At 62.7% G+C, this 55,822-nt stretch carries 56 protein-coding genes (2 of these 56 cut by a window edge); 24 read left to right on the top strand and 32 right to left on the bottom strand.

All coding sequences use genetic code 11. The features are described from left to right. Together WYH_RS06170 and WYH_RS06165 are read left to right on the top strand one after the other, a co-directional pair. On the top strand, positions 1–32 hold the 3' portion of the coding sequence (locus tag WYH_RS06170; RefSeq protein ID WP_046903144.1) for an outer membrane protein assembly factor BamB family protein. It extends 1,318 nt beyond the left edge of the window; only the last 32 of its 1,350 coding nucleotides appear in the window; the start codon falls outside the window, past its left edge; its stop codon occupies positions 30–32. 61 nt (positions 33–93) lie between these two features. Then, complete coding sequence (locus WYH_RS06165; protein WP_046904872.1) at positions 94–1,452, top strand: methyltransferase family protein; 1,359 nt, start codon at positions 94–96, stop codon at positions 1,450–1,452. A 3-nt stretch (positions 1,453–1,455) separates the two neighbouring features. On the opposite strand, the gene ubiA is transcribed toward WYH_RS06165, so the two are convergent. Then, positions 1,456–2,358: a 4-hydroxybenzoate octaprenyltransferase gene (gene ubiA, locus WYH_RS06160; protein ID WP_046903143.1), complete on the bottom strand. Its 903-nt coding sequence runs from the start codon at positions 2,356–2,358 to the stop codon at positions 1,456–1,458. 64 nt (positions 2,359–2,422) lie between these two features. Between ubiA and WYH_RS06155 the strand changes: the two genes are divergently transcribed. The 3 genes from WYH_RS06155 to WYH_RS06145 all read left to right on the top strand — a co-directional run bounded on the left by WYH_RS06155 (position 2,423) and on the right by WYH_RS06145 (position 4,909). Next, positions 2,423–3,178: a 16S rRNA (uracil(1498)-N(3))-methyltransferase gene (locus WYH_RS06155; protein ID WP_046903142.1), complete on the top strand. Its 756-nt coding sequence runs from the start codon at positions 2,423–2,425 to the stop codon at positions 3,176–3,178. A gap of 59 nt (positions 3,179–3,237) precedes the next feature. After that, positions 3,238–4,608, top strand: a complete 1,371-nt coding sequence (locus WYH_RS06150) for a glutamate--cysteine ligase (RefSeq protein WP_046903141.1) — start codon at positions 3,238–3,240, stop codon at positions 4,606–4,608. 61 nt (positions 4,609–4,669) lie between these two features. Then, positions 4,670–4,909 (top strand): putative quinol monooxygenase, encoded by a 240-nt coding sequence (locus tag WYH_RS06145; protein ID WP_244877973.1) that lies wholly within the window; start codon positions 4,670–4,672, stop codon positions 4,907–4,909. Positions 4,910–4,913: 4 nt separating this feature from the next. On the opposite strand, the gene WYH_RS06140 is transcribed toward WYH_RS06145, so the two are convergent. After that, positions 4,914–5,285 (bottom strand): VOC family protein, encoded by a 372-nt coding sequence (locus WYH_RS06140; RefSeq protein ID WP_046904871.1) that lies wholly within the window; start codon positions 5,283–5,285, stop codon positions 4,914–4,916. Between the two features lie 164 nt (positions 5,286–5,449). On the opposite strand from WYH_RS06140, the gene soxR reads away from it, so the two are divergent. Beyond that, positions 5,450–5,890 (top strand): redox-sensitive transcriptional activator SoxR, encoded by a 441-nt coding sequence (soxR, locus tag WYH_RS06135; RefSeq protein WP_046903139.1) that lies wholly within the window; start codon positions 5,450–5,452, stop codon positions 5,888–5,890. 63 nt (positions 5,891–5,953) lie between these two features. On the opposite strand, the gene smc is transcribed toward soxR, so the two are convergent. The 4 genes from smc to WYH_RS06115 all read right to left on the bottom strand — a co-directional run bounded on the left by smc (position 5,954) and on the right by WYH_RS06115 (position 11,495). Next, positions 5,954–9,379 carry a chromosome segregation protein SMC gene (gene smc, locus WYH_RS06130; RefSeq protein ID WP_046903138.1) on the bottom strand — a complete coding sequence of 1,142 codons (3,426 nt, stop codon included), beginning with the start codon at positions 9,377–9,379 and terminating at the stop codon, positions 5,954–5,956. Positions 9,380–9,403: 24 nt separating this feature from the next. Next, entirely contained in the window at positions 9,404–10,159 is a 756-nt protein-coding gene (locus WYH_RS06125; RefSeq protein ID WP_046903137.1) for a DsbA family protein, read from the bottom strand. A gap of 98 nt (positions 10,160–10,257) precedes the next feature. After that, a complete protein-coding gene (locus WYH_RS06120; RefSeq protein ID WP_053833430.1) occupies positions 10,258–10,938 on the bottom strand; it encodes a thioredoxin domain-containing protein in 681 nt (226 codons plus the stop codon). Then, entirely contained in the window at positions 10,935–11,495 is a 561-nt protein-coding gene (locus WYH_RS06115; RefSeq protein ID WP_046903136.1) for a DUF721 domain-containing protein, read from the bottom strand. Before WYH_RS06115 ends, WYH_RS06120 begins: the two co-directional genes overlap by 4 nt. Positions 11,496–11,524: 29 nt before the next feature. On the opposite strand from WYH_RS06115, the gene WYH_RS06110 reads away from it, so the two are divergent. After that, a complete protein-coding gene (locus WYH_RS06110) occupies positions 11,525–12,553 on the top strand; it encodes an A/G-specific adenine glycosylase (RefSeq protein ID WP_046903135.1) in 1,029 nt (342 codons plus the stop codon). Between the two features lie 29 nt (positions 12,554–12,582). On the opposite strand, the gene WYH_RS06105 is transcribed toward WYH_RS06110, so the two are convergent. Continuing rightward, positions 12,583–12,804, bottom strand: coding sequence for a hypothetical protein (locus WYH_RS06105; protein ID WP_046903134.1), 222 nt, complete (start codon positions 12,802–12,804; stop codon positions 12,583–12,585). 96 nt (positions 12,805–12,900) lie between these two features. Here WYH_RS06105 and WYH_RS06100 point away from each other — a divergent pair, with 96 nt between their 5' ends. From WYH_RS06100 to WYH_RS06090, 3 genes are read left to right on the top strand one after another with little or no spacing between them, the layout of a single operon-like run. Further along, positions 12,901–14,214, top strand: a complete 1,314-nt coding sequence (locus WYH_RS06100; protein ID WP_235979018.1) for a serine hydrolase domain-containing protein — start codon at positions 12,901–12,903, stop codon at positions 14,212–14,214. Beyond that, a complete protein-coding gene (gene nudC / locus WYH_RS06095) occupies positions 14,214–15,092 on the top strand; it encodes an NAD(+) diphosphatase (RefSeq protein WP_046904869.1) in 879 nt (292 codons plus the stop codon). Before WYH_RS06100 ends, nudC begins: the two co-directional genes overlap by 1 nt. Further along, positions 15,089–15,787: a DsbA family oxidoreductase gene (locus WYH_RS06090; RefSeq protein ID WP_046903132.1), complete on the top strand. Its 699-nt coding sequence runs from the start codon at positions 15,089–15,091 to the stop codon at positions 15,785–15,787. Before nudC ends, WYH_RS06090 begins: the two co-directional genes overlap by 4 nt. On the opposite strand, the gene WYH_RS06085 is transcribed toward WYH_RS06090, so the two are convergent. Further along, positions 15,784–16,032 carry a hypothetical protein gene (locus tag WYH_RS06085; RefSeq protein WP_046903131.1) on the bottom strand — a complete coding sequence of 83 codons (249 nt, stop codon included), beginning with the start codon at positions 16,030–16,032 and terminating at the stop codon, positions 15,784–15,786. The genes WYH_RS06090 and WYH_RS06085 overlap by 4 nt on opposite strands. A gap of 186 nt (positions 16,033–16,218) precedes the next feature. On the opposite strand from WYH_RS06085, the gene WYH_RS06080 reads away from it, so the two are divergent. Next, complete coding sequence (locus WYH_RS06080; RefSeq protein ID WP_053833429.1) at positions 16,219–17,040, top strand: arylamine N-acetyltransferase family protein; 822 nt, start codon at positions 16,219–16,221, stop codon at positions 17,038–17,040. Here WYH_RS06080 and WYH_RS06075 read toward each other — a convergent pair. Beyond that, positions 17,009–17,401, bottom strand: coding sequence for a DUF1489 family protein (locus WYH_RS06075; protein WP_046904867.1), 393 nt, complete (start codon positions 17,399–17,401; stop codon positions 17,009–17,011). The genes WYH_RS06080 and WYH_RS06075 overlap by 32 nt on opposite strands. 99 nt (positions 17,402–17,500) lie before the next feature. After that, on the bottom strand, positions 17,501–18,913 hold the full coding sequence (gene mgtE, locus WYH_RS06070) for a magnesium transporter (protein WP_046903130.1): 1,413 nt from the start codon (positions 18,911–18,913) through the stop codon (positions 17,501–17,503). Between the two features lie 98 nt (positions 18,914–19,011). Here mgtE and WYH_RS06065 point away from each other — a divergent pair, with 98 nt between their 5' ends. Beyond that, positions 19,012–19,476, top strand: coding sequence for a peptidylprolyl isomerase (locus WYH_RS06065; protein WP_046903129.1), 465 nt, complete (start codon positions 19,012–19,014; stop codon positions 19,474–19,476). 72 nt (positions 19,477–19,548) lie between these two features. Here the strand turns inward: WYH_RS06065 and WYH_RS16485 are convergent, their stop codons facing one another. The 5 genes from WYH_RS16485 to WYH_RS06040 all read right to left on the bottom strand — a co-directional run bounded on the left by WYH_RS16485 (position 19,549) and on the right by WYH_RS06040 (position 24,460). After that, positions 19,549–20,526 (bottom strand): nuclear transport factor 2 family protein, encoded by a 978-nt coding sequence (locus WYH_RS16485; RefSeq protein WP_156320081.1) that lies wholly within the window; start codon positions 20,524–20,526, stop codon positions 19,549–19,551. A 69-nt stretch (positions 20,527–20,595) separates the two neighbouring features. Further along, positions 20,596–21,477 (bottom strand): LysR family transcriptional regulator, encoded by an 882-nt coding sequence (locus WYH_RS06055; RefSeq protein WP_082347873.1) that lies wholly within the window; start codon positions 21,475–21,477, stop codon positions 20,596–20,598. A gap of 192 nt (positions 21,478–21,669) precedes the next feature. Next, the gene (locus WYH_RS06050) at positions 21,670–22,602 is read right to left on the bottom strand and encodes a hemolysin family protein (protein ID WP_046903128.1); all 933 of its coding nucleotides are present in this window, start codon (positions 22,600–22,602) and stop codon (positions 21,670–21,672) included. Positions 22,603–22,619: 17 nt separating this feature from the next. Continuing rightward, on the bottom strand, positions 22,620–23,114 hold the full coding sequence (ybeY, locus tag WYH_RS06045; protein ID WP_046903127.1) for an rRNA maturation RNase YbeY: 495 nt from the start codon (positions 23,112–23,114) through the stop codon (positions 22,620–22,622). A gap of 311 nt (positions 23,115–23,425) precedes the next feature. Next, positions 23,426–24,460, bottom strand: coding sequence for a PhoH family protein (locus WYH_RS06040; protein ID WP_046903126.1), 1,035 nt, complete (start codon positions 24,458–24,460; stop codon positions 23,426–23,428). A 297-nt stretch (positions 24,461–24,757) separates the two neighbouring features. On the opposite strand from WYH_RS06040, the gene WYH_RS06035 reads away from it, so the two are divergent. Continuing rightward, the gene (locus WYH_RS06035; protein ID WP_156320080.1) at positions 24,758–27,070 is read left to right on the top strand and encodes a plasma-membrane proton-efflux P-type ATPase; all 2,313 of its coding nucleotides are present in this window, start codon (positions 24,758–24,760) and stop codon (positions 27,068–27,070) included. Between the two features lie 40 nt (positions 27,071–27,110). After that, the gene (locus WYH_RS06030; protein WP_046903125.1) at positions 27,111–27,857 is read left to right on the top strand and encodes an SDR family NAD(P)-dependent oxidoreductase; all 747 of its coding nucleotides are present in this window, start codon (positions 27,111–27,113) and stop codon (positions 27,855–27,857) included. Between the two features lie 7 nt (positions 27,858–27,864). On the opposite strand, the gene miaB is transcribed toward WYH_RS06030, so the two are convergent. The 8 genes from miaB to WYH_RS05990 form a co-directional block, all read right to left on the bottom strand. After that, entirely contained in the window at positions 27,865–29,208 is a 1,344-nt protein-coding gene (gene miaB, locus WYH_RS06025) for a tRNA (N6-isopentenyl adenosine(37)-C2)-methylthiotransferase MiaB (protein ID WP_046903124.1), read from the bottom strand. A gap of 33 nt (positions 29,209–29,241) precedes the next feature. Beyond that, a complete protein-coding gene (locus tag WYH_RS06020) occupies positions 29,242–29,883 on the bottom strand; it encodes a lysophospholipid acyltransferase family protein (protein WP_053833428.1) in 642 nt (213 codons plus the stop codon). An 88-nt stretch (positions 29,884–29,971) separates the two neighbouring features. Beyond that, complete coding sequence (locus WYH_RS06015) at positions 29,972–30,394, bottom strand: Fur family transcriptional regulator (protein ID WP_046903122.1); 423 nt, start codon at positions 30,392–30,394, stop codon at positions 29,972–29,974. Between the two features lie 83 nt (positions 30,395–30,477). Beyond that, complete coding sequence (locus WYH_RS06010) at positions 30,478–30,924, bottom strand: Ros/MucR family transcriptional regulator (RefSeq protein WP_046903121.1); 447 nt, start codon at positions 30,922–30,924, stop codon at positions 30,478–30,480. Between the two features lie 134 nt (positions 30,925–31,058). Next, positions 31,059–31,550 (bottom strand): ribosomal protein S18-alanine N-acetyltransferase, encoded by a 492-nt coding sequence (gene rimI, locus WYH_RS06005; protein WP_235979017.1) that lies wholly within the window; start codon positions 31,548–31,550, stop codon positions 31,059–31,061. Next, positions 31,547–32,164, bottom strand: coding sequence for a tRNA (adenosine(37)-N6)-threonylcarbamoyltransferase complex dimerization subunit type 1 TsaB (gene tsaB, locus WYH_RS06000; RefSeq protein WP_046903120.1), 618 nt, complete (start codon positions 32,162–32,164; stop codon positions 31,547–31,549). The genes rimI and tsaB overlap by 4 nt, the downstream gene beginning before the upstream one ends. Positions 32,165–32,176: 12 nt before the next feature. After that, positions 32,177–32,770, bottom strand: a complete 594-nt coding sequence (locus WYH_RS05995) for a malonic semialdehyde reductase (RefSeq protein ID WP_046903119.1) — start codon at positions 32,768–32,770, stop codon at positions 32,177–32,179. A gap of 29 nt (positions 32,771–32,799) precedes the next feature. Beyond that, on the bottom strand, positions 32,800–33,375 hold the full coding sequence (locus WYH_RS05990; RefSeq protein ID WP_046903118.1) for a NifU family protein: 576 nt from the start codon (positions 33,373–33,375) through the stop codon (positions 32,800–32,802). A gap of 109 nt (positions 33,376–33,484) precedes the next feature. Between WYH_RS05990 and WYH_RS05985 the strand changes: the two genes are divergently transcribed. The 6 genes from WYH_RS05985 (at position 33,485) to WYH_RS05960 (ending at position 43,614) form a co-directional block, all read left to right on the top strand. Beyond that, complete coding sequence (locus tag WYH_RS05985) at positions 33,485–36,445, top strand: M16 family metallopeptidase (protein ID WP_046903117.1); 2,961 nt, start codon at positions 33,485–33,487, stop codon at positions 36,443–36,445. A 127-nt stretch (positions 36,446–36,572) separates the two neighbouring features. Then, positions 36,573–37,946 (top strand): class II 3-deoxy-7-phosphoheptulonate synthase, encoded by a 1,374-nt coding sequence (locus WYH_RS05980; RefSeq protein ID WP_046903116.1) that lies wholly within the window; start codon positions 36,573–36,575, stop codon positions 37,944–37,946. A gap of 162 nt (positions 37,947–38,108) precedes the next feature. Then, positions 38,109–39,341, top strand: coding sequence for an ergothioneine biosynthesis protein EgtB (gene egtB, locus WYH_RS05975; RefSeq protein WP_046903115.1), 1,233 nt, complete (start codon positions 38,109–38,111; stop codon positions 39,339–39,341). Next, positions 39,341–40,324 carry an L-histidine N(alpha)-methyltransferase gene (gene egtD / locus WYH_RS05970; RefSeq protein ID WP_046903114.1) on the top strand — a complete coding sequence of 328 codons (984 nt, stop codon included), beginning with the start codon at positions 39,341–39,343 and terminating at the stop codon, positions 40,322–40,324. The genes egtB and egtD overlap by 1 nt, the downstream gene beginning before the upstream one ends. Before the next feature lie 63 nt (positions 40,325–40,387). Continuing rightward, positions 40,388–41,059: a retropepsin-like aspartic protease family protein gene (locus WYH_RS05965; protein WP_046903113.1), complete on the top strand. Its 672-nt coding sequence runs from the start codon at positions 40,388–40,390 to the stop codon at positions 41,057–41,059. Between the two features lie 149 nt (positions 41,060–41,208). Further along, entirely contained in the window at positions 41,209–43,614 is a 2,406-nt protein-coding gene (locus WYH_RS05960; RefSeq protein ID WP_046903112.1) for a TonB-dependent receptor, read from the top strand. An 82-nt stretch (positions 43,615–43,696) separates the two neighbouring features. On the opposite strand, the gene WYH_RS05955 is transcribed toward WYH_RS05960, so the two are convergent. Then, positions 43,697–45,121 carry a sulfatase-like hydrolase/transferase gene (locus tag WYH_RS05955; protein ID WP_046903111.1) on the bottom strand — a complete coding sequence of 475 codons (1,425 nt, stop codon included), beginning with the start codon at positions 45,119–45,121 and terminating at the stop codon, positions 43,697–43,699. 23 nt (positions 45,122–45,144) lie between these two features. On the opposite strand from WYH_RS05955, the gene WYH_RS05950 reads away from it, so the two are divergent. Beyond that, positions 45,145–45,807 carry a TetR/AcrR family transcriptional regulator gene (locus WYH_RS05950; protein WP_046903110.1) on the top strand — a complete coding sequence of 221 codons (663 nt, stop codon included), beginning with the start codon at positions 45,145–45,147 and terminating at the stop codon, positions 45,805–45,807. Here WYH_RS05950 and WYH_RS05945 read toward each other — a convergent pair. Beyond that, entirely contained in the window at positions 45,798–46,190 is a 393-nt protein-coding gene (locus tag WYH_RS05945; RefSeq protein ID WP_156320077.1) for a VOC family protein, read from the bottom strand. The genes WYH_RS05950 and WYH_RS05945 overlap by 10 nt on opposite strands. A gap of 80 nt (positions 46,191–46,270) precedes the next feature. Here WYH_RS05945 and WYH_RS05940 point away from each other — a divergent pair, with 80 nt between their 5' ends. Then, positions 46,271–47,512 (top strand): lipopolysaccharide biosynthesis protein, encoded by a 1,242-nt coding sequence (locus tag WYH_RS05940; protein ID WP_156320076.1) that lies wholly within the window; start codon positions 46,271–46,273, stop codon positions 47,510–47,512. On the opposite strand, the gene WYH_RS05935 is transcribed toward WYH_RS05940, so the two are convergent. The 7 genes from WYH_RS05935 to WYH_RS05905 form a co-directional block, all read right to left on the bottom strand. Next, a complete protein-coding gene (locus WYH_RS05935; RefSeq protein WP_244877972.1) occupies positions 47,505–48,293 on the bottom strand; it encodes an energy transducer TonB in 789 nt (262 codons plus the stop codon). The genes WYH_RS05940 and WYH_RS05935 overlap by 8 nt on opposite strands. Positions 48,294–48,366: 73 nt before the next feature. Then, complete coding sequence (locus WYH_RS05930; protein ID WP_046903108.1) at positions 48,367–50,574, bottom strand: TonB-dependent receptor; 2,208 nt, start codon at positions 50,572–50,574, stop codon at positions 48,367–48,369. Between the two features lie 152 nt (positions 50,575–50,726). Further along, a complete protein-coding gene (locus WYH_RS05925) occupies positions 50,727–51,410 on the bottom strand; it encodes a Fe2+-dependent dioxygenase (protein ID WP_046903107.1) in 684 nt (227 codons plus the stop codon). Positions 51,411–51,417: 7 nt separating this feature from the next. After that, positions 51,418–52,428, bottom strand: coding sequence for an FAD:protein FMN transferase (locus WYH_RS05920; protein ID WP_053833425.1), 1,011 nt, complete (start codon positions 52,426–52,428; stop codon positions 51,418–51,420). Next, positions 52,425–53,228, bottom strand: coding sequence for a DUF4198 domain-containing protein (locus WYH_RS05915; protein ID WP_046903106.1), 804 nt, complete (start codon positions 53,226–53,228; stop codon positions 52,425–52,427). Before WYH_RS05915 ends, WYH_RS05920 begins: the two co-directional genes overlap by 4 nt. A gap of 22 nt (positions 53,229–53,250) precedes the next feature. Further along, entirely contained in the window at positions 53,251–53,784 is a 534-nt protein-coding gene (locus WYH_RS05910) for a DUF2271 domain-containing protein (protein ID WP_046903105.1), read from the bottom strand. Positions 53,785–53,801: 17 nt separating this feature from the next. Next, positions 53,802–54,494: a PepSY-associated TM helix domain-containing protein gene (locus WYH_RS05905; protein ID WP_046903104.1), complete on the bottom strand. Its 693-nt coding sequence runs from the start codon at positions 54,492–54,494 to the stop codon at positions 53,802–53,804. Between the two features lie 475 nt (positions 54,495–54,969). On the opposite strand from WYH_RS05905, the gene WYH_RS17260 reads away from it, so the two are divergent. Next, positions 54,970–55,740 (top strand): MFS transporter, encoded by a 771-nt coding sequence (locus WYH_RS17260; protein WP_046903103.1) that lies wholly within the window; start codon positions 54,970–54,972, stop codon positions 55,738–55,740. Further along, positions 55,737–55,822: the 5' end (the start) of an MFS transporter gene (locus tag WYH_RS17255; RefSeq protein ID WP_046903102.1), read on the top strand. 502 nt of this gene lie beyond the right edge of the window; the window shows 86 of its 588 coding nt (coding positions 1–86); it begins with the start codon at positions 55,737–55,739; the stop codon falls past the right edge of the window. The genes WYH_RS17260 and WYH_RS17255 overlap by 4 nt, the downstream gene beginning before the upstream one ends.

Below are 55,822 nucleotides of genomic sequence, written 5' to 3'. Positions count from 1 at the left end.
ACGATGGCGGGAAGATAACCGCCTGGCGCTGAGGCTGGAACGGGGGCGGGGCCATTACCGGCCCCTTAACCCTTAGGACGTAAGCCGCGCGTGATGAACGCGCATTCTAGAACCATGCCCCTGCGCCGGCCGGAGAGCGATGTCTCCTGGCATGTCGGATTTGTCGGGCTGCTGGTGCTGCTGGCCTGGATTGCCTTCTGCCGGTTCTGGCCGGGAATCGTCGATCTGTTCGGCCTGAACGCGCCGCGTGAAGTCATGTCCGGCCCCCATGCGGCGTTGCTGTCCATGGTTCTGGTGGGCATCGCCATGGCGGCCTGGTCCGTATTGGTTGAAAAGGTCCATCGCCGCCCCTCCACGGGTATCGATTGGGACAATGTGCGTCCCCTTTCTCAGATCCGGCGGATTTCCCTGACGAAGCTGGCCGGCCTGTGGGCCACATGGCTGCTGATCGGGGCGTTCTATTGCCTGGGCCGCTGGTATTGGGACGGGCAGTATCTCTTCGCCATGCGCATAATCGGCTGGGCGGCGATACCGATCTTCCTGCTCTCCATTCCCTATATATTCTGGCTGGACCGGCGGATGGTCGATCCGCGCGATCATAGCTGGCATTTCGGGGCCCTGTTGCTGGGCCGGGAAGCCTGGGATCCGGAACAGGTGAAGAAGCACTGGCGGGCCTGGATCATCAAGGGCTTCTTCGGCGCCTTCATGATCTCCATCCTTCCGCCGGGTTTTGCCCATGTGGTCGAAGCCGATTACGGCGCGATCCTGTCCAACCCGGTGGCGCTGGGCACCCATTTGTTCGAACTGCTTTTCGTGGTGGACGTGCAGATCGGGACGGTCGGCTATCTGCTGACCCTGCGCCCGCTGGATGCTCATATACGCAGCGGCAATCCCTTTATCGCCGGCTGGCTGGCGGCGCTGATCTGTTACCCGCCCTTTGTCTATGCCTTCATGGGTAATGGCGGGATGATCCAGTACGAATATAATACGGCGGGCTGGGGATACTGGTTTGCCGGGCAGCCAATCCTGCTGTGGGGATGGGCCGCGATGCTGGTATTCCTGACCGCGATCTACGCCTGGGCGACAGTGGCTTTCGGCATCCGCTTTTCCAATCTTACCTATCGCGGCATCATCACCAACGGGCCCTATCGCTTCACGCGGCACCCGGCCTATCTGTCCAAGAACCTGTTCTGGTGGCTGTCGGTTCTGCCATTCCTCGTCACCAGCGCCTCTGCCGTGGATGCGATTCGCAACACGGTGTTTCTCGGCTGTGTCAGCGCGGTCTATTTCTGGCGTGCCAGGACGGAAGAAGCGCATCTTCTGGCAGAGGATGCGCGCTATGGGCAATATCATGCATGGATGCAGGCGCACGGGCTCATCACCGCGCCGCTGGCACGCCTGCTGGCGGCCGTGCGGCCGGGCCAGCCAGGACGTGCGCAGCCGGCCGAATAATCGTCAGGCGTTGCCGACCACCAGGCAGGCCAGCGCCACCAGCAAACCGGCAAAACGGTTGGAACGGAAACGCGCCAGCGGGTTGTCCGCATCCTCGCCATTCACCGTAAAGGCCTGCCACATCAGGTGGGCCGCCGCGGGGAGCAATGCCAGAAGGGCGATCCAGTCCTGCCGGAACAGCCACAGGGCAAGGCCCCAGAAAGTCAGGGCGAGGCAATAAAAGGCGATGACGCCTTCCTGCACCCGGTTGCCCAGTGTCAGCGCGCTGGATCCGATGCCGACCAGCGCATCATCTTCCCGGTCCTGCAGGGCATAGATCGTATCATATCCGATGCACCAGAAGATCGAACCGGCATAGAGCGCGGCCAGCACGTCCAGCCTGTCCGACCGGAGGGCGACCCAGCCCACCGGCGCGCCCCAGGTGAATACCAGCCCCAGCCATGCCTGCGGAAAGCCGGTGATGCGTTTCATGAAAGGATAAGCGGCGACGAGCAGCAGGCTGCCCAGCGCCACAAGCTGCGCCTCCCACCGTAATTGCAGCAGCACGATCAGACCGATGGCGCATAGCACGAGCAGCCAGACCCAGGCCGCCTTGCGGGAAACCCGGCCACTGGCGACAGGGCGGCTGGCCGTGCGGGCAACCTGCCGGTCCAGATCGGCATCGACAATATCGTTATAGACACAGCCCGCGCCGCGCATGGCGATGCTGCCCAGAAGCAGCCAGGCCAGCAATTGCAATTGCAATCCGGCGCCGGTCAGCCAAACGCCCCATGCGCAAGGCCAGAACAGCAGCCACCAGCCGATCGGGCGATCGAAACGGGCCAGCATGGCATAATCCCGCATCTTCTGCGGCAGCCGCGCCACAAGGCCGCGATGTTCGCTGTCGGGGGTGATCGTATCCGCCATCTCTGGCTCCTGGGCCTGACTCCTGGGCTTGCCTCCTAGCCTCCCGGAAGGATAGTGGCCAGCCATGCCTGCCGCCCCCGCCTGGCCGCCGCGAAGCGCACCGCGCCTGTTCGTCACTGGCCCGCTTGCCGCTGATATGCCCGTCCATGTGGCGGGCAACCAGGCGCATTACCTGACCAAGGTGATGCGCGTGGGGGAAGGCGATGCCGTGATTCTCTGCGATGACGACACAGGCGAATGGGCGGCGAAAGTTCTCTCCTCCAGCAAGCGAAGCGTCGAATTGCAGGCGGTGGAGCGCCTGCGCCCGCGCGAACAAGTGCCCGATTTCTGGCTGTGCCCGGCACTGCTGAAGAAGGACCGCTTCGATCTGGTGCTGGAAAAGGCAACCGAACTGGGCGTGCGGCGCATCGTTCCCGTGCTGACCAGGCGCTGCGTCGCGGACAAGCTCAACCCGGACCGGGCTGGCATGATCGTGACCGAAGCCGCCGAACAATGCGCGCGCACTGCCTTGCCCGAACTGGCGGGGGTGACAAAGCTGGAGGCTCTCCTGCGCGACTGGCCGGAAGACCGGGCGCTGTTCTTTGCTGACGAACTGGGGGGAGAGCCTGCGGCCGAGGCATTTGCCGCGCATTCCGGCCCTGCCGCGCTGCTGATCGGCCCGGAAGGCGGTTTCGACGATGCCGAACGCGAAGCCGTGCGGGCGCTGGGCCAGGCGCGGCCGATCTCGCTCGGTCCGCGAATTCTGCGCGGCGAAACGGCCGCAATTGCCGCCGGTGCAATTTGGATGGCAGTGGCCGGAGACTGGCACAAGCGCGCATAGAAGCGGATAAATGCAAATTGCTCTGGCGCAGCGGCGCGGACTTCCCTAACGGGCTGCGCATGAGCACGCGCAATGCGTCAGCGGGAGAGGAACCGCCTATCGAGCGGTTCGAGCAGCTCGTCGCGCCGATGCAGGCGGGCGAGAAGCCACGCAGTGCGTGGCGCATCGGCACCGAACATGAAAAGCTGGTTTATAAGCGGGATGACAAGCGCGCCCCGTCTTATGACGAAGCCGGAGGTATCCGCGATATCCTGCTGCAATTGCAGGAATTCGGTTGGAAACCGATAGAGGAAAACGGCAAGGTCATCGCCATGAGCGGGGATGACGGCACCGTCAGCCTCGAACCGGCAGGCCAGTTGGAACTGTCCGGCGCGCCGCTGCAAAATCTCCACCAGACCTGCAACGAAACCGGGCGCCACCTGCAACAGGTGAAGGCGATTGGCGAAAAATGCGGCGTCGGTTTCCTCGGTCTGGGCATGTGGCCGGACAAGACGCGCGAAGAACTGCCGGTCATGCCCAAGGGCCGGTACGAGATCATGATGCGGCACATGCCGCGTGTTGGCACGCTCGGCCTCGACATGATGCTGCGCACCTGCACGATCCAGGTGAATCTCGATTATTCATCCGAAGCGGACATGGCGAAGAAGTTCCGCACCGGCCTGGCATTACAGCCGCTGGCCACCGCCCTGTTCGCCAATTCGCCTTTCACGGAGGGCAAGCCCAACGGCTTCCTTTCCTATCGCAGCCATATCTGGTCGGACACCGATCCGCATCGCACCGGCATGTTGCCCTTCGTCTTCGATGAAGGCTTCGGCTATGAACGCTATGTCGAATATATGCTTGATGTGCCGATGTATTTTGTGGTGCGGGAAGGCAAATATATCGATGCTGCGGGCCAGAGCTTCCGCGATTTCCTGGAAGGAAAACTGCCGGCGCTTCCGGGTGAACTGCCCACCGCCAGCGACTGGTGGGATCATCTGTCCACCGCCTTCCCCGAAGTGCGGCTGAAGAGCTTCCTCGAAATGCGCGGCGCCGATGGCGGGCCCTGGGGCCGCATCTGCGCGCTGCCGGCTTTGTGGGTCGGCTTGCTGTATGACGATGCTGCGCTGGATGCGGCGTGGAACCTCGTGAAGAACTGGACGATGGAAGAGCGGGAGGCACTGCGCAATGCGGTGCCCAAGGAAGCGCTCGACGCCTCCGTACCCGGTGGCGGGACTTTGCGCGATCTGGCGCGTGACGTGCTGGAAATAGCCCGCGGCGGCCTGAATGCCCGCGCCGAATATGACGGCAGCGGCGCGAGCGAGGCAGGCTTCATCGCCCCGCTGCAGGAAATCGTCGAGAGCGGAAAAGTGCCCGCACAGCGTCTGCTGGACAAATATCACGGCGAATGGGGCGGGGACATCTCGCGGGTTTACGAAGAGAGCTTCTGATGATCGCGGTCATCGGCCATTTCCGTTTCCGGTGGATATGGTCGAGGCGGCGAGGGAGCCGATGCGGCGGGTGATCGAGGCATCACGGGCCGAACCGGGCTGCCACGCCTACTCCTATGCAGAGGACGTGGCAGAACCGGGTCTGTTTCGGGTCATGGAAATGTGGGATGACCGGGAAGCTTTGGCGGCCCATTTCCAGACCGGCCATATGCGCGAATGGCAGACAAGGCGCACGGAACTGGGCTTCTACGACCGCGATCTGACGCTTTGCGATCTCACGGCGCGCGCTGACCAGATCTAGCGGCTCAGCCGTAATTGACGATCTCGAACTCGATCCCATCCCAGTCCAAGAAATAGAACCGGCGGCCTGGATCGTAATCGTCATGCCCGAACGGTTCCAGCCCATGGGCAATCACGATGCGTTCCGCCTCTTCCAGATCGTCCACCAGCAGGCCGACATGGTTGAGCGGGCGGCCTTTCTCTTGCCCGGCATGGTTGCCCCGGTCCGTGTAGAGCGCGAGATAGGAATATTCCTCGCCCATATGGATCGTTTCGCCGCCATTCATGGCCTCGCCGCGCCAGCGCTCGTGCCAGCCAAACAGGGCTGAGAAAAAGGCGGCCGACCGATCCGGATCGGTAACGGTGAGGTTTACATGTTCGATTCGTCCATGGTGCATATTCATTCTCCTGCAATCCTGTCTCTTTGGCGCGCTCATTGGCCGGATGGCCTTGTGCCGGGCTGACACGTTTCCGAATCGCGCTGTTGCCCCTTCTGCGACCTCAAGCTAAGTTGAGGTCAAGCCTTTGGGGGCAAGTCTGGGGAAAAAGGGGCTGGGACCAGATGACCGAACACCGCTTCATCACGATTGGGCAATTGGCGGAGCGCACGGGCGTCGCCGTCTCAGCGATCCGGTTCTACGAGGAGAAGGGCTTGCTGACCGCGCTGCGAACCAGCGGCAATCAGCGCCGTTTCATGCGATCGGATATTCGCCGCGTCAGCTTCATCCTGATTGCCCAGAAGCTCGGCCTTGCGCTTTCAGAGATCGAGGAACAACTCGCCACATTGCCGCAGGGCCGGGCGCCGACGCTGACTGACTGGCAGGTGATCAGCCGCGGCATGCGCAGCGCGATTGACGAACGTATCAATCTGCTCACCCGGACCCGCAACCAGTTGGACCAGTGCATTGGCTGCGGTTGCCTGAGCCTGCAGAAATGCCAGCTTTACAATAAGGATGACCGCCTGGGCGCCAAGGGGCCGGGGCCGCGTGCCGTGCTGGATTGAACCGGCCGCCGATCATGCATTTCCGGCGTTGATTGCGGCACATGCCGCGATCCGCCTGTGCAATTATTCTGCGGCCAGCAATTCTTCCGCACCGCCCAGATCGACGCTGACCAGGCGGGAGACGCCCCTTTCAACCATGGTCACGCCGAACAGGCGATGCATCCGGCTCATCGTCACGGCATTATGGGTGACGATCAGGTAACGGGTCTGCGTTTCATTCACCATCTGGTCCAGCAGGTCGCAGAACCGATCGATATTGGCATCGTCCAGCGGCGCATCCACTTCGTCCAGCACGCAGATCGGTGCCGGATTGGTCAGGAACAGGGCGAAGATCAGCGCAACTGCCGTCAATGCCTGTTCGCCGCCCGACAGCAACGTCAGCGATTGCAGCTTCTTTCCCGGAGGCTGGGCGAAGATTTCCAGCCCGGCTTCCAGCGGATCGTCGGAATCGATCAGCGCCAGATGCGCCTGTCCGCCTTCGAACAGGCGGGTGAACAGCCGCTGGAAATGTTCGTTCACTTCATTGAACGCGGCGCGCAGCCTTTCACGCCCCTCGCGATTGAGGCTGCCGATCGAACCGCGCAGGCGGTTGACGGCTTCGGCCAGTTCCGCCTGTTCAGCGGCGCTGCTGCCATGCTCTTCCTCGATCTTCGCCAGTTCCTCGGCCGCGACGAGATTGACCGGGCCGATCCGTTCCCGGTCGCTGGAAAGCTTGTCCAGAATCGCGGATTCTTCGGCATGGGCGGCGATGTCCTGCGGTTCGAAATCGAACCGGCTGGCCAGGATGGGCGGCGGGCACTGGAAACGCTCGCCTGAAATACGCGCCATTTCCTCGCGCCGCGATTCCTCGTTCTCGGCCCGTGCTGCTGCGCCGGCCCGTTCTTCGCGAGCCGTGGCCAGTTTCTCGTTCGCCTGGGCAAGCGCGGCATCGGCCTGGCGCGCTTCCTCCGCGATCCGGGCAACATCTGCTTCCGCCTTGGCGAGTTCTGCGGCAAGCCTTTCGCGCACGGCTTCGCCGCCTTCGATCTCGCGCATCAACCCTTCGGGCTTGGCCGCGATGACCACGCGTTCCTCGGCGATTTCCTCGAAACGCTGCTCCATTCCGGATAACCGCCTTGCAGCGTCGCCCGCACGGGCTTGCCAGCCCTTGATATCGGCCTGCTGGGTTCCGACCCGTTCCCGCGCGACGGCGAGCGCCTGATCGTGCGAAGCGAGGGCGGCGGCCGCGGCCTGCATGGCGGTGCGGGCTGCTTCGTTCCTCGCCTGCGCGGCGGCAAGGGTGGCCCGGCCGGTTTCCGGGTCGGGCAGCACGGCTCGCCTTGCTTCGGCGGCTTCCAGATCCTTTTGCGCGGCGGCGCGCTGTTCGGCCAGATCGGCGGCGGATTCATCCAGTTCCGCCAGCCTCGCGGCCAGTCGTTCACGCGCGGCCTCCGCCTGGTCCAGCGCGCGCAGGGCGCCGCGTTCCGCATCGGAAGCCTGCGCAATCTCGCGGTCCCCGGAAATGAGATCCCGCTGCAAGGCCGCGAGCATTTCCTGCAATTCCTGCTGGCGTTTTTCGGCCCGTTCCGCCGCTTCGCGCAAGGGCGGGAGCTGCTTCTCCAATTCTTTGAAGCGGTTTTCCGCCTCCAGCCTTGCCGCTTCGGCTGCGCCTTCGCCGCGGGCGATGAAACCGTCCCAGCGGCGCAAATGGCCGCCGGTCGTGACCAGCCATTCGCCCGGTTTCAGTTCACGCCCGTCATCTGCTGGCACCACATGGACCAGCGCGAGACGCGCGGCGAGCTGGGGAGGGCAGGCGGTGACATGGTCGGCCAGGCTGTCTGCAACCCTGGCCGGCACAGCGGAGCCGGTCCAGAATCGCCCCTCGGCCTCGGCATCGGGCAGGCCCAGAGGTGCCTTGGCATCTCGGCCGAGAACCGCCGCCAGGGCACGTTCATAGCCGGGCGCGGCAGAAAGCCTGTCGATTGCCGGGGGCAGGCCGTGCTTGCCCGAAGCCTGCCTGGCGCGCGCTTCGCGGTCGCGCTTCAGCGCCTGCCATTCACGTTCGATGCCCGCCAGTTCCGCCTTTGCGGAAGAAAGAGCGCTTGATGCTTCGTCGCGCTCTGCGCCGAGTTCGTCCTTGCGGGCGCGCTTTGCCTCGATCGCTTCGCGCAATTCGGCAAGCTTCCTCGATGCCTCCTCCACCGCTGACTGGGCCTCGGCCACCGCCTCATCGGGATCGCCTTGTTCGCCGAGAGAGCGGCGCAGATCGTCCTGGCGCCGGGCTTCCTGGTCCAGCCTTTCGATCCGGCTACGGGCCTGGGCCACTTCGGCTTCGGCTACGCGCCATTCCGCTTCCACTCCGGCGTGATCGGCGGTGGCCCTGGCCAGGGCGAGTTCGGCTGTTCGTGCCGCCCTTTCGGCATCTTCTGTCCGGGCGGCGATTTCCGGTCGGCGCGCTTCATCCGTTTCCAGCGCCTTGCGGCCGGCATTGAGTTCCTGCTCCAGCCGCGAAAGTGCCTCCGCCGCGTCGCGGGTCATCCGGTCCGCTTCGCCGCGATCTTCCTCCAGCCGGGCTTTCTGCCGGTCGAGATCGGCCAGGCGCTGTTCCGCCGCCTCCAACTGGCTGGACAATGCGGCCATGCGGTGCCCATGGGCGCTGCTATCGTCCCGTCGGTCGGCCAGTTCATCCCGCGCCCGGGCCAGATTCTGCGCCAGTTCCGCCTGCGTTTTCTGCGCCTGCGTGGTCGCCGCCTGCATCGCGGCGACATGTGCTTCGGCCTGTTTTGCCTGGGCCCGCGCGGCCTCCGCCGCTGCTGCGGCATCGCGCCAGCGGGCATAGAGCAGGCGCGCTTCCGCCAGAAGTATCTTCTCGCTCAACGCCTTGTAGCGTTCGGCCTGCCGCGCCTGCCGCCGCAGCGAATTCATCTGGCTGTCCAGCCCGGCCATCAGATCTTCCAGCCGCGCCAGATTGGCTTCGGTCTGGCGCAATTTGTTTTCGGCATCGCGGCGGCGTACATGCAGGCCAGCAATGCCTGCCGCTTCTTCCAGCATCATCCGCCGTTCGGCAGGCTTGGCCGCGATGACCTGTGCGATCTTGCCCTGGCTGACCAGTGCCGGGCTGTGCGCGCCCGTGGCGGCATCGGCAAAGACCAGTGTCACGTCCTTGGCCCGGACATCCCGCCCGTTCACACGATAGGCGCTGCCGGCCCCGCGTTCGATCCGGCGGGTGACTTCCAGTTCTTCCCCTTCGCCATCGGTGGCGTGGAGCACAACTTCGGCGAAATCGCGTTGCGGGCGCCGGGCGGTGCCGGCGAAGATCACGTCTTCCATCCCGCCGGAGCGCAGGGATTTGGGCGAATTTTCGCCCATCACCCAGCGGATTGCCTCCAGCAGGTTGGACTTGCCGCAGCCATTCGGCCCGACGACCCCGGTCAGGCCGGGGTCGATGCGCAGTTCGGCCGGTTCGACGAAGCTCTTGAAGCCCGAGAGTTTGAGCTTCCTTATCAGCATCGCGGCCGCTGCTTCATATGCGGATTACCTGGCGCCGGCCTGCTGCAAGGCGGCTTCGACCACTTCCCACGAAGTGCCTTCGATCCGGCTGCCATTGATGAAGAAGGTGGGCGTGCCCGTCACGTCCAGTTCTTCCGACTGTTCTTCCGAACGGGTGAGGATTTCGCGCGCTTCGTCAGGCTGGTTCAGGCACTGGCGCGCCTGATCGCGGCTGACACCGCGGGCGGCAAAGAAATCGAGCATCCCGGTTGCCGCGGCGATGTTCACGAAGCGATCATCGCCCTGGGATTGCATGGCCGCCTGCAATTGCGCCTGGTTTTGCTGCGCCGCATTGGCGAAATCACCCAGGGCGGCCCAGGCCTGGCTGGCCAGCGGATGGAAGGCATCCGGCCCGCTGCAGCGGACCAGCTGGGCAATCGTCAGGTCCAGCGCATCATGGATCTGGTTGCGGATCTCGTAACTGACCACGCCCGTGCTGATCAGTTCTTCCATGGCTGCTGCACTGTCGGCCGAAAAATCGGCGCAGTGGCTGCAAGTGTGGCTGGCATATTCCACCAGCTTGATCGGCGCGTCGGGATTACCCTGACGGAAGCCGCCTTCCGGCGTTTCCGCATTCATTTCGATCCAGCTCTGCCCCTCCGGCGCTTCGATCGCCGCGATCGGTTCACCCGTGGGCGATGCGGCGGTTTCTTCCGCGGTATCGCCGCAGGCGGCAAGCGCCAATGACAGCGGCAGGGCAAGCGAGGCGATCAGCAGGCGGCGGGATGTCGATTGGGTCATGTCTATCCGTGGCATAAGAAGGGGAAGGCTATACGATGGGTGTTTGCAGTTGAAGCGTGGGGATCCTGTTTCCACAGCTTCACCCACAGCGCAAATGCTCAGAAACGGGCCGCGATCTGCGGGGCAAGCATACGCCAGCTATGCGTGCCGGCAAGGATATTGCCGTCAATGGCGAAGGCCGGGGTTCCCTGGATACCGGGCAGCTTCCAGTCACGCGCGGCAATGTCGGCCATTTTCTTCGCCTTTGCTTCATCATTCAGGCAGCGATCCGCTTCCGACCGGGAATAGCCGCGCCGTTCCATGATTTCATAAAAGCCAAGATCGCTGGCAATTGCCCGGCGTGCGGCCGGACGGTCCGTATTGCGCCAGCGCGCCATTTGCGCATCATTCGCCTCCTGGGCCACGGCCATGAATTCGGGCTGGGCGCGCATGAAGGCGGAATGGTTGAGCGGGAATTTGCCCGGCGCGCCGCAATTGGCCAGCATGGCCGCCGTCAGGTCCACCGGATCGCGGATCAGATGGCGGATTTCCAGGCTGGCCTTGCCCGGTTCGACATAAGCGAGCTTCAGCGGATCTTCCCCTTCGCGGGCGAAATCGGCGCATACATGGCAGGTATAGCTGATATATTCGGTCAGCTTCACCTTCGCATCGGGATTGCCGATCAGATGGCCGCCATCCGTAACGGTGACGGTGTTCACCCAGTTGGAACCCGTCGCGCCGCCGGCGAACAATGCACCGGCAACAAGCATGGCCGCCATGGCCATCCGCCTGAAGATCATTCCTGCCCCTCTTCCTTCGCGCCGATGCTTCGAGCCAACGATTCGAGCACGGTCCGTAATTCCGGATCGCCGATATCGCGCAAACTGTCGCCCAGTTCCATGGGTATCGGCTTGAGCGAAGGGGGCGCCTTCGGCTTTGTTTCTGCACGGCCCGGCTGAACCGGACCTTGACGCATCTTCACCCGCGCCACGGCCTTGTAGCCGAAGAAGCGGTTCACGCGTTCGATGATTTCCGGGATCACATGCTGGATCAGCGGCGCATGGGCGGGAAGCACGACAAGCTGCAAAATGCCTTCGCTCTTTTCGCCGGGCGGAAAGCGGATCGATTCCGGTGAACAGACCCTGGCATGTCTTTCGCCCACGATTTCGGGCCAGCGGGTGACGACGCTGGACTGGACGAAACCGAAGCGGCGGAATGCGGCGCGGCCGATCTGCGGAACCAGCTCTGCCACAGGCTTTGCCGGGCCGCCGCGCGGGCGTTCATATGCCTTTGGCTGCCGCCCCTTCCGGGCCCCGGCGCCTTTTGTCCGCCCGCTTTTTGGCTCGTTGCGTTCCATACTGGGCATCCCCATGCCATAGCGGCCGAATGCAGGATAGGGTCTCGCCGCTTTTGCTCGCCTGGTATGATAGCCATGCGCGGGATCTGCCCTGGCGCGTGCCGCCCGGTGGGGGCAGTGCCGATCCGTATCGCGTTTGGCTGTCCGAAGTGATGCTGCAACAGACCACGACTGCCGCCGTTGCACCCTATTTCCGCAAATTCATCGACAAATGGCCTGATGTGGAAGCGCTCGCCGCTGCGCCGGAAGAAGAGATCATGGGCGAATGGGCGGGGCTGGGATATTATTCCCGCGCCCGCAATCTGGTGGCCTGCGCGCGGGCAGTGGCCGAACGCGGCGGCTTCCCCCGAAGCGAACGGGAACTGCGCGAATTGCCGGGGCTGGGCGCCTATACCGCCGCCGCAGTGGCGGCCATCGCCTTTGGCCAGCGCGCAGTAGTGGTGGATGCGAATGTGGAACGGGTGGTGGCTCGCCTGTTCGCGATCGACGATCCTTTGCCCGCTGCCCGCAAGGCGATCCGCGCCGCTGCTGAAACGATCACGCCGGAACGGCGCGCCGGGGATTTCGCGCAGGCAATGATGGATCTGGGCGCGACGATCTGCACGGCGCGCGATCCCAAATGCCTGCTCTGCCCACTGGCGGATCTCTGCCGGGCACGGGAAACGGGGCGCCAGGCGGAACTGCCCGTCAAACCGCCCAGGAAGCCCAAGCCGCATCGGCGCGGCGCCGCCTGGTGGATCGAGCGTGATGGCAAGGTCTTGCTGGTCACACGGCCGGGCAAGGGGATGCTGGGCGGAATGCGGGCCCTGCCCGATGATGGCTGGAGCGCGCGGCGCGATGGATCAGGCGATCCGCCGATGCCGGGGGAATGGAAGAATCTCGGCAGCGTGCAGCATGGCTTTACCCATTTCACGCTGGAACTTTCAGTTATGGCGCTTGCCGGGCAGGCCAGTGGGCCTCTGCCGGAAGGTATCTGGCACGAAATCGGGAAGCTGGAGGATGCAGGCCTGCCGACCCTGTTCGCGAAAGCGGCGTCTCGCGCGCGGGAACGGGGCTGAGGCGGCAATGAAGCCGCCCCGGATGGCGGTCAGATAATCCCGCCACCCAGCATCAGCCGCACCACGGCGATCGCGAACACGATCAGGCAGAAATTGCGCCCGCCATTGCTGCTGGACAGGGCGCCAATGCCGATACCGATCACCGCGATGGGCAGGACAAACCAGTTGCCCCAGCCGAGCAGGGGAATGGTGGAAGGGATCGCCAGCAGCAGGGCGACGATACCGACTAGGATGGAAACGAGATTGAGCATGTGTCTTATATTAATAAGACACCGGGTCATTGCAAGTTTTCTTGGCGGTTTACGCTTGCTACGTTCCGCCGCGAAATAATCCTGGGAGCGGTCGCCTTGTCTCTGTCATCCATTTCCGCGGAATTTTCCCGCCGGTCCTTCATGCGCGGGGCAGGCGCTGTGGGCACCGGCGCGGCCATGCTGAACATTCCCTTCGCCGGACGGGCGCTGGCCGCGTCTCCGGCGGATAGCTGGCCGGGCGTGGAGGCGCTGGTTTCCGATTATGTGCGCCAGCGCAAGGTCGCGAACATGGTCTGTGCGCTGGGCTGGGGGCAGCGGGAAGCCGATTTCATCGCGAAGGGGCGCGACAGTTTTCTGGCAGAGCGGATGGCCGATCCGGATTCGCTTTATCGCATCTATTCCATGACCAAGCCGATCACCGGCATGGCGGCGATGATCCTGGTGGATGAAGGCCGCCTTTCGCTGGATCAGCCGCTGGCGGATCTGCTGCCGAAATTCGCCGATATGCAGGTGCAGAAGATTTATGACGGGGCGATCACGCCGGATAATCTGGAACGGGCGGTTCGGCCGATCACGATCCGCCATCTGCTGACCCATACGGCGGGCCTGGGCTATGGTTCGATGGTGCAGCAGGGGCCGATCGGCGCCGCCTATGCGGAAAAGGGGCTGGTTCCCGGCGCAATATCCCGGATCGAAATTCCGGGCCTGCTGCGCGGTGCCCCGGCGGGAAGCCTGGCCGCTTTCGCTGACCGGCTCGCCGAAATGCCGCTGGTCTATCAGCCGGGCACGCGGTGGAGCTATTCGGTCGGGCTGGATTTGATGGGGCGGGTGATAGAGATCGCGTCCGGCCAGCCATTCGACGCCTTCCTGCAGGAACGGATCTTCGGGCCATGCGGCATGGCCAGCACCTGGTTCCGCGTGCCTGCGGAAGAGAAGTTCCGGCTTACCGCCAATTACTTCCTGCTGGGCGATAATCTTCTGCCGATCGACCAGCCGGGCACATCCATCTATCTCGACCAGCCGGCCTTTCCCTTTGGCGGGGCGGGTCTCGTCTCCTCCCCGCGCGATTATGACCGTTTCCTGATGATGCTGGCCGGTTACGGGGCGATTGATGGCGTCCGGGTGATGAGCGAGAGGGCGGTTCGCATCGGCACTTCGGACCTGTTGCCGGACACGATGCTGCCGGGGGATATCTACCCGGCAACATACGGCTTCGGCGCGGGCGGGCGCGTGGTGCGCACCGCGAATGGGCCGAATTTCGGCTGGTTCGGCGCGGCGGGGACGACTGGCTTCGTGAATATGGGCAGCGGTCTGCGGCAGGGGCAATATTCGCAATATATGCCCGCGCAATTCTATTCGCTTCAGGAAGATTTCCTTGCCGCGGCCGCGCGGGATGCGGGCCGCAGGTGATGGAGATCGCATTCGGCAATCAGCCTCTCGACCGGGCGGACCATCTGCGCACGGATCCGGACAGGCTGGCGCAATTGCGGTCCGGCACCGATGCCCTGTTGCTGAGGCTGGACGGGCTGGCGCCGGAAATTGATGCGGAGGGCGTGCTGCAATGGGCGCCCATTGCCGAAGCGCCGGCCGATGCGGAGCTGGTCTTTCTCGGCCTCAGCAATGGCCGCGCCGCTTTTGCCGCAGTGCCTCCGGCGGGTGATGCCGGCCCGGCCTATGCCCATCGCAAGAGCTGGGACGCCATTGCCCTGATGAGCGCGGGAGATCTGGCCATATATGGCGGCGCGCGCAGCCTGCTGGATTGGCACGCAAGGCACCGTTTCTGCGCCAATTGCGGAGAACGGACCCATCCGGCCAAGGGCGGGTGGCAACGCAATTGCGGCAATTGTTCGGCGCAGCATTTCCCGCGTGTTGATCCCGTGGCGATCATGCTGGTGCAGCATGAGGGGCGTTTGCTGCTGGGCCGCCAGTCGCGCTTTCCCCCGCGCAGCTATTCCGCGCTGGCGGGTTTCGTGGAACCCGGCGAAACGATCGAGGAAGCCGTCGCGCGGGAAACCTTCGAGGAAGCGGGCGTGCGCCTGCGCGATATACGCTACATCGCCAGCCAGCCCTGGCCGTTTCCTTCGCAGCTGATGATCGGCTGTATCGGGCATACGGACGATCCGACCCTTGCCATCGACAAGACGGAAATAGAGGATGCGCGCTGGTTCACGCGCGATGCCGTTGCCGAAGCGATCGCAAGGGGCAAGGAAAGCGCCAGCTTCCTCCCTCCGCCCCGGCAGGCGATCGCGCATTACATGCTGCGCTGGTGGCTGGAGCAATCGATATGACCGGAAAGCCAAGGATCTCCGTCGATATCTGGTCGGACATCATGTGCCCGTGGTGCGCCATCGGCTACACCCAGTTCGCCAGGGCGATCGACCTGCTGGATGGCGAGATGGAGGTGGAAACGCGCTGGATGCCGTTTGAACTCGCCCCTGACATGCCGCAGGAGGGGAAGAGCCAGGCACAGCATCTGGCCGATGTCTATAAACGCACGCCGGATGAAGTGGCGCGGATGCGCGGCCAGATCGAACAAGTGGCTGAACGTGTCGGTTTCCCCATGGTCTTCGATGGGCCGGAAGGCGAACCGGGCATGACCTGGAATACGTTTGAAGCGCACAAGCTGCTGCGCTGGGCACTGGCGGAACAGGGCCCGGCAGCACAAACCCGGCTGAAGCTGGCCCTGTTGCGGGCCCATTTCCAGCAGCGGCGCCCGGTCGGGCAACGCGAAACCCTCCTCGCCATTGCGGGTGAAGAGGGTTTCGATACGGCCGGCGCGGCGCAGGCTCTTGACGATGAAGCGCTGGCCATCGCTGTCAGGCTGGAAGAAAAGCGCGGGCTGGAAGCGGGCATAAATTCCGTGCCCAGCTTTGTCATCAATGGCCGCTATCTGGTGCAGGGAGCGCGCGAGCCGGAAGAATATGCCAATATGCTGCGCAAGGCGGCAGTGATGGCGGCCGGTGGGGAAGTGCGCAACGCCTAGGCGTTATTGCGCTCATCCTGTATTTCCGCACGGGTCTTGGGGCCCTTTTGCGCATCCTCAGCAGGATTGTCCTGTCCCGTGGGGCGTTCGGTGTCTTCCGGATCGGTCGCGCGGTTCAGTTCTGCCCTGGTGCCGACGCGGCGATTCACTTCCCCGCCGGATCGGCTTTGCTGACCTGGCCGGGCCTCCTGCTGCATACGGTCGATCAGATCGTTATCGGGATGGCGGGACTGGCGTTCGGGCATGGTATGTCTCCTCTCTCTCACTCATTCTCTTTCCCATGCAACGGAGCGGGGCAGGCAGATGTTCCAGTGCAGATAGCGTCCTGCGCAGGGAGCGGTGGAGCAATTGCTGACCGAAAGTTGATCGCCGTCGATCCGGCCATCCTCTGCTATAGGCATGGGGCAATATGGCAGGGAAAGAGGTGCGGGATGGAATTGGGCGATTATCTGGCGCGGATCGGGCTGGACCATACAATTCGCCCCGACCTGCCAAGCTTGCAGGCAATGGTCGGCGCGCAGATCGCGGCAGTCCCGTTTGAAAATCTCGACGTGCAGCGCAGCCTCCCGCTCGGCACTTCGCCCGATGCGGCTTGGGCCAAGATCGTCGGGCAGGGCAGGGGCGGCTGGTGTTACGAACAGAATGCCGTGCTTGGCTCCGCCCTGTCGCTGGCGGGCTTTGCCGTGCGGCGGATCGCCTGCGGTGTATTGCGCGAAGAAGGGACGAGCGCGGCAATGGGTGGCCATCTGGCGCTGATCGTCCAATGCGAAGGGCGGGACTGGCTTGTCGATGCCGGTTTCGGATCAAAGCTGGCCGGGCCACTGCCGCTGGAAGAAGGCGCACGGGAAGACAGCCCCTTTCGCGTGTCCCTTGGCAAGACGGCGGATGGAATGTGGCGTTTTACCGAGGAGGGGTGCGGCGCGGCCCCTTTCTGGTTCGATTTCACGGCAGAGGAGGCGGATGAAGAATTGCTTTCCGCCAAATGCGAATGGCAGCGCAGCAATCCCGCATCCAATTTCGTGGGGCGGATGACCATGCAGATCCGCGACGGGGACCGGCACTGGGCGATGCGTGACCGGATCCTGACCATTTCCGCGCCGGAAGGGCAGGAAATAAGGGAGATCCAGCATTTCGAGGAATGGGCCGATCTTGCCCGCAACAGGTTCCGCGTGCCGCTGGACCCGCAGCCGCTCTGGCGCATCGTGATGGAGCGCGAGGCCGCTATACCAGCCCCAGCTTCCCCAGTTCCCTGACCAGCTTGCCCGGCAGCACGTCGCCGCTCATTTCCCCGTCAGCCAGATCGGGGGGCGCATCCTTTTCTTCAAGATAGCGCCAGCCCTGGTGGGCGCGCTTGGCCTTGGGCCGGACGAGGACGAGCTTGGGCGCCAGGCGGATGGTCCAGCGGCCATCGTCGCGTTGCTGGAAACCCAATATCTCGCTGCGCGCGACCAGCGCATGTTCGATGATCCAGTAAAGTGAACCGCCAATCATCTCTTCATGGCGTTTGGGCAGATAGCGCGTGGTCATATGCGCCTCGTCCCCGGATTCGACCCATTTGCGCAGATTTTCGACACTGCCCGAACGATAGGCGATCTTGGTCATGCTGAGCGGCATGATGCCGAGATAGGGATGCCGCAGCGCATTTGCGAGATGCGAGTGGAGGGACAATTGCTTGTGGCTGGAACAGCGTTCCAACTGTTCCAGCGCGCGGGGTCAGGCGACCATGCCGCTCGCCACGGCGAGGCCGAGAAAGGCGAAAAAGCCCATGGAATCGGTGATCATCGTCACGAAGACGCTGCTTGCCACCGCGGGATCCTGCCCCACCCGGTCGAACAGAACGGGCACCGCCACCCCGGCCAGCCCGGCGGTGAGAATATTGATGATCATGGCTGCGGCGATCACGAGGCCCAGCATCGGCGTGAACACGGCCGCCACGCCGATACCGATCACCACGGCCACTGTTGCGCCATTCAGCAGGGCGACGCGGAATTCTCGGCCCAGCATGCGCCGCGTATTGGACCGGGTCAGCTGGTTGGTGGCAATGGCGCGGACAGTCACCGCCATTGTCTGCGTGCCCGCATTGCCGCCGAGAGAAGGCACGATCGGCATCAGAATGGCCAGCGCGGTCAATTGCGCGATGGCCGAATCGAATGTGGCGATGATCACGCTGGCGATCAGGGCGGTGCCCAGATTGGCGACCAGCCAGCGCACGCGCGCCCAATAGGCATCGCGGATCGGTTCGTTGATGTCGCCTTCGCCCGCGCCGCTCATCAGCAGGGCGTCCTCGCCGGCTTCTTCCTGGATGATATGTACGATATCGTCGACGGTCAGCTGGCCGACCAGGCGTCCGCCTTCATCCACCACGGCGGCGGAAATCAGCGCATATTTCTGGAACCGAAGGGCGACTTCTTCCTGGTCCATATCGACCGGGATCAGCGTCTGGTCGCGCAGCATCACGTCGCTCAGCGCGATATGGCGCGGGCAGCGCAGGATCCAGGACAGCTGGCAACTGCCCACCGGGCGGTGGCGATGATCGACGATGAAGACTTCAAAGAATTCCGTCGGCAGATCGTCATTGTCGCGCAGATAATCGATCAGGTCGCCGACGGTCAGGTGTTCCGGCACGGCCACCAGCTCGCGCTGCATCAGGCGGCCAGCGGTTTCTTCCGGATAGGACAGCGCGTTTTCGATGGCCGCGCGGTCTTCCGGTTCCATCTCCGCCAGGATGGCGCGCTGTTCGGCCGGGTCGAGATCCTCGATCAGCTGGACGGCATCGTCCGTATCCAGCTGTTCGGCGATTTCCGCCACCGCTTCGGGTGGCAGCGCCTCGATCATGTCGTCGCGGACATAATCATTCAGCTCGGAGACGACTTCGGCCGTCATCAGATCGGTGATCGCAGCCGCCAGCATGTGGCGCCGTTCCGGCTGCAACAATTCCAGAAGATCGGCGATGTCGGCCGGGTGGAGCGGTTCGACCAGCTCGTAAGCGCGGGATTCGTCGCCTTCGTCGACGGCTTCGATTACCGAATCGACGAATTCCGGTTTCAGCCGGTTTTCCTCGTCGAGCTGTTCGTCTTCCTCGCGGGGAAGCTCCTCTTCCAGCTCTCTGATGTCGTGTTCGGCCATGCCCCCGGTCCTATTCTTGTGCGCCGCAAAAGCAAGCGACGGGTGACAATGCCGCACACTTCCCTATATCGCCCGCGAAACCCGAGAGGAGATCTTAGATGGCCGACGAAAAGCTGACACTGACGCTGGATACCGGAAACGGAAAGGGCGGCGATGTCGTGATCAAGCTGCGTCCCGATCTGGCGCCCGGACATGTCGAACGTATTACCGAACTTGCCAAGGATGGTTTCTATGACGGTGTCGTCTTCCACCGTGTGATCCCCGGCTTCATGGCGCAGGGCGGCGATCCGACCGGCACCGGCATGGGCGGCAGCGACAAGCCCGACCTGAAGGCGGAATTCAACGCCGAACCGCATATGCGCGGCACTTGCTCCATGGCGCGCACCCAGGTTCCCGACAGTGCGAACAGCCAGTTCTTCATCTGCTTCGACGATGCGCATTTCCTGGATGGGCAGTACACCGTCTGGGGCCAGGTCGAGAGCGGGATGGAACATGTCGACGCGCTGCCCAAGGGCGAACCGCCGCAGGAACCGGGCAAGATCGTGAAAGCCACGGTTTCCTGAAACCGGCAGGCAATCGATATGAAAAGGGGCGCCGCGGGGCGCCCCTTTTTATTTGGTCATGCAGATCGACGCCTATTCCTGCTCCGCACTCGGCGCGACATTGCGGCTCATGATCAGCCACTTGCCGTCCTTCTTCACCACATCGTCCACGCCATTGCCTACTGCGGCGACCCTGGGCGGGGTTTCGCTGCCGGCCGGTCCGCCGAACACGGTCTGCCAGTAATAGTGAACCCGGGCCCGGGTGGGGGAAAGGAATTCGATATGCTGGTTGGACATCACATGATGCATCGCGCCGGATAGCTGGCCATCGGCGCGGCGCTTGTCCATGCTGACCTTCATGTCGGAAATCATCTTGTGCAGCGCGTCGCGGCCCTTCGTCGCCTGGAAGGAACCGTCTTCGGTGAACACGGTCACATATTCATCGGCATTCAGCGTATCGGCCGCGCGGACATAGTCCCACATCAGTTTCTCGATCGCGGCGCTTTCCTTCGCTTCCAGCAGCACCGCGTCCACATCCATTGCCTGGGGCGGGGTGCCGGTGGGAAGCGTGGCCGGATCCCAATGTTCGTCCGCCTTGCCGTCAACGAAGCGCCAGGTATCGAACCAGGTCGTGGTGTAGCTCTTCGTCGGATCGTCGGCATAGGGGACTTCGCGCTTGGTCAGCACGGTGACGAAATCATCCTCCGCCTGAACGGCGACGATCGGATTGGTCAGCTTTTCGCAATTTTCCTTCGGCTTGCGCCCCGCAATCTCGATGAAATAACGTTGCACGCCTTCCAGCCCCGAAGCGGCGAGCGGGTTGTGCTGGATATAACGATCCGTCAGCCATTCGCCGGCGCGGCCCCACTGGTCGCATTGCAGCAATTCGCGCATGATGTGCAGCGTTGCCTGCTTGTTGCGGTGAAGTTCGGGATCGCTGCTGGTGAACAGCGATTCCGGATCGGGATGCGCCTCCACCGGATCGCTCAACGCCCGCATCTGGGCGGCGGCTGGTGTGGAAAGGGTGGCCAGCACACTCGCTGCCGCCAGAAGTTTCAGGCTCAGTCTCATCGAATTCTCCCCATTTTGTCCAATTTCCGGGCCGGTCTTTACCATTTGCCCGATTTCGTCTTGTGCCTTCTACAGACCTGCCTTGACCAGCCAGTCGTGGAATATCCGCACCGGGCGGGTTTCCAGATCGACCGGGCGGCAGACAAACCAATAGCTGTATGGGCTTTCGACCTGTAGCCCGTCGAACAGTTTGGCCAGCCGCGGATCGTTGTTCCGGCGCATGTGGTCGTCATGCATCATGGCCACGCCCAGGCCCTGTGCGGCCGCTTCCAGAATCAGCTGGCCGGAATCGTAATGGTCTATCGCGCTTGGTTGCAGCGCTTCGTAACCAAGCGCCTTCTTCCAGGCGTCGAAGCTCAGCGGCATGTCCGTGTGGAGCAGGAAGGTCTGCTTCTCCAGTTCGGGAATGCCGGGGCTGGGGCCGAGTTCTTCTGCCAATGTCTTGTTGCAGATCGCGTGGACGGTGTTCTGGTCCAGCTGGACGCCGTGATAATTGGCGTTCGGTTCCGTCATCAGGATGATCGCCGCATCCAGCGTATCGCCCACCCGGTCGATCAGATGCGGGCCGGTGTCGATGTCGATATGCAGCCGCGGATGCAACTGGCGCAGTTCCGGCAGACGGGGGAACAGGCGCTGCGTTCCGAACAGGGGCAGGACGCCCAGCCGCAGGCGCAGCAATTGCAGATTTTCCGACTGCGCTTCCACCGCCACGGCCAGCGCTTCCAGATGCGGGGCGACTGAATCGTAGAATGCGCGCCCTTCATCGGTCAGCTTCATTGCCTGGCCGGTGCGGGAAAACATCTTCTTGCCGGTGAAATCTTCAAGATTGGCAATCCGGCGGGAAAGGGCGGACGGGCTGAGCCCGAGTTCGTCCGAGGCCGCGCGGGCAGAGCCCAGGCGAACCACACGCACGAAAGCTTCGAGCGCCCTTAAGGGGGGGAGGCGGCGCATCGGATCTAATGTTCAGAAAAATGCAACTGTGTCGAGCTGCTTGTGATGCGCTGCGGGGGAAAATTGGACAGCAAATTCCTCAAATCATTGATATGACGAAATCATATTTTTTGTTGCGCTGCACCAATATTTCCTCCCTTGTGCGTTTTTTGCAACAAACTTCGCTTGCTACCTTTCGCACGTCATACAGCGTCATTCCGTTTCCGGTTCGCTTTCCGCTTCTGGGCGATGGAGCCGCAGCCGGGTGACATGGGTTTCATCCCCGGCAGTGACTTCGATCCGCCAGCCGCTGGGGTGGGTCAGAACCGTGCCGGGTGGCGGCACCTGTTCGGCCAGCACGAAAGCCAGCCCCCCCAGCGTGTCGACCGCTTCCTCGACCTCGGCAATGCGCGGATCGTCGACGATCTTGGCCACGTCGTCCAGTTCCGCCCTGGCATCCGCATCCCACATGCCTTCGCCAATGGCGACCACCAGGTCGATCGGCGCATCGTCATGCTCGTCCTCGATCTCGCCGACGATTTCCTCGACCAGATCCTCGATCGTGATGATCCCGTCCGTGCCGGAAAATTCATCCACCACGATGGCAAGATGAATGCGGCGGGCGCGCATATCGGCCAGCACGTCCAGCGCCCCGCGTGCCTGCGGCACATAAAGCGGTTGGCGCATCAGCACCGTCCAGTCGGAAGGCGGTGCCTTGCCGTGGGCCAGATAGGGAAACACGTCCTTGATGTGGATCATGCCGATTACCTGATCCAGCATGTCGCGATAGACCGGCAGGCGCGAATGGCCGTGTTCGGAAAAGATCCCGATCAGATCGTCCCAGCTGGCATCGGCCGACACGGCGATGATTTCCCCACGGGGAATCGCCACGTCATCGGCATCATGCTCGCTGAAATGCAGCAGATTGCGCAGCATGGTGAGTTCCACCGCCGAAAGATCCCCCTTGCCGGGTATCTGTTCGCCTGAGGCGTGCTCCCCCTCATGCTCGTCAATCGCTTCTTCCAATTGTGCGCGGAGCGAGGTTTCGCCCGCTTCGTCGAAGAATCGTCGGATTGCGTTCCACAATCCGCCCCTACTGTCCGCGTCTCCATTGCTGGAATCGCCCTGTTTCGTAACGTCGGGCATCGCCCTGTCGCTTTTCCCTATTCTGTTTGCGGCTCTTCATATGGGTTGCCGATTCCCATTTGCGCAAGCGCCTTTGTTTCCATTGCCTCCATCGCATCGGCATCCGCGGCGGAAATTTCGTGATCATACCCTGCCAGATGGAGCAATCCGTGAAGCACAAGATGCGCGGCATGGTCTTGCAGGGAAACGCCTTTTTCGGCGGCTTCGCGCGCACAGGTCTGGCAGGCAAGGGCGATATCGCCCAGCAGTTCGGGCGGTCCGTCGGCCTGCAATTCCAGCAAGTCCTCCCGCTCCAGCATGGGGAAGGAGAGGACATTGGTGGGTTTGTCCCGCTGGCGCCATTCGCGGTTGAGTTCATGCACCTGCGAATCCGAGGTGAACAGCAGGCTGGCCGCCAGCCGTTCATTCCCAAGCTCCGGCGCGACCGAAATCGCGCATTGCGCCACACGTTCGGCCAGAGCTTCCCAGTCGCCCGCCGGCCACGGATCCTCAATATCGATATCGAGCTGCATCAGACGGCTCCACTCGTCGCGCATGGTGCACGGCTGGAACGCCTGGAACACTGTCCTGTGCGCGAAAAATGCGCTGCCTTCGATCCCGCGATGGGCGGGGAAAGACGGGACGGGGCGGAAGGATGACACATTCCGCCCGCATAGCGCGAGCTGTGGCCAGTAGGGAAGCCTCGACCTTGCGCCATGCCCTGCTCTCATCCCGGACCTGATCCGGGATCGCGCCATTTCTCAACTCGGCGGAAGCAAGCTGGACCCCGGATCAAGCCCGGGGTGACGAGAGCGGGCGGGGTGCCGGATCGATCCGGCAAATCTCAGCCGTCCTGCCCTTCATAGGCTTCGACGATCCGGCCAACGATCGGGTGGCGGACCACGTCGGCCGCGGTGAAGCGGGAGGTGCCGATGCCTTCCACGCCTTCCAGTCGGGCGACCGCATCGGCAAGGCCGGACTGGCCGATGCCGCCGGGTATATCCACCTGCCGGGGATCCCCGCACACCACCATGCGGCTGTTCTGGCCGAAGCGGGTGAGAAACATCTTCATCTGTTCGCGAGTGGTGTTCTGCGCTTCGTCCAGGATGACGAAGGCATCGGACAGGGTCCGTCCGCGCATGAAGGCGATGGGGGCGATTTCGATCTCCCCGCTGGCGATGCGCCGGTCCACCTGTTCGGGCGGCATGCAATCATACAGCGCATCGTAAAGCGGGCGGAGATAGGGATCGACCTTCTCCTTCATGTCGCCGGGCAGGAAGCCCAGCCGTTCGCCCGCTTCCACCGCCGGGCGGGACAGGATCAGGCGCTGCACGCTGCCAGTGATCAGCTGGCTGACCGCCTGGGCCACGGCCAGATAGGTCTTGCCCGTGCCCGCCGGGCCAAGGGCGAAGATAATGTCCCGGCTGGCGAGCTGGCGCATATATTCGGCCTGGGCCGCGCTGCGCGGGCTGATCGTCTTGCGGCGGGTGCGGATCATGATCGGCGGGCCCTTGGCCTCGCCCGTGATGATGCCGTCCAGCGTGGGTTCGTTGGACATGGCGATAAGCGATTCGATCATGCCCGAATCCAGCTCTCCGCCGGTCAGTAATTTTTCGTGCATGGCCAGCAGGACCTGCCGGGCGCGGGCAACTTCGTCCTCCGCCCCTTCGATCACCACCTTGTTGCCGCGCGCAGCGATGAACACGCCGAGCCGGTTTTCTATCTGGACCAGATTGGCGTCGAATTCGCCGAATAACGGGCCGAGCATGGCCTGTTCTTCAAACAGAACCTCCACCCTGGCGCGACGCCCTGCGTCACGACGATCTTCGGGGTGGGCGAGCACCGTATCCCCTTCTGCGCGAGATGTTTTTCGGGCCATGCGCTCCTTTCGCACTAGGATTCGAAAGATAATCCACGGATTGCGAGAGGCAAGTCATGCCGGAACATATGTCGGTGGAAAGTCGCCTGAATGCCACGGGCCGCCATCCGGCGCCTGCAAACTCCGGAACATCCCCAGATTAACGCTCGCGCGAAAATGCGCAGTCTGCCGTCCTGGAGGCCAGCAGGAGAAGGCGGATGAGCGATGCGCCATATTTGGAAACGGGGCTGACCGGGGAGGAGGCCGCCACGCGCCTCGCGCAATGGCGAGAATGTCCTCGCGGAAAAACAGACCGGCCTGCTGGCGCGGATCGCCAATTTCGCATGGGGGCCGATCCCCTGGATGATCGAAGTGGCCGCATTGCTCAGCGCCGTTCTCGGCCATTGGGAAGAACTGGCCATCATCCTCGCCATGCTGATCGTGAATGCCGGGGTAGGGTTCTGGCAGGAATACAAGGCGGATAATGCCATTGCCCTGCTGCGCCGGCGGCTTGCCCCCATGGCCCGTGTCCTGCGCGATGGCGAATGGAAGGATCTGCCCGCACGGGTGCTGGTGCCGGGCGATTTCGTCGCCTTGAAACTGGGCAGTATCGTGCCCGCCGATATCCGGTTGAGCGGCGGCGATTATCTCAGCCTCGATCAGTCGGTCCTCACCGGGGAATCGCTGCCGGTCGATCGCAAGCCGGGCGATATCGCCTATTCCGGCGCGATCGTGAAACTGGGGGAGATGACCGGCACCGTCACGGCCACCGGGATGAACACATATTTCGGCAAGACCGCGCGGCTGGTGGATACGGCGCGCAGCCGGTCGCTTTTCCAGCGGGCGGTGCTGCGGATCGGCAATTTCCTGATCCTGTGCACGATCGGGCTGGTCGCGCTGATCGGGATGGTCGCCCTGTTCCGCCAGGATCCGCTGGTCGAAACCGTTCAATTCGCGCTGATCCTGACGGTCGCCTCCATCCCGGTGGCCCTGCCGGCCGTGCTGTCCGTGACGATGGCCGTGGGGGCGGAACGGCTGGCGCGGATGAAGGCCATCGTCTCCCGCCTTGTCGCGATAGAGGAAATGGCGGGGATGGACCTGCTCTGTACCGACAAGACCGGCACGCTCACCCAGAACCGCCTCTCTCTGGGCGAATCGTGGCTGGCGGAAGGAGTGAAGGAGAGCGAGCTGGTGCAGGCAGCCGCTCTGGCCTGCCGGGCCGATGCGCCCGATGCGATTGACGAAGCGGTGCTGGACAAGGCCGATATGGCGGATCTGCAAGGCTGGAAGATAACCCATTTCCAGCCCTTCGATCCGGTGATGAAACGGGCGGAAGCGCAGGCGGAGCGGGGCGGCCGCACCATCGTCGCAACCAAGGGGGCGCCGCAGGTCATCGCCGATCTCTGCACCCTGCAGGGCGGCCAGCGCAGCGCGATGGAAGCCGAAGTAATTGCCCATGCGGACAAGGGTTTCCGCACGCTGGCGGTGGCGCGAAGGGACGGGGAGGGTGCGTGGCGCTTCCTCGGCCTGCTATCTCTGTCCGATCCCCCGCGAGAGGACAGCGCGGAAACCATTGCGGATGCGCGCGCCATGGGCCTCGATTTCAAGATGGTCACCGGCGATCACGAGGCGATAGCCCGTCATATTGCCGGCCAGCTGGGCATGGGCGGCAATATCGTGGTGGCGGACACGATCTTCGGCCGGGATGCCCCGGGCGACAGGCTGGGCGCGATCGAGGCGGCGGACGGGTTCGCGCGGGTCTTTCCCGAACACAAGTTCGAGATCGTGCGGCCCCTGCAGCAGGCCGGGCATATTGTCGGCATGACGGGCGATGGGGTGAACGATGCGCCAGCGCTGAAACAGGCCGATGTCGGCATCGCGGTGAGCGGGGCGACCGACGCGGCGGCAGCGGCGGCCGACCTGGTGCTGACCGCTCCGGGCCTTTCGGTCATCAACCGCGCGATCGAGGAAGCGCGGCAGATATTCGAACGGATGACCGGCTATGCCATTTTTCGTATCGCGGAGACGATCCGCCTGCTGCTGTTCATGACGGCCAGTATCCTGATCTTCGATTTCTATCCGGTCACGGCGGTGATGGTGGTGCTGCTGGCATTGCTGAACGACATCCCGATCATGGCCATCGCCTATGACAACGCGGCCATGGCACGCCGCCCGCTGCGCTGGGACATGCGCCGCGTGCTGGCGATTGCAGGCGCGCTGGGCGTCTATGGTGTGTTTTCCAGTTTCGGCCTGTTCTGGTTCGTGCGCGACTGGCTGCAAATGCCGCCCGAAACCGTGCAGTCCCTGGTGTTTCTCAAGCTGCTGGTGGCCGGCCACATGACAATCTATCTCACCCGGAACAAGGGCGGCGTATGGTCGCGCCCGTGGCCCAGCTGGAAACTGGTCCTGCCATGCGAAATCACGCAGATATTTGGCACGCTTGTGGTGGTCTATGGCTGGTTCATGGCGCCGGTGGGCTGGGCGATGGCCCTGGCGGTCTGGGCCTATGCGATTGCCAGTTTCGTGATTGCCAGCTTGCTGGTCGGGGGCATTTATCGCCTGATAGAACATCGCGCATTGCCGCAGGCACGGCATCTTTTGCGTGTCGAACACTGGATGGGGCACGGCTGACCGCTTATCCCCACACCGTCGCATCGAAAGGAGAGGAACAATGTCCCAGGATTTTTCCGGCAAGAATGCCATCGTGACAGGAGCCGCATCGGGCATCGGCGCGGCCATTGCGCGGGATCTGGCAGGGCGCGGCGCGCGCGTGCTGGTGGCGGATTACAATTCGCAGGGCGCAGAAGCGGTTGCCGGGGAACTGGGCGCGGGCGCGCTGGCCTATGCCGTCAATGTCGCCAAGGCGGAGGAGGTTGAAGCCATGGTGGCATTTGCCGTCCGGGAATTCGGCCGGCTGGATCTCGCCGTGAACAATGCCGGTATTTCAGGGGACCAGCAAAGCACGGGGGAGATGGCGCTGGAAAACTGGCGCAGGGTGATCGACGTCAATCTGAACGGCGTATTCTACAGTATGCGCTACCAGATTCCGGCCATGCTGGAGAATGGCGGCGGATCCATCGTCAACATGGCGTCCATCCTCGGTTCGGTCGGCTGGCGGGGCGCGGCGCATTACGTGGCGGCCAAGCACGCGGTTTGCGGGCTGACCAAGACGGCGGCGCTGGAATATTCGGCGCAGGGCATCCGCGTGAATGCGGTAGGCCCGGCCTTCATCGAAACGCCGCTGATCGAAGGGGCATTGTCGAAGAAGCAGCTGGACGGGCTGGTCGGGATGCACCCGATCGGGCGGCTCGGACAGCCGGAGGAAGTCGCCGCGCTGACCAATTTCCTGCTCAGCGATGCGGCGAGTTTCCTGACCGGCGCCTATTACCCGGTCGACGGGGCCTTTCTCGCGCAATAGCGCGGGATCAGGCCTCGGCTAGTTGCAGCAGCCGGCCCCGGATCGAATTCGGGCCGGCTTCTGCCAGCTCAACCGTCACCATGTCACCAATGGCGGCTTCGCCTTCAAAGAAAACCGATTGCAGCCAGGGCGACTTGCCCAGCCATTGGCCCGGCAACTTGCCCTTGCGCTCCACCAGAACTTCGCAGGTCTTGCCAATGCTCGCCTGGTTGAAGGCAAGCTGATCGCGGTTGAGCGATGCCTGCAGGCGTTGCAGCCTTTCATCCATCACTTCGCGCGGGATCTGGTTGTCCATGCCGGCGGCGGGCGTGCCGGGGCGGGGCGAATATTTGAAGCTGAATGCCTGCGCATAGCGGACTTCGTCCACCAGCTTCAGCGTCTCTTCGAATTCCGCATCCGTCTCGCCCGGAAAACCGACGATGAAATCGCCGCTCAGCGCAATGTCGGGGCGCACGGCGCGGAACCGTTCCAGCAGGCGCAGATAGCTTTCGGCCGTGTGCGAACGGTTCATGGCTTTCAGCACCCGGTCGGACCCGCTCTGCACCGGCAGATGCAGATAGGGCATGAGCTTGGGCTCCTCCCCATGGGCGGCGATCAGGCCTTCGGTCATGTCATTGGGATGGCTGGTGGTGTAGCGGATGCGCTTGAGATCCGGCAGTTTTGCCAGCGCTCTTGCCAATCCTTCCAGGCCGACCGGGCGGCCCGCCTCATCTTCGCCAGACCATGCGTTCACATTCTGGCCAAGCAAGGTGATCTCGCGCGCGCCGCTTTCCACCAGCTTTTCAGCTTCGCGCAGCAAATCGCTGAACGGACGGGAAATTTCTGCACCGCGCGTATAAGGGACCACGCAATAGGTGCAGAACTTGTCGCACCCTTCCTGCACTGTCAGAAACGCGCTCGGCCCCACTTTGCGCCGTGAAGGGAGCGCGGCGAACTTGGCATCCGCCGGCATGTCCGTATCAGTCGCACGCTTGCCGCTGGCCGCGCTGTCGATCATTTCCGGCAGGCGGTGATAGGCCTGCGGGCCCACGACCATGCCCACGGCCGGGGCGCGGGCCATGATCTCTTCGCCTTCTGCCTGTGCCACGCAGCCGGCAACGGCGATCATCGGCTTGCGCCCGGCCTCTTCGCCCTTCTTAACCAGCCGGCCGATATCGGAATAAACCTTCTCCGCCGCCTTTTCGCGGATATGGCAGGTGTTGAGCACCACCAGATCCGCTTCCTCGCCTTCCGGCGCGGGGGACATGCCCTTCTCGGCAAGCAATTCCGCCATGCGTTCGCCGTCATAGACATTCATCTGGCAGCCGAAGCTCTTGACCCTGTAGGTCCTGGGGGCGTCACTCTGTCGCATGGGGCCGGGCATCTACGGGATTTATGCCGGAATTTAAAGCGGCAAGGCTTTGGCCACGGCTTCCTGCGCGGCAATGGTCATCTGCTTGCGGCAATGATGCAAATCCCCTTCCAGCGGATCGAGGAAACGGATCGTCAGGCGGATCGGGCGGGTTCGGGCAAGAATGGCCCAGATATTGGCCAGGCCCGGCTCATCACCCCAGGCGATGGCTTCCGCATCTTCATAGACCAGCGCGACGGGCTGCACCGTCACCTCCATCCCGGTCGCTTCCACGGCTGCAAGCAGCGCGCTCTTGAAAGGCAGCAGCCTGGTGCCGTCCCCAGTCGTGCCTTCGGGAAATACGGTGATCCGGCGATGGGCAAGGGCGCTGCGCAATTGTTCGACCTGGCGGCCGATCGTGCCCCGCTTCTCGCGGGTGACATAGATGGTGTCGTTCTGGTCGCACAGCCATTTGAGGAAGGGGTGCCCGGCCAGCCCGCCCTTGGCGACAAAGGCACTGCGGCCAGCCCCGGCCAGGGCGAGAATGTCCAGCCAGCTCAGATGGTTGGCCAGCATCAGCAAGGTGCCCGTGCAGGGCCGCCCTTCCACCCGCACGCGCAATCCGCACAGCCAGCTGACAATGCGCAGAAATACCGGCGGGATCAGGTCGCGCCGGCCGAACAGGGTGAAAAGCAATTGAAGCGGGGCCGCGATCGCAAAGACAGATGCGATCGCGCCTATCCGCACCCAGATCAGGGCGCGGCGCCAGCCGGTGCGGCCAGCCTCAATCCTCGCGGTCGATGCGGACGCCGTACAGCTCCATACGATGATCGACGAGCCGATAGCCGAGCTTTTCGGCGATCACGCGTTGCAGCGCTTCCAGTTCGGGATCGACGAATTCCACTACCTTGCCCGTTTCAACATCGATCAAATGATCGTGATGTGCCTCGGGCGCGGCTTCGTAACGGGCGCGCCCATCGCCGAAATCATGCCGGTCGAGAATGCCGGCTTCCTCGAACAGGCGCACCGTGCGGTACACTGTTGCGATGGAAATCTTCGGATCGATGGCGGAGGCGCGCGCATGCAGCGCTTCCACATCGGGGTGATCGTCGCTCTCCGAAAGGACGCGGGCAATAACCCGGCGCTGTTCGGTAATCCGGAGGCCGCGTTCGGCACAGAGCGCTTCTAGATCGATGGATTGCTGCAAGTTTCGTCCCAATTAGATGCAAAACGCCCCGCCACTTATGGGCGGGGCGGGGCGTTTTTTCAACCTTGGCGCGAAGCCTGTCCTCAGGACGCGGTTGCGGCCTTCTTCTTCCGGCCGCGGCGCTGGCCCGGCTTGCGGCCCAGGCCGATTTCCTTCGCCAGTGTGCGGCGCTTTTCAGCATAATCGGGCGCCACCATCGGATAATCGGCCTGGAGGTTCCAGCGTGCGCGATATTCTTCCGGCGTCATGCCATGTTCCGTCATCAGGTGACGCTTGAGCATCTTCATCTTCTTGCCGTCTTCCAGGCAAACGAGATGATCGGACTTGACCGAAGCGCGGATCGATACTGCCGGTTCCGGCTTTTCTTCTTCCACGGGCTTCGCGCCGAGACCGGCAAGAGCACCATACACGTTCGTGATCAGAGTCGGGACTTCTTCAACCGGAACGCTGTTGTTGCTCACATGGGCTGCGACAATGTCCGAAGTCAGCGTAATAAGTGTTTCGGTCATGTCGTTTTCTACAGTTTCCATCGGTAATCCTTTATTCTTTGCAACCCGCTGCTCTTATTGGGCGCGTATTAATTCCCGTCGCGGCCCAGAGAGCCCTTTGCAGAATCGGTTGCGTGAGACAAGTGCCCTTAAGTGAAGTCTCGTAGAATCTTCGGCTAATCACTTGTCAGAACGGATTCGTCGATCTCTCTGGCAAAGGTAATTGCATCGACAGGATCGCCCGCGCCACGGCGATAATAGTTCTTTCGGCGACCTATTTTGTGAAAGTCCATTCGGAGATAGAGCGCTTCCGCCGGGTTCGTTTCCCGCATTTCGAGAAATAGTCTGCGGGCACCCTGCTGATACGCTTCGTATGCGAACCTGTTTATTAATCGCGTCGCAATACCCCGGTTGCGGAAATCGGGATGAACCGCGATCAGCAACAGTTCCGTTTCGTCCAACACGCTGCGCGACATGGTGAAGCCGGCCACGATTTCGCCGGGTTGGGGGGCTTCACCCCGCGAATTGGCCAGCAGATAATGCGTGCCGGGCAAGGCAAGGGCATCTTCCACCTGGCGCCGGGTCCAGGCTTCGCCAAAAGCCGGATCGAAGGCGGCCTGCATGACCGTCATGATCTTGTCGAGATCGTCCATCATCACGCTGCTCATCGTGCCGCCCCCGGCAAACGTGCATCAGGTGCGCGGCCATAGAGTGGGGCGAGATGCGGTGTCAGCAATTCTTCCGGCAACAGGGGAAAGCTGTTGGCATCGGGCAGGATGGGCAGGGCGGTTCCGCCGCCGCGCTGCGCGACCAGCGCCTCTGCCTGGCTGCCCGCGACGGTGTCATACCGGGCGAAGGCGGCTGCCGATGCGGGGGGAAGAGAGGCAAGCTTGTCTTCAGGCAGCCCCGCGGCTGAATAATTCTGCACGAACCATTCGCCATGGCCGCCGGTCATGGCCACGCTGACCGGGCCGGGTGTGCGGCTGCGTGCCATGGCGGCGATCAGGGCAAGGGTGGGATAGCCAAATATTTCCGCGCGCCATGCCAGGGCTAGCGCTCTTGCGGCGGCAAGGCCGATCCGGACGCCGGTGAAACTGCCGGGGCCAAGCGAGACGACGATCCTTTCGGCCCGCCCTTTTCCGGGCAGTTGCGAAATCATCGGCACCAGCTTTTCGGCATGGCCGCGCCCGATTGTTTCGCACGAACCGGCAAGCAATTCGCCATCCGCGAACAGGGCAGCGGAACACGCCTCCGTGGCGCTATCTATTGCGAGAGTGCGCACGCCCCGTCAAAATCAGAGAAGGCGATTGAAAACGTCGAAATCGGGCCGCGGGCTACGCGGAAACAATCCCGTCCGATCGCCATAACCGATCGAGCAGATGAAATTGCTCTTCCATTTCGGTTCGTCAGCGAAAAAGTCCTTGTCCACTGCCGCATTGTCAAAGCCGGACATCGGCCCGCAATCCAGCCCCAGAGCGCGGGCTGCCAGGATCAGATAGGCGCCCTGCAATGTGCCGTTGCGGAAGGCGGAAACCTTGCGCCCTTCCTCGTCCCCTTCGAACCAGCTTTTCGCGTCCGTATGCGGGAACAACCAGGGCAGTTGTTCGTGAAAATCCTCGTCCATGGCCACGATCACGCAGACCGGCGCGGTCAGGATCTTGTGCCGGTTGCCCTCTGCGGCATGGGCCGCCAGCCGTTCACGCGATTCCTGCGATTTGCACCAGACGAGCCGCGCGGGAAGCTGGTTGGCCGAAGTCGGGCCCATCTTGGCCAGTTCCCAGATTTCATGAATCTGCGCATCGCTGACTTCGCGGTCCTGCCATTCATTGACGGTGCGGGCTTCGCGAAAGATCTGGTCCAGCGCTTCGGCGCCAAGGGGGTCGGACATGGAACTTTCTCCGGCAGAGAGATGGGCCGTCAGGCGGCGCGGACTTCGCTCACTTCGGGGACATAGTGCTTCAGCAGGCCTTCAATCCCGTGCTTCAGCGTGGCGGTGGAACTGGGGCAGCCGGAACAGGCGCCCTGCATTGTCAGATAGACGACCCCGTCGCGGAAACCGCGATAGCGGATATCGCCGCCATCGCCGGCCACTGCGGGGCGCACACGGGTTTCGATCAGATCCTTGATCTGGGCCACGATCTCGGCATCGGCCGGATCGTCTCCCATATTCTCATCCTCGGCCGGGACGGCAATGCCGCTGGCGTCGCCCCCGGTGAAGAGCGGCGCCTGGCTGACGAAATGATCGAGCAATATGGCCACGACCTGCGGTTTCAGCGCGCTCCAGTCCACGCCGGGCGCGGCGGTGACGGAAACGAAATCGCTGCCGAAGAAAACGCCGGTCACTTCGCCCGTATCGAACAGGGCCTGAGCCAGCGGGGAAACGTCCGCTTCTTCCGGCGAAGCGAAGTCGCGCGTGCCCGAAGGCATGACTTGCTGGCCGGGCAGGAATTTGAGCGTGGCCGGATTGGGCGTCGTTTCGGTCTCTATGAACATAGGCGCGATGTAGGGGGGGTGAAGCCGTGCGGCAAGGTCGGGGAACCCGATAGATGGATCGGGGCTTATTCACTGTCCCTTCATAACCACAGCCTTTATTGCCACGCCCATGACCTTTGCCCTGCGCGCCCTGCGCATTTTCGCGCCTGCCCTCCTGCTTTCGCCGCTGCCTGCCATCGCGCAGGATGCAGCTGCGCCGCAAGTCGCCCCCTCGCAAATCGCCCCGGCGCAGATCCCGGCCTATGCGCAGCCTGACGATCCATGGATCTATCGCGGCACGGATATTCCGGTCGATCGGGAATGGCTGTTCGGCGAAATGCCCAATGGCGTGCGTTATGCGGTACGCGACAATGGCGTGCCGCCGGGGCAGGTTTCGATCCGCGTTCGTATCGATGCCGGGTCGCTGCACGAAACGGATGAGGAGCGCGGCTTTGCCCATCTGATCGAGCATCTGACCTTCCGCGAATCCACATATCTTGGCGATGCGGAGGCGATTCCGCATTTCCAGCGGCTGGGCGCCACGCTGGGCAGCGATACGAATGCGATCACCAGCCCGACCCAGACAGTTTTCAAGCTGGACCTGCCCAATGCCCGGCCGGCGACGCTGGAAGAAAGCATGCGCCTGCTTTCCGGCATGGTGCGCGAACCCGTGCTGAGCCAGAAGAATGTCGATACCGAAGTGCCGATCGTCCTGGCCGAACGGCGCGAACGCGGCGGCCCGGATGCGCGGATTGCCGATGCATCGCGCGAATTGTTCTTCGCTGGCCAGCCATTGGCGGAGCGCGGCCCCATCGGCCTTGCCAATACGCTGGAAGATGCGCGGGCCGATGCGGTCAAGGCGTTTCATCAGCGCTGGTACCGCCCGGAAAACGCCGTGATTGTTGTCGTGGGCGATGCTGACCCGCAGCAATTGGCGGTTCTGGTGGAACGCTATTTCGGGGATTGGGAAGTGCCGGGCGATCCGGCCCTGCAGCCCGATTTTGGCGAACCGCATCCGCAGATGGATGTGAACCCGGATAATCCCGTGGGGATGGCCCGCGTGATGGTCGAACCCGGCCAGCCGCGCGGTTTCACCTATGGCGTGCTGCGTCCGTGGCATCAGGTGACGGATAATCTGGAATATAATCGCGGCCTGCTGATCGATGCGATTGCCGAGGCGGTGATCAACCGGCGGCTGGAATCGCGCGCCCGGTCCGGCGGCAATTTCCTGTATGCCGCGATCGAACAGCAGAAGACGAGCCGTTCGGCGGATCTGACCTATGTTTCCTTCGCGCCGCTGAGCGATGACTGGAAATCTGCGCTCAGCGATGTCCGTTCCGTCATTGCCCGGGCGCTGGCGGAGCCGCCGACCCAGGCAGAAATAGACCGCGAAATGGCCGAATTCGACGTGGTCTTCGCCAATCAGGTGGAGCAGGAACGCATCCAGGCCGGTTCGCAACTGGCGGACGATATCGTGAATGCGGTGGATATTCGCGAAGCAGTGGCCGCGCCCGACACCGTGCTGAACCTGTTCCGCGACATGAAGCACCGCTTCACACCGGAAGCCGTGCATGAACATACGCGGGCCCTGTTCCGGGGCAAGGTGATCCGCGCCATGTATCTGACGCCGGAAGAAGGCGAGGCGACGCCCGATCAATTGCGCCAGGCCCTGCTGGCGCCGGTCGAAATCTCCACTTCGGCCCGTGCCGATGCGGAGGCGATATCCTTTGCCGAACTGCCCGAAATCGGCACCCCGGCACAGCCCCTCTCGCGCGAGCCGCTGGGCATTTTCGATGTCGAGAAGCTGACTTTCGCCAATGGCGTGCGCGCCCTGTTGTGGAACACGGATAATGAACCCGGGCGGGCAACCGTTCGCGTGCGTTTCGGCCGGGGCTGGCAGGATATTGCCGATGACGAGGCGGCCTATGCCGCGCTGGGCCAGATGGCGCTGGTCAGTTCGGGCCTCGGGCCGCTCGGCCAGGAAGAGCTCGACCAGATCGCCACCGGGCGCAAGCTGGGGTTCAATTTCCGGATAGAGCAGGGGACTTTTGAATTCGAAGGCATGACCCGCGCGGAAGACGTGGCCGATCAGCTCTATCTCTTCGCCGCCAAGCTGGAGATGCCCCGCTGGGACGTATCGCCGGTGGCGCGGGCAAAGGCCGCTGCCCTGCTATCCTATGACAGCTATCGCGGCAGCCCCAATGCCGTGCTGGCGCGCGATCTGGATTGGCTGCTGCATGATCGCGATCCGCGCTATCGCACGCCGACGCCTGAACAATTGCAGGCCGCAACGCCGGAAGGTTTCCGTGAAGTCTGGTCCCGCCTGCTGAAGCAGGGGCCCATCGAAGTGGATATTTTCGGCGATTTCGACCGGGAGGCCGCAATTGCTGCCTTGTCCCGCACATTCGGCGCCATGCCACCGCGTGAGGTCGCAGGGCCGGCCGTATTGCAGGTTACGGATAAATTTCCCGAAGCCAATGACCAGCCGCTCATCCTCACCCATGAAGGCGAGGCGGATCAGGCGGCCGCGGTGATCGCGTGGCCGACGGGGGGCGGATCGGAAGGTCTGCCGCAGAGCCGCAAGCTGCAATTGCTGGCGGAAATCTTCAATAATCGCCTGATGGATGCAATGCGCGAACGGGCCGGGGCCAGCTATTCCCCGGTCGTGAATTCGCAATGGCCGCTGGATGTGGACAATGGCGGGCGGATCGTGGCGCTGGCCCAATTGTCGCCCATGCAGGTCAATGCCTTTTTCGATGCGGCGGATGACATCGCGCAGGATCTGGCCGAAACCGGCCCGACGGAAGACGAGATCGCCCGTGTGACGGAACCCATGCGGCAATTGCTCTATCGCCTGCAGACCGGCCACACTTTCTGGCTCAACCAGCTGGAAGGGGCGAGCTTCGATTCCAACCGGCTGGCCTATCTGCCGAGCCTTGTCAGCGATCTGACGCGGATCACGCCGCAGGAAGTGCAGGCTCTGGCCGCGCGCTATCTGGGCGGTCATGGCGGGTGGCGCATGGCGGTGATGCCGGAAATGGCGGTGGCCGAAACGGCCGGAAAACAGGCCGCCATTGGCGGCGGACGCTGATCCCGGGCGATCCCCGCAGGGGTGGCCCCAAAGCGATAACCGATGTAACATTTGCGCCTTGCCCTCGACAAGCGTAGGGGCGCTGCCCAATTTAACCCTGAAAAACCGTATTTTGGACTATTAGCCCGTGGCACAGAACTGGACACCCGACAGCTGGAAGAACTTCGAAGCGAAGCATCTTCCGGCCTATCAAGACGCAGAAGCGCTGAAGACGGCGGAGAGCACGCTCGCCGCGTTCCCGCCGCTCGTCTTTGCGGGAGAGGCGCGCGCGCTGAAATCCGAACTGGCGGAAGTGTGCGAAGGCCGCGGTTTCCTGCTGCAGGGCGGCGATTGCGCGGAAAGCTTCGCGGAATTCCACCCGAACAATATTCGCGATACGTTCCGTGTGCTGCTGCAGATGGCGGCGGTGATGATCTTCGCCAGCAAGATGCCGGTGGTGAAGGTTGGCCGCATGGCCGGCCAGTTCGCCAAGCCGCGCAGCTCCCCCACGGAAACCCAGGGTGATGTGACCCTGCCGAGCTATCTCGGCGATATCATCAACGGCATCGAATTCGACGAAGCCGGACGGCAGAACGATCCGGAACGGATGATCCGCGCCTATAGCCAGGCGGCCGCAACGCTGAACCTGCTGCGCGCCTTCGCCGGGGGCGGATACGCCAATCTCCGCCAGGTCCATAACTGGACGCTGGATTTCATGGGCCGCAGCCCGTGGGCCGATCGCTTCAGCGATATTGCCGACCGCATTGGCGAAGCGCTGGACTTCATGGAAGCCTGCGGCATCGATCCGGAAACCACGCCGCAACTCAAGAGCTCGCCTTTCTACACCAGCCATGAAGCGCTGCTGCTGCAATATGAAGAAGCGCTGACGCGGCAGGATTCGCTGACCGGGGAATGGTTCGACACTTCGGCCCACATGTTGTGGATCGGCGACCGGACCCGTTTCGAAGGCAGCGCCCATGTCGAATATCTGCGCGGTGTCGGCAACCCGATCGGCATGAAATGCGGACCGAGCCTGGAACCGGATGCGCTGCTGCGCATGCTGGACGTGCTCAACCCCTCGCGCGAGCCGGGGCGGATGACGCTGATCAGCCGTTTCGGGCATGAAAAGGTCGAAGCCGGCCTGCCGAAACTGGTCCGCGCCGTGAAGCGCGAAGGCCACCCGGTCGTGTGGAGCTGCGACCCGATGCACGGCAATGTCATCAAGGCGGAAAGCGGCCTGAAGACGCGCCCGTTCGATCGGATCCTGTCCGAAGTGAAGGGCTTCTTCGCCGTTCACCGGGCCGAAGGCACCCATGCCGGCGGCGTCCATATCGAGATGACCGGGCAGGACGTGACCGAATGCACGGGCGGCGCTGTCGCCATCACCGATGAAGCGCTGGCTGACCGTTACCGGACCCATTGCGACCCCCGGCTCAATGCCGCGCAGTCGCTGGAACTCGCCTTCCTGGTGGCCGAGATGCTCAATCTCGAAGTGCAGGAACGGCAGAAGGACGCGGCCTGATTTTTCCTTTCCCTCCGGGCTTTCCGCCCGGAGGGAAATGGGGAACAAAGCGGCCTGCCCGTCTTTCTATCGTAACGGCGGACCGTGATGGTCCTGTCGGAAGGGAGGGGTGGAACCATCGCATCGTCGCATTCAAACGCCGTTGCCCCGGATCAGCGCAACATGTCCTTGGCCGAAAGATATGCGGCGACCAGACGGCTGAGCGAAAAGCTGGCCGAGCCTCTGTCCGAAGCGGATGCCACGATCCAGTCGATGCCGGATGCATCGCCCGCGAAATGGCACCTGGCGCACACGACCTGGTTCTTTGAAACCTTCCTTCTGCGTGACAGCCTGCCCGGTTACCGCCTGCATGATGAACGCTGGCCGTTCCTGTTCAATTCCTATTACGAAGCGGAAGGCGCGCGCATTGCGCGCAAGGATCGCGGCCTGATTGCCCGCCCGTCGCTCGACGAGGTGCATGACTGGCGCGAAGCGGTGGACGAGGCGATCCGGCCTTTGCTGGATGATCCCGCCCATGCCGATCTGATCGAACTGGGTATTGCCCATGAGCAGCAGCATCAGGAATTGCTGCTGACAGACATCAAGCACGCATTCTTCAAGAACCCGCTGGGCCCGGCCATGTGGCGCGGCCGCCATGCGCATGAGGATGAGCAGGCGGGCGGCGTCGGCCTGGCTGACGGGCCGGATTGGCACCAGCATCCGGGCGGAATCGCGCTGATCGGGCACCAGGAGGGCGGTTTTGCCTTCGACAATGAAGGCCCGGCCCATCGCGTGCTGCTGGAACCTTTTGCCCTGCGCGGCACGCTGGTGACCAATGGCGAATGGGATGGCTTCATCGCCGATGGCGGCTATCGCACGGCGTCGCTCTGGCTGTCCGACGCTTGGGACTGGGTCCGGCGCTGCAACATAGAGGCGCCGCTTTACTGGCGCGATGGCGAACATTTTACCCATTGCGGCTGGGAAGAACGCGATCCCGATGCGCCCGTAACGCATATTTCCTATTACGAGGCGGATGCCTTTGCCAGCTGGGCGGGGATGCGTTTGCCGACAGAATTTGAATGGGAAGCGATTGCCCGCGGGCAGGATTCCCCCGGCCATCCGGCAGATGGCGGCAATCAGCTGGATGAAGCCGCACCGCCATTGCCGCGCGGCGGGCATGATCTGTTTGGCGATTGCTGGCAATTCACCCGCTCCGCCTATTTGCCCTATCCCCGTTTTGCCCCGGCCGAAGGCGCGGTGGGCGAATATAATGGCAAGTTCATGGCCGGGCAGTGGGTGCTGAAAGGGGCGAGCTGCACCACGGTGCGCGGCCATTCGCGCCCGTCCTACCGCAATTTCTTCTATCCCCAGCAACGCTGGCAATTCACCGGGCTGCGCCTGGCAAGGGATGTGTGATGAGTGAAGCAGGCCTCGCCTATGTGGAACTGGACGAGGAAGGCGTGAACAAGGCCTTCCGGCAGGATGTGCTGGAAGGGCTGGCGCAGCGGCAGAAGGCCGTTCCTGCCCGCTGGCTTTATGACGATGCCGGATCGCAATTGTTCGAGGATATCACCGATGTTCCCGAATATTACCCCACTCGGGCGGAGCGGGAGATACTGGAAAGCCGGCAGCAGGATTTTGCCAGGCTGATCGGGCCGGGCCGGGCCGTGGTGGAATTCGGCTCCGGCTCTTCGGTCAAGACCCCGCTCCTGCTCGGTGCGATCGACCCGGCGGCCTATGTTCCGCTGGACATTGCCGGCGATTTCTTGCGCGCCGCGGCAGAGGATCTGGCTGCCAAGTTCCCCGGATTGCCGGTCTATCCGGTGGAGGCGGACTTCATGAAGCCCGTCAAGCTGCCGAAAGAAGTGGCGGAATTGCCCAAGCTGGGTTTCTTCCCCGGATCGACCATCGGCAACATGGTGGCGCGCACTGCGGTGGACCTGCTGCGATCCATGCGGGAAACGCTGGGCGACGGATCGAAGCTGCTGATAGGCATGGATCTGATCAAGGATCCGGACGTGCTGATCGCCGCCTATGACGATTCGCGCGGGATCACGGCGGAGTTCAATCTCAACCTGGCACGGCGGATCAATCGCGAACTTGGCGGCACGATCCCGGTGGACAGGCTGCGCCATGTCGCCCGGTGGAACGATACTTTTGCCCGGATCGAAATGCATCTGGAAGCGCAGGAGGATCTGGAATTCGAAGTTTCCGGACGGCGCTTCGCGATGCAGCGCGGAGAGACGATTCACACGGAAAACAGCCATAAATTCGACCGGCGCAGCCAATATACATTGCTGCTGGCCGGTGGCTGGACTCCGGAGGAACGGTGGCTGGACAGCGGGGATCGCTTCTCCCTGATCCTCGCCAGTGCCAGCGAAAGGCGCAACGCACCCTGACCGGGAAGGCCGAAGGCAAATCGGCTCATCGTAAAGCAAGCTCCGGCATACTATATCCGGATCATGGACTTGGCTTTCCTCTGGGATCAGCTGGCGAACACCATTCAGGCTCTGCCGCAATCGGGCCTGCTGCTGGCGGCGCTTGCCGCAATGGCGGTTGGCCTGCTGGGCGGAATGCTGATGCGCAGCATCCCCGCTCTGGGCCGCCTGCTGCGTGTTTTCAGCACGCTGGGCCTGATGGCTGTGCTGGTGATGGTGGTGCTGCAGGTTTCTCGCATGGATCCGCGCTTCGACATGGCAGTGCCCGAAATTGGCCTGCCGCGACAGGTGGTGGAAGGCGGGGAAACGCGCGTCCGCATGGCGCCGGACGGGCATTTCTGGCTGCGGGCGGAGGTCAATGGCCATCCGGCGGATTTCCTGGTGGACACGGGCGCGACATTGACGGCGGTTTCGGCAGGAACGGCCAGCGCCGCCGGGCTTGAACCCCGGCGGGGCGGTGTCCCGGTGAGAATGCAGACTGCCAATGGTTCGGTCGCGGCGGAGATCGCGGCGATTGACGATCTGCGTTTTGGCAATGTGTCCGCGCGCGGTCTGGATGCGGTCATCGCGCCGGGGCTGGGCAATACCAATGTGATCGGCATGAACCTCCTCGGCCGGCTCGCATCCTGGCGGGTAGAGGGGGATACGATGATTCTCGTCCCCCATGATCCGCAAATCATGCCGCAGGGATCGTAGCCCGCACCTTATCAGGCGTTACAAAATCGTCACGGTCGTTAGGATAATCTAACGGTCGTTAGATTTTGTCTTGCATCATCTCCCATAGGTTTCCTACCGGCCGCCCAACGGCCCAGAACCCCCTTCGAGGCCCTTTGGGAGAGCATTTGATGAATTTTCGTACCCGCCCGAATTCCCTCAAGTCCATTTATGGCGCCACGGTGGCATCGCTCGCGCTGGTCGCGGCTACACCGGCTCTGGCGCAGGATCAGGCTGCGGAACAGGACGATGCGGGCGCCAGCGATGACTATGGCTCCGCCATTGTCGTGACCGCGCAGTTCCGTGAACAGAACCTCCAGGAAACGCCGATCGCCATCACGGCGGTCAATGCCGCGACGCTGGATGCGCGCGGTCAGGGCAGTGTGGAGGATCTGGGCGATTTCGCGCCCAACGTCGCGCTGGAACCGGCCACCGGCCTGCAGGGCAATTCCATCGCCGCCTTCATTCGCGGTATCGGCCAGGCAGACGCCAGCTTCGCGCTGGAACCGGGCGTGGGCATCTATATCGACGATATCTATTACGGCACGACCTTTGGTGCCGTCATGGATCTGACCGATCTCGACCGTGTCGAAGTGCTGCGCGGTCCGCAGGGCACGCTGGCTGGCAAGAACTCCGTCGGCGGCGCGGTCAAGCTCTATACTGAAAAGCCGGACGGTTCGGGCGATGGCTTCATCGAGGCTACCTATGGCCGTTTCGACCGGCTCGACTTCCGCGGCAGCGCCGATTTCACCATTGCGGAGGATCTGTTCGCCCGCGTTTCCGGCGTGTCCAAGAGCTCTGACGGCTACATGACGCGTCTCGATTATGGCTGCGTCTATCCGGATTCAGGCATTCCGACACAGGGAACCGGCGAAAAGGATTGCAAGCTCGGCACCGAAGGCGGGCGTGACCTGCAGGCCGTGCGTCTGGCCCTGCGCTACGCTCCTTATGATTCGCCGTTCGAGATCAACCTTCGCGCGGATTACGCTTCGGACAATTCCGAAACCGTCGCCAGCAAGCTGATCTATGCCGACAATCCCAATGTGCGTTTCTACGATGCGGATAATGCGGCAGGCGGAATTCCTTTCGACAGCCGTTTCATCACGGGTCCGGAAAGCTACACCACCTATGCCACCTATGGCACGGGCGGCAATTACACGACCGACTTCGGCACGCTGTACCAGGTGGCGCCGGGCGGCTTCCAGACCGCGCCCAAGGCATCGACTGAAAGCTGGGGCCTGTCCGGCAAGGTGGATGTTGAACTCAGCCCCACGCTGAACCTGACCTCCATCACCGGCTATCGTGTGGCTGACGGCAGCAGCGGTATCGATGTGGACGGCGCGCCGGTGGCCCTGTTGCTGCAGGATTTCAATTACCGGCACGAACAGTTCACGCAGGAAGTCCGCCTGTCCGCCGAGATTGCTGACGGGCTGATCGATGCGACCGTGGGCGGGTTCTATTACGACGCCAACGATACGCTGTCGGGCCGCACCGCGATCCCGACCCTGCTGTTCGATTTCTATCAGAAGGATGCTGTCACCAATCGCAGCGTATCCGCTTTCGGCCATGCCGAAATCAATGTCACCGACCGCCTCGGCATTGTTGCCGGTGTTCGCTACACCGATGACAAGAAGGTGTATAAGTACACCCGCACCAATGTGGACGGGACGCAGCCTTCGGGTATCCCGCTGACGGAAAACTGGCTGATTGTCGGGCTGGACGGTCTGCAGGGTGAATTTGTCGGCGATCGGTTCGATTATCGTATCGGCGCCAATTACGACGTTACCGACGACGTGATGGTCTATGCCCAGGTTGCCACCGGCTTCAAGGGCGGCGGCATCAATCCGCGTCCGTCCGCGCCGGACCAGGTCCAGGATTTCGGCCCGGAAAAGGTCACGACCTATGAAGCCGGCTTCAAGTCCGAACTGCTGGACAGCCGCGTGCGCCTGAACGGTGCGGTGTTCCTGAACGATTACAGCGATATCCAGCTGGTGCGTTATCAGTGCCCGCAGAGCGTGGTGAATGCCTGCTCGATCCCGTCCAATGCGGGTGATGCCGAAATCTTCGGTTTCGAACTGGAAGGCTTCTTCGAGCCGGTCGACAATTTCCAGATCGACGCATCGGTCGGTTATCTGGATTTCGATTATACCGAAATCACCAACCCTTCGACGCTGGTGACAGAGGATATGATCGCGCCCTTTATCAGCAAGTGGCAGGCTTCGGCCGGCGTGCAATATGTCGCCGAATTCAACAGCGGTGCGACTGTGACCCCGCGCCTCGACTGGTCGTATCGGACGGATTTCTTCTACAATTCGATCAACAATCCGTACAATCTGATCGATGGCTATCACATGGTGAATGGCCGCGTGACTTATGACAGTGCCGACGGCAACTGGTCGCTGAGTGCTGCCGTGTCCAATCTCTTCGACAAGTTCTATTACACGGGCAAGGCGGAGAATCTGGGCAGCTACGGCGTCGTCACCGGCAATCCGGGCCGTCCCCGCGAATGGTCCTTCACCCTGCGTCGCAATTTCTGATCCACGGATCGGATATCGAACAGTAAAAGGGGCGGTACCTTCGGGTGCCGCCCCTTTTTACTTGGGCCGACGGCGCACGGCGTCAGTCGTTCCAGCCGAAATGGTCGGCCAGCATTTCCGGTGTGAAGCCATAGCTGGGGGCATCCGGATCATGCAGCATATTGGCATCCCACGTGTCGAAGGCAGTTTTCAGCTCGGCAAATTTCTCTGGCATCCGATCCTTCAGATTGCCGCGTTCCAGCGGATCTTCGATTATGTTGAACAGATATTCGTGCCCGCCGATCGAAAGATATTTGTATGCGCCGCGCCGGGCGGCCTTCTGGTCCCTGTTCTTGAACCGCCAGAACTGCGTCCGTTCGGGCATGGCGGCGCCTGTCAGGGCGGGGCGTATATCGATTCCGTCGCTGGGATAATCAGGCGCGGGGGCCGTGCCCGCCGCGGCGAGGAAGGTGGGCATGAAATCCATCGACATGACCGGGGCAGTGCTTTCGCTGCCCGGCGCGGTCAGCCCCGGCCATTTCACGATCAGCGGAACGCGTAATCCGCCTTCCAGCAATTCGGTCTTCATGCCGGTGAAGGGCCAGTTGAAGGAAAAGCGTTCGCCGCCATTATCGCTGGTGAAGACGATCACCGTATTATCGGCCAGGCGCAGCTCCTCCAGCCGGTCGAGCACGCGGCCGACATTGCTATCCAGCGAAGTGACCATGCCGGCATAGGTTTCCATGTCACCGCCATCGAAATGGTCGATATGCAGTTCGCCATTGGCCGGTTTGCGGGCAATGCGCGCACTTTCGGCCCGGCCTTTGTCGTCATTGGCTTCCCATGGCCAGTGTGCGGCGGTGAAATGCAGGCTGAGCAGCCAGGGCCGGTCTTCCTTCGCCCGGTCTTCCAGGAAGCGGATCGACCGATCGGCCAGCAGATCGGTGTAATAACCGTGTTGCTCCACCTTCACATCGCCGTCCCACAGATCGGGATTGCCCATGATGGCATGGGTGAAATAATCCACGCCGCCCCCGCGATTGCCCCAGAATTCGTCATATCCGCTTTGCAGGGGGCCGAAATCGGGCAACATTCCCATATGCCATTTGCCGACCAGCCCCGTGTGATATCCCTGCTGACGCAGTAGGGAAGGCAAGGTGGGATGATCCGGCGGCAGGCCCAGGCCCGGGCGGCGCAGCGGTTCATCCAGACCGGCGGGAATTCGATATTGATAACGTCCGGTGATCAGGCCGATGCGCGTTGCGCTGCATACCGCGCTGTTGGCATAGCCATGGGTGAACTTCATCCCCTGTGCGGCCAGATTGTCCAGCACGGGTGTTTCATATTCTTCCCGCCCATAACAGGAGAGATCCGCGTAACCGAGATCGTCAGCCATGATGAACAGGAAATTGGGTTTCCTTGCCGTTCCCTGGGCAAAAGCTGGCATGGACACGGCCAGCGCCGCGGCACCCGCCGCACTGGCCATTGCACCGCGGCGCGTGAAAGAAGATGTTGTATGAGTAGCCATTATCCTTACCTCCCGTTAAAGATGTGAATACCAATTCTCATTCTTCGATCAAGCTGAACGGCATACTGTCCCGTCCGCTCGCCCCGCGGCAGGAACGCAGTCGCGAGACGGAACAGCGCTTCCTGGCGGCTGCCAGGGAGTTGTTGCGCGAACGGAGTTTCAGTGACTTGTCGGTGGCCGAACTGGCGGCAAGGGCCGGGCGGTCCGTGGGCGTTTTCTATCGCCGCTTTCCCAGCAAGGAGGAATTTCTCGACTTGCTGATGCGTAATTATTTCATGCGCGGGATCGAATTGTGCGAAAAGGTGCAGCCGTCAGCGGATCCGGCCGCGACCTTTTCTGAATGCCTGCACGCCTTCTATCGGCACATCGTCGACAATCGCAATCTGTGGCATGCGGCCTTGCAGCAATCGGCAAATGATCCGGACTACTGGACGCGCTATGGCGCTTATCGGGAGGCGGGGAAGGCGACGATCCATGCCAAGGTGGAAGAAGCGCGGGGCCGCGTGCTGACACCGGAGGAAATGCGCCGCCTCGCGCTGTCCCAACAGGTTTTCAACAGCGTCATCAACAATCAGATCATCAACGCACCGGGGCCGCTGGAACTGGAAGATGCTGATTTTTTCCCGCAGCTTTGCGAAATCGTGCTGGATATCGCACGGCTGGACCGGCTGCGGGATCAGGCTTGAGGGAGCTGGACCAGCTCTATCTCATGCCCTTCGGGGCTTTTCAGAAGCGCCACCAGGACGCCGCCCGCATCGAATATGCCTGTCACCCTTGCTGCCCCGCATTCCAGGGCTTTTTGGTGGCTGGCCTCGATATCGTCGCAGAACAGGCCGACCGGGCCGTGGCTGTTGCCGATTGAGAACGGGCCGCCATTCCTGCTTTGCACCAGCAGCAAATTGGGGCCTTCTTCCTGACCTGGCACGGCAAGTATATGTTCCACGAAGCTGTCCTCGTCGAAAGTCCGTGTCACGATGAAGCCGAACGCTTCCTGCCAGAACGCAAGGGCAGGGGCCATTTCCGGCACGTTCAACTTCATGAAACCGAGACGGACAGCGGGTGCGGTCATGCAAATCTCCTCCGGTTTCTCCCTGCGCCCTGCGCTTGGATTTTGCAATTATCGGGAGCTTGCGGCATGGCGCGCCCACGATGATCCGCCGCGCATTGCAGAACACCGGCTGGCTGATGGGCGCGCGCGGTATAAACGCGGTGCTCAGTCTCGGCTATCTCGCTCTGGCGACCCGTTCGCTGGGGCTGGAAGGCTTCGGCAATTTCATCCTGATGATTACTTTCGCCCAGGCGATGACCGGCCTTGTCTCCTTCCAGACATGGCAGGCCGTGGTGCGCTGGGGCCAGCGGGAAGAACGGGCGCAGGATGCGGTGGGTTTCGCCATTGCGCTGGATATTCTTTCCATCGCGGTGGGGGCGGTTGCGGCGGCATTGCTGCTGTTTCCCCATGAACAATGGCTGCCCCTGCCATATGATCTGCGTGACGAGGCATATGCCTATGTGATCGTTTCGCTGCTTGCCCTGCGATCCACGCCCACCGGCATTCTCCGCCTGCGGGACCGTTATGCCAAGGCGGCGACAGCCGATTCCGTGACATCCATCGTGCGCATTATCGGCGCGAGCATTGCGGCGATCTTTTCGCCCACCATACCCAGCTTCCTGCTGGCCTGGGCCGCGGCGGAACTGGCAACGGCGGGCACATACTGGGCCTTCGCACTGGCGACGCAAAAGGTACGGCTGGGCCATATCAGCCTGTTCCGCCTGCCGCGGAATGAGAAGGGGGCATGGGGCTTCGTCTGGGGAACGAGCCTTTCGGGCGTCTTGCTGATTTCGTCCCGGCAAGTGTTGATCCTGCTGGTGGGCGCGATTGGCGGGGCGGCGCTGGCCGGGATCTATCGCGTTGCCGCGCAATTGGGCGAAGGGCTGCTCAAGCTGGCTCAGGCCTTGCTGCGGGCGACCTATCCCGAACTTGTGCGTGATCCGGAGGCTGCGCGCCACATCGCATCGCGTATTGGCCGGATCGCGTTGTTCACCGGCGTGGCGGCCGTCGCCTTGTCCGCCATGGCGGGGCATTGGGTGATCAAGGCCGTTGCAGGCGGAGAATATATCGCCGCCTATGGGCCGATGATCCTGCTGTCGGCAGCCGCAGCCGTGGAACTGGCCGGTGCCACATTGGAAGCCCTGCTGGTTTCGCGCGGCCATGCGCTGCGCAATTTCCTGCTTCGGGCAGTGCCGACCGGGCTGGCGCTGGTCACCCTGCCATGGACGGTGGAGCGTTTCGGGGTGGCCGGGGCAGCGGGCGCCGTGCTTGTGGCGAGCGTTCTGACGGTGAGCGGACTGGTATTCGCCAATCGCGAGAAGCGGATAAAACCGATCAGCTGAGCGAGAAGGTTACCGGGACGATCACCCATGCCTCGCACGGGGAACCGGCCCGGCTTGCCGGGAGGAAGCGCCATTTGCGCACTGTCTTCACAGCAGCCTTGTCCAACCGCTCAAAACCGCTCGTTTCCTCGATCTGCAATTGCTTGGCATGGCCATCCGCGCTGACCAGCACCTTCAGCATCACCACGCCTTCTTCCCGCGCCTTGCGCGAAAGATAGGGGTAGGATGGGCCGGGATTGCCAAGCTGCGCTGCGCTGAAATCAGGCGGAACGACTGGCGCAGGCGCGGCCGCGCGTGGCGGGGCAGCGGGCGCAGGCGGCTGGACGGAAACGGCCGCCGGGGCCGGGCTGGAAATTGAAAGGTCAACCGGCGCCGCCGCCACGGGAACCGGGCGGGGCAGGGCAATGGGCGGCGCTGGCGCAAGGATGGGCGCGGCCTGCTGCGTCGCCGGTTCTGGCGGCGTTTCCGCCGGGGCAGGGGGCGGAGGGGGCGGCGTCGTGACGGAGAAAGTCGTCAGTCGTTCTTCCCGATCGCGGGCCTGTGCGCTGTAACGGGCCGTGGCCAGAACGGCGATCACCACCAGGTGAAACAGGACGATTCCAGCCATCACCGTCAGACGGGGGCGGTGCGCTTCGCCATAGCGGCCGCCGGATATCGTGGGCGGGGTTTGCGCCTCGATGGCGCCCGGGGCGCCCGCCACATGTCCCGCATTGCGGTTGACTGGCGGCGCCCCGTCGCCCGATCCAGCGCTCGCGAAGGCTTCAAGATGCATGACTCTCATCATCGGCTTTCAGGCTTGATGTTGCAAGTCACTTTCATTTGCGAAGTATCCTCCGCGAGCGCATTGATCAGTCTCAATAACGCGCGGTAAGCGTTACGAGAGCCTGGCGGCCTGCGCCGGGCACCGCGAAATGCGGGTTCCGAAGTTTCACGATGTAGCGTTCGTCGAAGACATTGTTGACGTTCACCCGCAGGGCGAAATTGTCGTTGATGTCATACTGCGCATTGGCATCCACACGGATATAGCCATCGGCCGAAACGAGATTGCCGGCATCGGCATATCGTTTGGAAGAGCCATATGCGCCGCCGCCAATGCTCAGCTTCGGCGTGACCTGCCAGCCAATGGTCGCGGCGAAATTGTGCTTCGGCGTCTGGGGCAGGGGATTGCCTGCATTTTCGGACCCATCGCGCAATTCGCTGTCCACGAAAGTATAGCCGACCATCATCGATACCGGCCCGACAATACCCGAAGCGCCCAGTTCGAAACCCTGGCGGCGGCCGGCATCCAGCACATCGGTGATCTCGCCCGCCGGATCGCTGACCGTGATATTGTTGCGGTCGATGCGGAAGATCGCGCCGGTCAGCAGCAAGCCGCCGCCGAACAGTTCGGCCTTGGCGCCTGCTTCCCAGTTCTCCGTCGTCTGCGGTTCGTAATATTCATTGTTGGCGCTGATATTTTCCGCCCCTTCGCCGATGGTCGTGCCCGGAGGGGTCTTGGCATTGGCATAGGAGACATAGAGGCTGACGGCATCGTTCGGCTTGTACACGGCGCCGCCCTGCCAGGACCAGAAGCTGGCGCTGTTGGAAGCGTCATAGGGGCCGCCACGACCGGAACCGGAGCCGGAAGCGCTGAAATCCGTCCAGCGGATGCCGCCATTCAGCAACAACGCATCGCTGAGCGTGATCGTATCGAACAGATAGAGGCTGTATTCCCGCGCGCTGGCCAGCGAAGGCGTATCGCGCAGCGTGATGGAACCATCCCACGGATCCGCCGGATCGGGATTGCTCAGACTGGTGCAATTATAGGAGGAAAGCGCCCCGTCCAGCTCGCAGCCGGTGCCCGGACCGCTGTAGCGATAATTGCCGGTGTCGACATTGTAGCCGAAATTGGTGGAATCCGTGTCGTTGAATTCAAAACCGGCGGCAAGGCTGTGCCCGATCGATCCGGTTTCGAAAATGGCGGACAGGTTGGTGTTGCTGACCACGCCATCGGCCTTTGAATTGCGGCTCTTGATGTTGCGCCAGACATAGCCTGCGGCGACATTGCCCGCGCTGTCATCGGGATTGGTGACGATGTAATCGTTGCGCGTATCGCTGTGGCGCGTGGTGTTGGACAGAACGACGCCCGGCGCCAGTTCCAGCTGCGCCTTCAGAGTGACCGCATCGACATTGGTCTTCTGGAAATCGCGCGAAAGCAGGCCGTAGAAATTGTCATAATCGACATCCGCCGGACGGCGTTTGCCATCGGGCAATTGGCCACGGGCGGTGAGGGGGACGCCGTAATCCGGCATCGCGTCTGTTTCGTAGTGATAATAGTCGAGCGAGAAGGATAGCGGGCCACCCAGGCCGACGCTGATCGACGGGTTCACGCCCCAGCGGTCATCAAACACGCCATCGCGCCCGGCCACTTCGGAATCGTGATACATGCCGACAACGCGGACAGCGACATTATCGGCGATCTGCTGGTTCACATCGCCGACGATGCGGACGAGGTCGGACGTGCCGGCCGTCAGCTGCGCAGTGCCGAAATTGCCTTCGCGCGCGGTCTTGGTGACGAGGTTGATGGCGCCTGCCGCCGCGCCGCGGCCGCCAAAGGCACTGCTCGGCCCCTTGGACACTTCGATGGATTCCAGCGCGAAGCTTTCACGCGTTTGCGAACCGATGTCGCGCACGCCATCCACGAATACGTCGCCCGTGGCGTCCGTACCGCGAATGAAGGGGATGTCGGCGCTTGCCACGCCGCCTTCACCTGCGCCCAGAGTGATGCCCGGCACGGTCCGCAGTGCTTCTTCCACGGAGAAGGATGCGGTGTCCTGCAACACGTCTTCCGTCACGACATTGACGATGCGCGGCGTGTTCAGGATCGGCGCGGTGGCCTTGGGGGAGGAAATCTCCTCCGCCTTGTAGCTTTCATTCACTGCCGTGTCGGTGACTGTCACGCCTTCCAGCCGAGTCGGCTGCGACTGGTCCTGCGCCATGGCCGGCGCGCTGGCGATGAAGCCCACGCAGCCGAGTGCGACGAAGCTGCCCGCGGTGCGGCGTGCATTGCCCTTGTTTCTCATGATGCCCCTTCTGTCTGGCCTGTTATATGATGCCGGGCGCTATCGCGAGTCATTCGCGTCAGGTCAATACAAATGAGAATTATTTGCAGTAAGAGAATCTATCGAAAGGCCGGGTTTGACCAATAAATTGATTTTAGGTGATTTCGGCTGGATCAGGCGTCCGCCCAGCGCCGCATGAGATTGTGATAGAGATTGGTCAGTTCCATCACCACGGCATCCTCGCCGCCTCTTTCCCCGCTCAGCGCGCGGATGCTGCGATCCAGGCGATAAAGCTGCTCCCGCTCGCCATCGTCGCGCACCATGCTCTGCAACCAGAAGAAGCACGCCGTCCGCGCGCCCCCGGTCACGGGTTCCACGCGGTGCAGGCTGGATGCCGGGTAAAGCACCATGTCGCCCGCATTCAGCTTCACGCGATGTTCGCCGAACAGATCCTCCACCACCAGTTCCCCGCCTTCATAGGCTTCGGGCGGTTCGAGGAAGAGCGTGCAGGACAAATCGCTGCGGATACGGAATTCGGTGCCTTTCACCTGCCGGATCGAATTATCGACATGATTGCCGAAAGTCTCGCCCTGGCCATAGCGGTTGAACAGCGGCGGAAAGACCTTGAGCGGCAGGGCCGCGGCGATGAATTCCGGCGTCTGGCCGATCGCATTCAGCACCATCTGCCCGGCCTCGGCCGCAGCTTCGCAATTCTGTTTCAGCTGGTGGTTACGCTTGGCAAGGCGCGACTGGTGGCCCGACGTTTCGTTTCCATCCACCCATGGGCCGGCATCGATGATTTCGCGAATGCGGCGCACGCCCTCTGCATCAAGGACATTTTCAATCTTCAGCATCATGGCGTGTTCAATCCAGCCAGGCCCGCCATGCCGTGCTGGTCAATGTCTGTTTTTCCAGCACGATACGGGCGGGAATGTCATTCCATTCGGCAAAAGCCAGGCCACCGGCGGGGCCAAGCACGGTGATTGCCGTGGCCAGTGCATCGGCATCCATGCACAGCCTGGCCAATACGGTCACGCTTAGAATAGCGTCATCCAGCGGGCGGCCGCTTTGCGGGTCTATCGTATGCGACCAGCTGCGGCCCGCGATTTCGCGGCGGCGGCGATAATTGCCGGAACTGGCAATGCTCCACCCGCTCAGCGCGACGCGGGCAGTGGGTGCGTTGGAGCCGGGCGGGACTTCCACATCGACCCACCATGGCAGGCCGATGGCCTGCACGCCCAATCCGCCCAGTTCGCCGCCCACTTCCAGCAGGGCGTGTTCGATCCCGTGGCGGCGCAATGTGGCGAGCCCCATGTCCACGGTGAAGCCCTTGGCAATGCCCGACAGGTCCAGCTGCAATCCGCCGGGCTGCACCAGGGTTTCACCCTCTATGGCGATGGCGGTCCAGTCATATGGACGGTTCAGCGTCTCCTGTTCCGGTGCGCTGGCCGGTGTGGGCGCGGCGCCAAATCCCCAGGCCTCGCTCGCCTGGCCCAGCGCCGGATCGAAGGCGCCGTCGCTTTTCTCCGCGACTTTCAGCGCATGGTTCAGGACGATGCGAAACTGCGGGGATATGGTGTGCCTGCTGCCGCTTTCGCCGCGATTGAAGCGACTGATTTCGGAATCCGGTTCCCACTGGCTCATCTGCGCGCAGATATTGGTGAAGACGGCCTGCAGCGCCCCTTCGATCCGCGCATCTTCCACGCCCTGTGGCACCACGGCGGTCAGCGACCAGCCCGTTCCCAGTGCTTCCCCGCCCAGCGACATGGTCCGGCCCGCGGGAAGCGGGCAGACGCTGTCGGGATCGAGATCGGAGGGGACGAGCAATTCGGCCACGTCCCCCATCTCGTCATCCGGGCGGGGCTGGATGGTCACAGGGGCATGAACTCCAGAACCGCGGTGTAGGATGCCCGGCGATCGATCCCGTCGGCATTCTTGCCGCCGGCCTGCGCTGCTTCGATGTAATACATTCCGGGCTCGTCAACGCTCAGCGTCACCATGCCATCGGCATCGGTGGTCAGCATCTGGATGCCGGCATCGTCGCGCCAGCGCGTATCGCCCTTCACGAATTCCAGCTCCATATTGGCAGCGGGCTGGCCATCCATGAGGAAGCGCATCTGCGCTGCTTCGCTGGTCACGAGATCGTTGGGGTGGGTGACGGGGACCATTTCCAGCCCGTTATTGGTCGGCTGCAGCGCCGTGTCCGTGGGCGCGCCCAGCGTCACGAAGGTTTCAACGCGCTGTGCATTCTCGCTCAACCGGACATTGGTTGCGCCTTCGGGCACTTCATCCGCGCCGCCGCGAATGCGGAACCGCTTGCCGTCCAGCTCATACATGCCGCCAATTCCGTTGGAGGCGATGGCGATGCGATAGGTGCCCTGCTGCATCATCGGCACGTCGAACGCGCTGCGCAGGTCCCCGGTGCCGAGCACCTTGGCATCCACCGGCTGACCGTCCGGCCCGGTGATGACCAGCTCTTCCAGGCCGAGCGGGCGATGTTCGAACAGGAACAATTCGTTCGATGCGGCGGCATCCACGCTGACCGTGGCGCTCTCGCCGGAATAGGTCGTCATGGTCGGCAGCAGCCAGCGACGATGCGCTTCGGCCTTGCCTGGAACGAGTGTGGCGAGGCCGACAGCGAGGCCGGCGGCGATGAGGCTGGGCTTGGCGAACATGGAAGGTTCTCCCGTCAGGTGATTAGGGTTTGATGGTCAGGCGGATGGTGCCGAGTTCGGAACTGCCCTTGGCGGAGGCAGTCTTGCTGCCGCTGGGCGGCCACTGGAATGGGATGGTCACGACTTCCCGGCCGCCCACTTCGCGTGCCGCCTCGACCTGCAATTTATACGATCCGGCGGGCAGTTTGCTCAGCGGCTTCCTGCCTTCGGTAAATTTCAGTTCATAGCTGCCCGGTGCCTGTGTGGGGCCGGAAACTCCGTTTACCGGCATTTTCAGCGATCTGCCCGCACGGCGCCACCACAGGCGCAGGTCGGAAAGCCATTTCGTGCCTTCCTCGGTCCCTTTCAGATCGACATCATACCAGACATCCAGATTGGCCACGGCCTTGCCCGCTGCGTCCTCGATCCAGATCGCGACATAGGGATTGTGATATTCCGCCACCCGCAGGCGCGGAATTTCGACCGTGATGGTCATGTCATTGGCGGCGGCGGGCGCGGCGGCGAGGCCGGTCGCCGCGGCAATGCCGGTAATGGCAATGGGTGTGGATTTGCGCATGATGGGTCCTTTGCGGATCAATGCATGATGAAGACGAGCAGGAAGAGCGGGATGAGGAAACCCGCCCCCACGATTGGCCAGGTGGAGGGGCGCCGCCTGGCATGGACCTGCAACAGCAGAAGTCCGGTCAGGCTGAAGATGACGCAGGCTGCCGCGAAAATATCGATGAACCAGGACCAGGCCATGCCCGTGTCGCGGCCCTTGTGCAGATCGTTGAGATAGGCAATCCAGCCGCGATCCGTGTCTTCGTGGATCACGTCGCCGGTTTCGCGGTCTATCGCGATCCAGCCATCGCCACCCGCGCGGGGCAGGGGGATATAGAGTTCCAGTTCGCTCCATTCAGGAACGCGGCCGGACAGGGAAACACCCAGTTCATCGGCGACCCACTGCGCCACCGGCTCCGGCACGGGGGCCGGTGCTTCGTCCGCGGGCGTGGAAACCGGCGCGCCATCCAGTGCGGCCAGCGTTTCCTGCGGCATGACCAGTTCGCGGGTTTCAATCGCCGGCTCCGCCTCGATCGAACCGGCATGGTTGAGCGTGATCCCGGTTACGGCGAAGAGAATCATGCCGACCAGGCAGATCGCGCTGCTCATCCAGTGCCAGGTGTGGAACTGGCGTTTCCAGAAGGCCGGAATCCCCTGTTTCTTTGGCTTTTCCTGCCGTTTGCGGGGCGCTTCCCCGGTAGGGATCTGGTCGAATTGGGGTTTCATCTGATGGTTTTTTCGGTCCGTGTGGACCCCGCCAATGATGCAATTGAGAATAAAGATCAATAGCTGGGGTGGCGCATAAGCTGATTTCGCGGAAGGTCCAGGCGCTCGTTCATCTCGGTTGACAGCCCCGATTTCAGGGCGCAGAAATATTGCGACTAACTCGCAATAGCAGGTTTTCCACTATGTCCGTGCATTCAACATTCCCCGAACCCGGTGCAATCGGCGGGTGCGGCTCCTGGCAGGGCAGTTCCGCTGGCAGTACCCGGCTGGCGATACCAGCCTGCGCCGTTCTCGCCCGGTCTTTCCAGGCAGTTCACGGCGCGGAGATGCGCCCGGTGCGCGCACGCGGTGGAAACATCGATCCGTCAATTCCCCGATGATGATCTCCAGCCTTAAGAGATCATTGATCGATCAAGATATGTGCTGCTAAGCTCTCCTGCGCGACTTTTAAAAGCCGCCTGGGAGAGAACAGAAATTGAACCGTTTTGATGTCGAGGCTTTCATCGATCGCCAGCCGATCGGTCGCAACCAACTCGTAGTTCTGCTGGTTTGCGGACTGGTCTGTTTTATCGACGGGTTCGATATTTTCATGATCGGCAAGATCGCCCCCGCGATCGCGGCCGATTTCGGCCAGCCGCCGGAAGCGATGGCCTTCCTGTTCGTCTGCCAGCAGATCGGCCTGGCGGCGGGTGCGTTCCTGGTTTCGCCGCTGGCGGACAGGTTCGGCCGCAGGCGGATGCTGATCTGGTGCTGCGCTGCTTTCGGCGCGATCACGCTGGGCAGCGTCTATGCGCAGACATTGGACCAGCTGGCCATTTTGCGCGGCATCGCCGGGCTGTTCATGGCGGCCGGATTGCCCATGGCGCTCGCCCTCATTGCGGAGACGACGCCGGATCGGCGGCGCTCCACCTTCATTGCCCTGTCACTGGCCGGCTATTCCAGCGGAAGCGCGGCCAGCGGGGCCGTGGCCGCATGGCTGATCGACCTTTATGGCTGGGAAAGCGGCTTCTGGATCGGCGGCATCGTGCCCCTGCTGTGCATTCCATTGCTGATGTTCTTCGTGCCGGAATCGATCAAATTCCGGGCGGAGCGGAACCCGAATGACCCCACCATCGCCGGCACTCTTCGCGGGCTCGATCCCGGCATCGAGTTGAAGGGGGACGAAGTCTTCGTCCTGGGCGAGGGCAATGAGAAAGGTCGCAAGGCACGTCTCACGGATATCTTCTCCGAAGGCGGGGATGGATGACTGCGGTGTTGTGGGCCGCCTGCCTCCTTTCGATGACCAATATCGCGTTGATGAGCGCGTGGCTGCCGACCTTCTTCCAGGA

The organism is Croceibacterium atlanticum (assembly GCF_001008165.2).
Lineage (GTDB): Bacteria > Pseudomonadota > Alphaproteobacteria > Sphingomonadales > Sphingomonadaceae > Croceibacterium_C > Croceibacterium_C atlanticum.
The sequence above is the reverse complement of the archived record's forward strand: the minus strand, read 5'-3'. Positions and strand labels throughout refer to the sequence as shown.

Excerpts from the sequence above, each read along its gene's own strand:
- WYH_RS05915 (WP_046903106.1), bottom strand. The coding sequence starts at position 53,228 with ATGTTCGCCAAGCCCAGCCTCATCGCCGCCGGCCTCGCTGTCGGCCTC.
- WYH_RS05910 (WP_046903105.1), bottom strand. The coding sequence starts at position 53,784 with ATGCGCAAATCCACACCCATTGCCATTACCGGCATTGCCGCGGCGACC.
- WYH_RS06085 (WP_046903131.1), bottom strand. The coding sequence starts at position 16,032 with ATGCCCGAACGCCAGTCCCGCCATCCCGATAACGATCTGATCGACCGT.
- WYH_RS05990 (WP_046903118.1), bottom strand. The coding sequence starts at position 33,375 with ATGTTCATAGAGACCGAAACGACGCCCAATCCGGCCACGCTCAAATTC.
- WYH_RS06050 (WP_046903128.1), bottom strand. The coding sequence starts at position 22,602 with ATGCCCGACGTTACGAAACAGGGCGATTCCAGCAATGGAGACGCGGAC.
- WYH_RS06120 (WP_053833430.1), bottom strand. The coding sequence starts at position 10,938 with ATGATCTTCAGGCGGATGGCCATGGCGGCCATGCTTGTTGCCGGTGCA.
- egtD (WP_046903114.1), top strand. The coding sequence starts at position 39,341 with ATGAGTGAAGCAGGCCTCGCCTATGTGGAACTGGACGAGGAAGGCGTG.
- mgtE (WP_046903130.1), bottom strand. The coding sequence starts at position 18,913 with ATGGCCGAACACGACATCAGAGAGCTGGAAGAGGAGCTTCCCCGCGAG.
- WYH_RS05960 (WP_046903112.1), top strand. The coding sequence starts at position 41,209 with ATGAATTTTCGTACCCGCCCGAATTCCCTCAAGTCCATTTATGGCGCC.
- WYH_RS06165 (WP_046904872.1), top strand. The coding sequence starts at position 94 with ATGAACGCGCATTCTAGAACCATGCCCCTGCGCCGGCCGGAGAGCGAT.
- egtB (WP_046903115.1), top strand. The coding sequence starts at position 38,109 with ATGTCCTTGGCCGAAAGATATGCGGCGACCAGACGGCTGAGCGAAAAG.
- nudC (WP_046904869.1), top strand. The coding sequence starts at position 14,214 with ATGGAGATCGCATTCGGCAATCAGCCTCTCGACCGGGCGGACCATCTG.
- WYH_RS05965 (WP_046903113.1), top strand. The coding sequence starts at position 40,388 with ATGGACTTGGCTTTCCTCTGGGATCAGCTGGCGAACACCATTCAGGCT.
- WYH_RS05925 (WP_046903107.1), bottom strand. The coding sequence starts at position 51,410 with ATGATGCTGAAGATTGAAAATGTCCTTGATGCAGAGGGCGTGCGCCGC.
- WYH_RS05935 (WP_244877972.1), bottom strand. The coding sequence starts at position 48,293 with ATGAGAGTCATGCATCTTGAAGCCTTCGCGAGCGCTGGATCGGGCGAC.
- WYH_RS06010 (WP_046903121.1), bottom strand. The coding sequence starts at position 30,924 with ATGGAAACTGTAGAAAACGACATGACCGAAACACTTATTACGCTGACT.
- WYH_RS06145 (WP_244877973.1), top strand. The coding sequence starts at position 4,670 with ATGCGGCGGGTGATCGAGGCATCACGGGCCGAACCGGGCTGCCACGCC.
- soxR (WP_046903139.1), top strand. The coding sequence starts at position 5,450 with ATGACCGAACACCGCTTCATCACGATTGGGCAATTGGCGGAGCGCACG.
- WYH_RS06075 (WP_046904867.1), bottom strand. The coding sequence starts at position 17,401 with ATGCCGCTCAGCATGACCAAGATCGCCTATCGTTCGGGCAGTGTCGAA.
- WYH_RS05905 (WP_046903104.1), bottom strand. The coding sequence starts at position 54,494 with ATGAAACCCCAATTCGACCAGATCCCTACCGGGGAAGCGCCCCGCAAA.
- WYH_RS06125 (WP_046903137.1), bottom strand. The coding sequence starts at position 10,159 with ATGACCCAATCGACATCCCGCCGCCTGCTGATCGCCTCGCTTGCCCTG.
- WYH_RS06090 (WP_046903132.1), top strand. The coding sequence starts at position 15,089 with ATGACCGGAAAGCCAAGGATCTCCGTCGATATCTGGTCGGACATCATG.
- WYH_RS05955 (WP_046903111.1), bottom strand. The coding sequence starts at position 45,121 with ATGGCTACTCATACAACATCTTCTTTCACGCGCCGCGGTGCAATGGCC.
- smc (WP_046903138.1), bottom strand. The coding sequence starts at position 9,379 with ATGCTGATAAGGAAGCTCAAACTCTCGGGCTTCAAGAGCTTCGTCGAA.
- WYH_RS05940 (WP_156320076.1), top strand. The coding sequence starts at position 46,271 with ATGATCCGCCGCGCATTGCAGAACACCGGCTGGCTGATGGGCGCGCGC.
- WYH_RS06155 (WP_046903142.1), top strand. The coding sequence starts at position 2,423 with ATGCCTGCCGCCCCCGCCTGGCCGCCGCGAAGCGCACCGCGCCTGTTC.
- WYH_RS06030 (WP_046903125.1), top strand. The coding sequence starts at position 27,111 with ATGTCCCAGGATTTTTCCGGCAAGAATGCCATCGTGACAGGAGCCGCA.
- WYH_RS05985 (WP_046903117.1), top strand. The coding sequence starts at position 33,485 with ATGACCTTTGCCCTGCGCGCCCTGCGCATTTTCGCGCCTGCCCTCCTG.
- ubiA (WP_046903143.1), bottom strand. The coding sequence starts at position 2,358 with ATGGCGGATACGATCACCCCCGACAGCGAACATCGCGGCCTTGTGGCG.
- WYH_RS06080 (WP_053833429.1), top strand. The coding sequence starts at position 16,219 with ATGGAATTGGGCGATTATCTGGCGCGGATCGGGCTGGACCATACAATT.
- WYH_RS06140 (WP_046904871.1), bottom strand. The coding sequence starts at position 5,285 with ATGCACCATGGACGAATCGAACATGTAAACCTCACCGTTACCGATCCG.
- WYH_RS06115 (WP_046903136.1), bottom strand. The coding sequence starts at position 11,495 with ATGGAACGCAACGAGCCAAAAAGCGGGCGGACAAAAGGCGCCGGGGCC.
- rimI (WP_235979017.1), bottom strand. The coding sequence starts at position 31,550 with ATGAGCAGCGTGATGATGGACGATCTCGACAAGATCATGACGGTCATG.
- WYH_RS16485 (WP_156320081.1), bottom strand. The coding sequence starts at position 20,526 with ATGAGACTGAGCCTGAAACTTCTGGCGGCAGCGAGTGTGCTGGCCACC.
- WYH_RS06040 (WP_046903126.1), bottom strand. The coding sequence starts at position 24,460 with ATGGCCCGAAAAACATCTCGCGCAGAAGGGGATACGGTGCTCGCCCAC.
- WYH_RS06065 (WP_046903129.1), top strand. The coding sequence starts at position 19,012 with ATGGCCGACGAAAAGCTGACACTGACGCTGGATACCGGAAACGGAAAG.
- miaB (WP_046903124.1), bottom strand. The coding sequence starts at position 29,208 with ATGCGACAGAGTGACGCCCCCAGGACCTACAGGGTCAAGAGCTTCGGC.
- WYH_RS05995 (WP_046903119.1), bottom strand. The coding sequence starts at position 32,770 with ATGTCCGACCCCCTTGGCGCCGAAGCGCTGGACCAGATCTTTCGCGAA.
- WYH_RS06055 (WP_082347873.1), bottom strand. The coding sequence starts at position 21,477 with ATGCGCCGCCTCCCCCCCTTAAGGGCGCTCGAAGCTTTCGTGCGTGTG.
- WYH_RS05945 (WP_156320077.1), bottom strand. The coding sequence starts at position 46,190 with ATGACCGCACCCGCTGTCCGTCTCGGTTTCATGAAGTTGAACGTGCCG.
- WYH_RS05930 (WP_046903108.1), bottom strand. The coding sequence starts at position 50,574 with ATGAGAAACAAGGGCAATGCACGCCGCACCGCGGGCAGCTTCGTCGCA.
- WYH_RS06110 (WP_046903135.1), top strand. The coding sequence starts at position 11,525 with ATGCAGGATAGGGTCTCGCCGCTTTTGCTCGCCTGGTATGATAGCCAT.
- WYH_RS06105 (WP_046903134.1), bottom strand. The coding sequence starts at position 12,804 with ATGCTCAATCTCGTTTCCATCCTAGTCGGTATCGTCGCCCTGCTGCTG.
- ybeY (WP_046903127.1), bottom strand. The coding sequence starts at position 23,114 with ATGCAGCTCGATATCGATATTGAGGATCCGTGGCCGGCGGGCGACTGG.
- WYH_RS06150 (WP_046903141.1), top strand. The coding sequence starts at position 3,238 with ATGAGCACGCGCAATGCGTCAGCGGGAGAGGAACCGCCTATCGAGCGG.